Here is a 44158-nt window from a genome sequence, read left to right as displayed (position 1 = left end):
CCTGAAAAGCGGGGCTGCGCCCCAGCTTTTCGCCCTTCAGGGGCGCGGGGAACTGCGCGAACGGCCCCCACCGGCCCGCACTTCTAGGGGCGCGGGGAACTGCGCAATCCTTTAGGCCCGCCCCCACCGGCCCGCGGAGAACACTCAGCCCCGCCCACTACGGCTGAGCACGCGCATGCCGGACGCGTCCACCGCGCGTACCTGGAGCGAGCCGCAGGCACAGCGGGTCCAGACCGTGTGGCCGGCGGCTGTACCGTGCCGGGACACCACCTGGAACGGCTCGGCGCGGTCGGGCCAGCCGCAGTGCGGGCACGCGTCACGCTGTGCGCTGTTCATGTGGAGGGCTCCTCAGGTAGTGGGTCGACTGCGGGTGTGTGGGGGCTTGTCGCGCCCCGCGGCGGAGCCGCATATCGATACGGCCCCGCGCCCCCTGAGGGCACACCCAGGGTGTGACGCAGTGACCCTTCACGTCTACGTTGACTTTCTGGATGTGACCCTTAAGCCTGGGCTTCATGATTGATCTGCGGCGACTACACGTCCTGCGAGCCGTCGAGCACTACGGCACGGTCACCGCCGCCGCCAGAGCCCTGCACCTGACCACCTCCGCCGCCTCCCAGCAGGTCCGCCAGCTCGCCCGTGAGCTGGGCGTCGTCCTGCTGGAGCCACAGGGCCGCGGCGTCCGCCTGACCTCCGCAGCGCGCAGCCTGATCACGCACGCCGACGCGATCCAGGCCCGCTGGGACCAGGCGGAGCTGGACCTGCGCGCCGACCACGACGATCCGGCCGGACTGCTGAGGGTCACCGGCTTCCCGATGGCCGTCTCGGTGCTGATCGCCCCGATGGCGGCCCGCCTGCGCGAACGCCACCCCCGCCTCTCCATCCGTATCCAGGAGGCGGTCGTACCGGAGAGCTTCGACCTGCTCTTCGAGGGCGGGGCCGATCTCGCGGTCGTCGAGGCGACCTCGCGCAATCCCCCGATCAGCGACGCCCGGTTCGACCAGCAGCCGCTGCTGGACGACCCGTACGACCTGGTCGTGCCCGACACGCACCGGCTGGCGGGACGCGAGCGGACGGATCTCGCGGAGGCCGCCCGCGAGGAGTGGATCGCGCCGTCCGAGGACAACCCCTGCCGTCTGCAGGTGCTGTCCGCGTGCGGTGCCGCCGGATTCACCCCCGACATCGTCCACCAGGCCTGGGACTGGAACGTGACGGCCCACCTCGTCGCGCACGGCCTCGGTGTCGCGCTCATCCCGCGGCTCGCCCATCTGACCCCCCACCTGCCGATCACGCGCGTCCGCTGCACGGGCGACCCGCACCGCAAACTCCTCACCTGCACCCGCGCCGGAGGCCATGAGCGCCCGGCCGTCGCGGCGGCCCTCGCCGAACTGCGGGAACTGGCGCCCACGGCGGTGGCGTGACCGTCACAGGGGGGCGCACTAGGGTGCCCCCCTGTCGGACCGTGGCAGGCGGGGCAGGGAAGGTGCGTGGGAGCTGTGGGGGTGCCGGGACACGGGGAGGACGTCGACGAACTGCTGCGGCTCGTACGGCGGCAGGGCACCCCGGCGGAGGTACTGGACTGGCTCGGCCGCCGCACCGGGGCGCAGGTCGCCTGGATCGGCCGCGAGGGCACGGTCGAGACGGCCACCGCCGGCTTCCCCCGGCGGATCGCGGACGCGCTGACGGAACAGGTGGGACGGCTGTCCGGCGGACGGCTGGCCGCGGCCACCACCCGGGTCGGCGAGCGGGAGGTCCGTCTGGAGGCCTTCGGGGGACGCGGGCCGCGCCCGGTGCTGGTGACGGTCAGCGCGTCGCCGCTGCCGCGGGAGGCCGCCGCGCTGGCCTCGCAGGCGGGCGGCGTCGTCGACCTGCTGAGCAGGGCGTCGGACGCCGACGACGGCACCCGGGGGTACGAGGCGAAGGCGGCGCAGCTGCGGTTCGCGGTACTGACCGCGCTGCTGGCCGGAGACGTCACCATGGCACGCCGGATGACGACCGGTGACGTACCGCCGCTGCTGAACGCGGAGCGCGTACGCGTCCATCTCCTGCACTGCCCGCCCGCCGACCGCGACCGGCTGACCAGGACCTATCTGGACCCGTCGGGCTACCACGGGCCGGGCCTGATGGTGAACTGCCCGGTCTTCAAGGAGCAGTTGATCTGTCCCGTGGCCGATGACCCCGATTTGGGCGGCCGGTTCCGGCAGGGCGAGGTGCTGCGCCGGCTCGTCGCGGAGAACCAGGGGTACGCGCTCGGCGTCAGCAGGCCCCATCCGCTCGCCGCCACGGGTGAGGCCTACGGAGAGGCCGTGCACGCCCTGGCCGTCGCCCGCAACTCCCCCGGCCGGCTGGCCGCCTACCGGGGCCGGCCCTCGCTGGTGCACGTGCTGCCGCGCCGAGCGGCCCTCGCCTGGGCGCGCGCCCATCTGGAGCCGTTGCAGGCCGTGCCCAAGCCCACCCTCGACGTCGTCCGGCTGGCCGTGACGTTCTCGCGGTCCGGCGTGGCCCGGCTGCTGCACCTCAGCCGTACCACCGTCACGGCCCACTGCCGCCGGGCGGAGGAGGCACTGGGCGTCGACCTGGGCGAGGTCCGCACCCGTGCCACGCTCGATCTGGCCCTGTCCCTCACCGCACTCCAGTCCGCCGATCCCGCCGACACCGCCCAGGGCGACACCGTCCAGCTGGTCGCGCCACCGCTCGGGGAGCTGTTGCGCACCTCCCCCGCCACCGCGTGGGCGGAGCCCTTCCTGCACCCGCTCCGCGACACCCGGCACCGCGATCTGTTCCGCACCGTGGAGGCCTGGATCGACGCCAACACCGACGCGCAGCGCACGGCCGCGCGGGTGGGCCTGAGCCGCAACACGGTCCGCGCTCATCTGCGGGCCGCCGAGCGCCTCCTCAACCGCGATCTGCTGACCACCGGTTCGGGCGTCCACGACCTCGTGCACGCCCTGCGCGTGGCAGGTGGACAGCGTGCACACCCGTCGGCCGAATCTGGGCGGCGTGCACGGTGGTCGTCGGCGGGCGTCGCCTCGTAGCGTGCGCAGTGCGCGGCGAATGGCCCACGGGGGAGGTCATTCGCCGCGGGTGCGTTCCCACTTGGGGCACTGGCGTGTTGCGGGGTCGTGCGATGTGGGGTTCCGTGTGGGGTTTCGTGTGGGGTTTCGTCTCGGGTGCGGGTCCGGTGGGGGCTGGGCGCGCAGTTCCCCGCGCCCCTTCGGGGCCCTAGGGCCCCCTCTGGGCGCCCAGGGGCGCCAGGGGGCGCTCCCTCGCCCTCTCCTTGCGGTGGGCCTGGATCGAGTACGTCAGTGCCGTGGCCCACAGGGCGTACAGGAGTACGTACACGCAGACGCTCAGCGTGGTCGGCGCCGCGATCCAGTCGCTTCCGAGCAGTGTGCGGACGTTGGTGACGACGATGATTCCGCCGACCGCCGAGCCCAGGACGCGCGGCGGCAGCAGGCGCACCAGCCAGGCCGCGACCGGCGCCGCGATCAGGCCTCCGATCAGGAACGCGGCGACCCAGCGCCAGTTCAGGCCCTGGGAGCCGAGGGAGAAGAGAAAGCCGAGGCTGGCGGCGACGGCGACGAGGAACTCGCTGGTGTCGATGGAGCCGATGACCTTGCGGGGTTCCATCCGGCCGCCGGCCAGCAGCGCGGGCGTACCGACCGGGCCCCAGCCGCCTCCGCCGGTCGCGTCCAGGAACCCGGCGACCAGGCCGAGCGGCGACAGGAACCGCTTGCGCAGCGGCTTGCCGAGGTTGCCCTTGGGCAGGCCGCGGAAGGTGAACCGGGACATGACGTACAGCCCGAGCCCGAGCAGGATCAGGGACATCACGGGCTCGGCGACCCCGGTGGACAGCCCCGACAGGACGGTCGCGCCGAGGAACGACCCGACGGCCCCCGGTACGCCGATCCGGACGACGACCTTCCAGTCCACGTTGCCGAAGCGCCAGTGCGAGGCGCCGGACATCAGGGTCGTGCCGATCTCCGCGAGGTGGACCGTGGCGGAGGCGGCGGCCGGGTTGGTGCCCATGGAGAGGAGCAGGGTGGTCGAGGTCACGCCGTAGGCCATACCGAGGCTGCCGTCCACCAGCTGGGCGCCCAGGCCCGCCAGGGCGAGCAGTACCAGCGTGCGCATCGTGTCCGAGTCCGTCCCGTCGTGTCGCGGTGTCCCTCCGGGAAGCGCCTGCGGGAGACGGAAGGGACGCACGGGACGCTAGGTGCCCGAACTGAGGATTGCCTGAGCGTGGGATGAGGACGGCGCACAGGCGGGGCGGACGGCACGGGACAGGGGGCCGGGGAGGGCCGGGGGCGCCGGGACCTCGTGGACGGCGGGCCGGATCAGACCAGGCGGATCACGTTCCAGGAGAGGGGTTCCAGGGTGGTGGTGAGCGTGCCGTCGTGGAGGGTGGTTCCGGTGGCCGGGTACGGGGTGACGCGCTCCGGCTCGGTGAGGGTGTTGCGGGCGTCCGGGTCCGCGTCGGACAGGACGCTGTGCTCCACCACCGTCGTCAGGCCGAGCGAGCCGAGCGACACCTCCAGCGGCAGCGCGTCCGTCCGGCCGCGGTTGACGGCGAAGACGGTCACCGAGCCGTCCTCGGCCCGTACCGCGGTCGCGTGCAGCAGGTGCGTCTCGCCGTACTTCGCCGTCTCGTACGTCGGTGATTCCACGCGTACGTCGAGGACCTGGCCGCGCCCGTACCGCGAGGCCTGGGAGAACGGGAAGAACGTCGTCTGGCGCCAGGCCGGGCCGCCCGGCTCGGTCATGATCGGCGCGATGACGTTGACGAGCTGGGCCAGGCACGCGATCGTCACCCGGTCCGCGTGCCGCAGCAGCGCGATGAGCAGGGAGCCGAAGACGACGGCGTCGGTGACGTTGTAGTTGTCCTCCAGGAGCCGGGGTGCCTCCGGCCAGTCCAGCGGGTTGCGCTCGGCCTCCTCCTGGGTCCGCGACAGGTACCAGACGTTCCACTCGTCGAAGGAGAGGTTGATCTTCTTCTTCGACTTCAGCCGCGCGCCGATGTGGTCGCAGGTGGCGACCACGTTCTCGATGAAGGACTCCATGTCCACGGCGGAGGCGAGGAAGGAGTCGACGTCGCCGTCGTAGGGCTCGTAGTAGGCGTGCAGGGAGATGTGGTCGACCAGGTCGTACGTCTCCTTGAGGACCGTCGCCTCCCACTCGGCGAAGGTGTCCATGGACTGGCCGGAGGAGCCGCAGGCGACGAGTTCGACACCCGGGTCGATCTGGCGCATGGCGCGGGCCGTCTCGGCGGCGAGGCGGCCGTACTCCTCGGCCGTCTTGTGCCCCGTCTGCCAGGGGCCGTCCATCTCGTTGCCCAGGCACCACATGCGGATGGCGAAGGGGTCCTTGTCGCCGTGCGCGATGCGGAGGTCGGACAGGGCCGTGCCCGACGGGTGGTTGGCGTACTCCTGGAGTTCCAGGGCCTCGGCGACGCCCCTCGTGCCGAGGTTGACCGCCATCATGGGCTCCGCCTGCGGGCCCAGCTTCTTGAGGAACGCGATGTACTCGGACAGGCCGAAGCGGTTCGTCTCCGTCGAGCGCCAGGCCAGGTCCAGGCGGCGGGGGCGGTCCTCGGCGGGGCCTACCGAGTCCTCCCACTTGTAGCCGGAGACGAAGTTGCCGCCGGGGTAGCGGATCGTTGTGACGCCCAGTTCCTTCACCAGGTCGAGGACGTCCTGGCGTAGGCCGGCCGCGTCCGCGGTGTCGTGTTCGGGCTCGTAGATGCCGGTGTAGACGCAGCGGCCCAGGTGTTCCACGAAGGAGCCGAAGAGGCGGGGGTTCACCTCGCCGACCGTGAAGGCGGGGTCGAGTGTGAAGTGTGCCTTATCTTGCATGGTGCCGTTTCGCCTTTCGGGGTGGGTGGCTTGTGGTGCGTCGGCGGGTGCGGGTTCGTTGTGGCTGGTCGCGCCCGCGCGGCGGAGCCGCTCATGTCACAGCCCCGCGCCCCTTGCGGGGCTGGCGGGAGTTGTGGGGCTACTGGCCCGCCAGGCCCGTGTGGGCGACGCCCGCCACGATCTGGCGCTGGAAGAAGACGAAGACGATGATCAGCGGCAGGCCCGCCATCAGGCCGCCGGCCATGAGCTGGGCCCACTGGATGCCGTAGGAGTTCATGACGGTCGCGATGCCGTTCGGCATGGTCATCAGGTCGGGGTTGTTGGTCACCATGTACGGCCACAGGAAGTTGTTCCAGGACGCGATGAAGGTGAAGATGCCGACCGCGGCGAGGGAGGGGCGGGACAGCGGCAGCACGATGGTGAAGAAGACCCGCCAGCGCCCCGCGCCGTCGATGAAGGCCGCCTCCTCCAGTTCGTGCGGGATGCCCTGGAAGAACTTGTAGAGGATGTAGACCATCGCGGCGGGCGCGCACTGCGGCAGGATCATGCCCCAGTAGGTGTCGACCATCCCCATCTGCTGGACGGTGGTGAAGAGCGGGACGCCGAGGACGGCCGGGGAGACCATCAGGCCGGTCATGACCAGGCCCAGCAGGGCCTTCTTGCCGCGGAACTCGGTGCGGGCGAAACCGTATCCGGCGAGCGCGCTGACGCTCAGCACCACGAACGTCACGCACACCGAGACCACCAGCGAGTTCACGAACCAGTTGGTGATGTTGCCGGTCTCGAAGATCGCCGACCAGGCCTGGGCCGTCCACTCCTCCGGCAGCCAGTGCGTCGGCACCTCGACGGCCTCGGTCTCGGACTTCAGCGAGGTGAACAGCGCCCACAGGAGCGGCGCGAGGAACACCACCGAGACGGCGGTCGCGAGCAGGGTGAGCAGGATCTGGCTGGGCGTCCACGGCCTGCGGTCGCCGTGCCTGCCGCTCCCGGCGCCGGGGGCCTTGGCGCGTATCCGCGTCCCGTCGGGGGTCTGTGCTGCGGCGGTGGTCATCGGCCGCCCTCCTCACGGTTGCGCAGCAGCCACATCCGGGCGAGGGCGACGGCCGCGATGATCACGAAGAAGATGATGGAGATCGCGGAGGCGTAGCCGACGCGGTAGCTGGTGAAGCCCTCTTCGAGGGTGTACTGCACGAAGGTGCGCGTGGAGCCCTCGGGTCCCGGCAGGAAGTCCATCATCACCACGGCCTGGTCGAAGACCTGGAGCGAGGCGAGGATCTGCAGCGCGAGGACGAGTCCGGTGATGTTGCGCAGCATCGGCAGGGTGATGTGGACCATGCGGTGCCAGGCGTTCGCGCCGTCCAGCTTCGCGGCCTCGTAGAGGTGCGCGGGGATGCCCTGGAGGGCGGCGAGGTAGAGCAGGAAGCTGAAGCCGACCGTCCACCACAGGGTGCAGACGACGACGGCGAGCATGGCGTACGACTTGTCGGTCAGCCAGGCCGTCTCGATGCCGAGGACGTGGTTGACCATGCCGGTACCGGGGTTGAACAGCCACTGCCACAGGTTGGCGGCGACGGTGGACGGCAGCAGGAACGGGGCGAAGAAGCACAGCCGCCACAGCCACTTCCCGCGCTCGATGTGGTGGGCGAGCATCGCGAGGAGGAAGGCGAGGACGGTGATGCAGGGCACCACCAGGAGCGTGAAGTAGGCGCTGTGGCCCAGCGATTCCCACACCAGCGGGTCGTCGACGGCCTCGCGGTAGTTGTCGAGGCCGATGAAGCTGGTGGCGTCGCCGGAGATGTTGGCGTCCGTGAAACTGAGGTAGAGGCCGCGCAGCAGCGGCCAGATCACGAACAGCGCGAACAGCACGAGGAACGGGGCGACGAACCAGCCGCCGTGCTGGAAGCCCTGCTTGCGGCGGACGGTGGCGGTGTCGGCCGCCGTCCTCGTACGCGCCGCAGTGATGACGGTCCGAGCGCTGGTCGTCGTCATGCGACCGCACCTCCCTGCGCGGCGGTCCTGCCGTCCATGGGGTTCTTCGAGGCGAGCAGCCCGGTGAGCGTGCTCCTCATGCTGCGGGCGGCGGCGTCCGGCTTGGCGGAGCCCACCGTGGAGGAGACGACGATCGGGCCGACGCGCTGGGCGAGGATGCCGGTGGACCCGGCGAACCACACCTTCGGCTCGGTGGCCTGGTGGTCCATCGCCGAGACGTACTCGCTCTGCGGGTTCATCTTCTTGTACGCGGCCGAGGACAGGGTCGGCGTGTAGGCGGGGATGTGACCGCCGGCGGCCCACTGCTGGGCGTGCTGGACGATGTAGGCGGCCAGCTGGTGCGCGCCCTCGTTGGCGGCTCCGCCGCGGTCGGCCTGGTGCGGCAGGACGAAGGAGTGCGACTCGGCGTGGGTCGCCCGCCGGCCGAAGACCGGGGGCAGCGGGGTGGCGCCGTACTCGATCTTCGCGCCGTCGAAGACGGGCACCGACCAGTTGCCCTCCCAGACGAACGGGCCGCCGTTGACGAACTGTTCGGCGCCCGCGCCGCCCGCGAAGCCCGGGTTCACGTATCCGTCGGTGATGTGCCGGCGCAGGAACTCCAGTACCCGCGTGGCCTTGTCGGTGTCGAAGGTGACCTCGGTGTTGGCGTCGTCGAACCAGGTGCCGCCGAGCTGGGTGTAGAACGCGACGAAGAACCACCACTGGAAGTTCTGGTCGCTGGACCACATGCCGATGGTCTGCAGGCCCTTCTTGGTGGCCTTCTTGGCCTCCTTCAGGACGTCGAACCACTCGTCGACGGAGGTGACCGGCACGAGGTGGCCGTCGTCGCCGAGCAGGCCCGCCTTCTTCAGCACGTCCTTGCGGTAGAAGCAGAGCTGGACGTGGATGTCGAGCGGGAGCGCGTAGAGCTTGCCGCCGATGACGGCGCGCTTCCACAGCTCGGGGTTGAAGTCCGCCTCCCGCACGCCGTACTTGGCGAGCAGGTCGACGTCCCAGGGGTCGAGAAGCCGGCCCGGCGAGAAACCGGTGACCCGGCCCAGGTGCATGACGCCCAGGTCGGGGGCGCGGCTGCCCGCCGCCGCCATGGCCAGCTTGGTGTAGAAGGGGCTCCCCCACTGGAGGGTCGAGTCCTTCACGTCGATGTCCGGGTTCGCCTCACGGAAGGAGTCCAGCATCGCGATCATGTTGTAGCCGTCGCCGCCGCTGAAGAGGTTCCAGTAGCGCACGCGGGTGTCGGCGCCGGAGGCGAGTGCGTCCGCTCCGGTGCCGAGCGCGGCGAATCCGAAGCTGCCCGCGACCGTCGCGCCGCCGAGTCCCGCCAGGAGCTGCCTGCGATTCAGGCCAGGTCGTCCCATGCCCTGCCCCATCTGTTCGAGATGTCTCCGCCGGAGACTCCGTTCGAGATTTCGATTGATGCTCGTAACTTCGAACGGACCGTAGATAGGAAGCGCTTACTCGTCAATGCTTTGCGCAGGAATTTCCCTGTGGATACCTGTGGATACCTGTGACCGACCGGGGCTGGGGCTCACGTAGGACGAAGGCTCTGGAACGTCCCCGCCGCGGTGAAGGCGTCGGTGATCGGTGCGACGAGTGCGGCGAGGCGGCGGGCGCCCGCGTCGCCGATCGGCGCCCAGAGCGCGGCGCAGTGCTCGTCCGTCTCCGCCTCCATCCGCTCGCGGGCCGCGCGGCCGGCGTCGGTGAGGGCGGTGATGGTGACGGGTGTGGTGCCGGTGTTCGTGGCGTCGGCGGATGCGGTGTCGGCGCCCGTGGTCGCGGAGTCGAACCAGCCGCGTGCCACCAGGCGTGCCGTCGCCGCGGCCCACTCCTCGTCGTTCCACCGGCGGGTTCTGCGCGCGAGAGCCGCCGGGAGGCCGCCCGACGCGGTGTGCAGCACCAGACAGTCGCACGGCCCGACGCCGTTGTCCGCCAGTACGACGAGGTGTGCGTCGCCGCGCCACTCGCGTACCACCGTGATCTGCTGCCACAGCGCGACCAGCGGATCCGGCGGCAGCGCGACCGACGCGTTCGCGGCGGCCAGCGTCTTGCCCGCGTAGTCGGCCGCGGCCACGACCGGGTCGATCAGCGCTCGCGCCTCGGCGAGCCGGTCCTCCGTGATGCGCACGCCGACGCGCCGCATCGCCCGCCCTGCGGCCCGGAAGCGGGCGGCCTGCCACCGCTCGGGCGGCGCGGCGTCCCACACGCCGTCCATGGCCCGGACCGCCCGGGGGCTGAAGTTGTAGAAGGCCGCGAGCGTGACCTGCCACGGAACCGCGCCCATCGCGGCCGACCGGAACGCCAGGTACGCGGGTCCGCGGTCGGTGACACCGAACTCGGCCGCCTCCTGGGCTCCTTCGGGGGCGAGGTAGGTGAACAGATGGGCCGCGCTGACGGCTCGGCCGACTTCACGGACGGCTTCGAGGTCCATCGCGGTGCCCTCCGCCGCGAGTTGGGGCGGCGCCATCAGGCGGAGGTCTCGGCAGTGGCTTCAGCAGCAGTCTCGGCGGTGGCGGTCAGGACCGCGCGGCCGAGGACGTGACCGGCCATGGTGAAGCCGAGGACGGCCGGGGTGGCGTCGGCCGGGACACCTATGGCGGCGGTGTCGAGGGCGTGCACCACGACGAAGTAGCGGTGCGGACCGTGCCCGGCGGGCGGGGCGGCGCCGATGTAACGGGCCACTCGTGCGTCGTTGGGCAGCTGGTACGCACCCTCGGGCAGGCCCGAGCCCACGTCGTCACCGGCGCCCTCAGGCAGTTCGGTGACCGTACGGGGGATGCCGGCGACCGCCCAGTGCCAGAACCCGGAGCCGGTGGGGGCGTCGGGGTCGTACACGGTGACGGCGTAGCCCTTGGTGCCCTCCGGGGCGCCGCTCCAGGAGAGCTGCGGGGAGATGTCCTTGCCGCCGGGCAGGCCGGAGGCGTGCTGCTCGGGCGGCCAGGCGGCCCCGTCGGCGACGGTGGCGCTGGTGACGGTGAAGGAGGGGACCTCGGGGAGGCGGGCGAAGGGGTCGTTGGTGGTCATGTGCTGTTCCTTTCGGCGCTGTGGGTCGCTACACAATCGACAGTAACACCAATAATCGATTATCTAGCAAATCGTCTATGCTGAGGTCATGACTGACACGCCGCCTCGGCCCCCGACCCCCGCCGGGAAGCAGATGCTCTCCGAGCAGGTTCACGCACATCTGCGGGACGCGATCATGCGCGGGGACTTCGCCCCGGGGGACGCCCTCAAGCCGCAGGACCTCGCCAAGCGGGAGGGCGTGAGTCTGGCCGTCACGCGCGAGGCGCTGGTGCGGCTGGTCGGGGAGGGGTTCGCCGACCGGCTGCCCAATCGCGGGTTCACGGTCCCGTCGTTCTCGGACCGCCGCTGGCAGGAGATCGCGGAGGCACGCAGGACCATCGAACCGGTCGTGCTGCGCATGTCCGTGCAGCGGGGCGACCTCGACTGGGAGGCACGCGTGCGGGCGGCCCACCATCGGCTGGCCCGTACCCCGGCGTTCGCACCGGAGGAGGGTGAGTACTACACCGCCGCCTGGGCCGAGGCCCACCGGGCGTTCCACCGCACGCTGCTGGAGGGGTGCGGCAACCCCACGCTGATGGAGACCTTCGACCGCCTGTGGACCGCGAGCGAGCTGGCCCGCCGATGGTCGACGCACCGCAATCCCGGCCGGGACGGCGCGGGGGAACACCGCAGGCTGGAGGAGGCGGCGCTGGCCCGCGACGCCGACACCGCGGCGGCGGTCCTGGTCGAACACCTCACCATGACGGCCGCCGCGCTGACCGAGGGGACCGACGGGACCGACGATTCAGGTCGGGCCGCCTGAGCGCTGATCGGGCCTGTAGGGGCTGTCGTGCCGTCAGAGCATCAGGCCCGGCCCCTGCTTGTTCAGCTCGTCCACCTTCGGTCCGTATTCGTCCATGGCGTATCCGACCTGATTGTTCGTCGGCAGACACTTCTTCCCGAGGTTGATGCCGTCCGCGATCAGGCCCACGGCATCCACGTACTGCTGGGGTGTCAACGCCTCACCGCACCGCTCCAGCCAGCGGCTTCCCTCACGAGCGAGCACCACGAAGGCGTGCGGAGCCGCGGCCCGGAACTTGACGGTCACCTGGGACAGGTCACGCACGGCCGCCACTGCCGCCCGGAGCCGCTCCCCGTCAGTCGGGTCATGCATCGAGAAGCGCAGGCGCACCTTGGCGTCGGCCGTGACGACGAGACGGTCCTCGGCTCCGCCCGGGCAGCCCTTCGCCGCCGCGAGATGGTTCTTGGCGAGATCGAGTCTGGTCTGCTCGGCCTCGTACTCGGCGCGCTGCAGCCAGTAGTGATGATCACGGTTGAGGAACGGGTGCGCCCCGTCGTAGATCCGCCGCGCCGCCTCGGCTTTCAGACCCAGGTCGCGCATGGTGTTGTGGTTCAGCAGCTTGATCATGGCTCGGCGATCGCGGTGCTGGTTGTCCGTGATGCGCCAGGAGCGCCCCGCGTAGAAGAACAGAAGCTTGGCGATGACCAGTTCCAGGTCGTCCGTACGCCGCCGCAGCACGGTCTGGACGACCGTGTCGGCGATGGTCCGCTGCCGGCATCGGAGTCGCCCCTCGGAGGTGCGCACGAGGAACTTCATGTCCACGAGCGTGTTCACCGCGGCCCAGTGACCCGGCCCCGGGGGTTCCGGATGGGAGACGATCTCCACCAAGTCCGCGGCGTCGATGCCGCGTTGCTGGAAGACCAGCGAGGAATCGGAGAAGGACACCACCGCGTAGGGGGCACGTTCCAGCTGGGCCAGCGCCTCGAACTCGCTGGTCACCTTCTGTGTCAGGGAACTGCCCGTCACCGTCTCGATCATCGCGGCGAGCAGTCCCTGATCGCACTTCTCCCGGAGTTTGCGCACCTTTTGGGCCATGAACCGGGGTTGATTGAAGTCGCCGATGAGAGGATTTTTGTCGAGTACCTTGATGATCTTCTTCAGGTCGCCGTCCGTCAGCAACTTGTCGGAACTGATCACCTCGGCAGGGAAATCGGCGTCGATCTCCGACTGGGCGGTCACCCGGATAGCTGCCACCACCAGGGTGCGGCCGTCGTCGTTGAGGTTCTTCATGAGCGAGGTGGCACGGCGCGTGAACATGTCGACGTCATCGACGAAGATCGCGTCGAAGCGCTGCTCGCGCGCCTGTTCCTCGATGGCCCGGGGCGGCAGGGACGCGCCGCGGTCCACCCAGCCGACGTTCGTGCCCTTCTTCTGGAGCCGGTAGGCAACCTGCATCAGGGCAGTGGTCTTACCGGAGCCCGCGGTGCCTTTGACCAGGATCATGGGCTGCCGCTCCCCCTCGACCGGCCGGGTGCGCTCCTCGACGACGTCGGCCAGCGAGAGCTGGGCCACGATGTTCTTGTCCTTGATGTCGCCCCACGTCGGATCCCGGCCGAGCAGGAACTCCCAACTGCCGGCGGGTGCCTCGACCACCCGCTCGGCCACCCGGACGATTCCCACACCGTCGCGGGTTCCGGCGTGCTGCTCGGTGAGGACCCGCCGCCCGTCGACCAGCGCCTGGTTCCCGGCGCGGAGCCGGTCCCGTACGAAGCCGGCAGGCGTCATACGGATGTGCCGCAGCCCCGCGTCGCGCAGGCGGGCCCGGTCGGCGGCCGTGCCCTCCGGACTGACGAGGAAGCCCGGAAACTCGCTCTCGCCAAGGGTCCGGCCCGCGATCCGCAGGGTCTCCCACAGGGCGGGGCTGCTCGGGGAGAGGGACACGAAGAGCGCGGGCCTGGTCAGCAACTCCGCCCGGAAACGCCGGAACCACAGGCTGCGCGCGTCGCTGGGCGGCACCGACCACGCGTCACCGAACTCCTGCGGGGCGCCGTCGCTGTGCGACCAGCCGTGCATGGAGACGATCTCCAGGGCACCCTGCTTGCCGGTCGGTGGGTCCTGACAGGCGTTGACGAGAGAAACGCTTTCCGCCAGCCGGGTGCCTCGCGCGACCGGCAGCACGTCGCTGCCGGTGAAGTCGTAGAGGCGCGACCAAGGGGCACGCAGCAGTCCGGACACCGTGTGGCCGTCGTAGCCCGACGGGACCGAGAGAGCGCTGAGATGCTGTTCCAGCTGTTCGGGCGGGAACTGCCGGCGCGCGGCGGCCCAGGTCTCGTGCAGGGCGGGCGCGGGCTGGGGCACAGCGCCGTAGACGGCCTCGGCGAGCCCGCGGTTGAACTCGTCGATGTCGATGACGGCGTCTTCGTCCGGTCCCGAGACCAGAGCGAGGGTCATGTGACCGGTCGACAGATGCCGGTAGAAGTCGGTGATGAGCGACTGCTCGTCGTAGGCCTCCTCCGGTCGCCCGGCGACCGGTACAGGGCGCGGCGTGGTGGAGGGGCGGACCCGGATCGTCGTCGGCAACTGCCTGCGGGTGGCCAGGTCGGCAATGACCGGACGGTCGGCACTCAGGTCCACGCGGAGCAGGAGATACGCCGGAGCGGCATCGCCGAAGGGCAGGTACCAGCCACTCGCGTCGCGCTCTCCACTGCCGGCGAGGGCCAGCAAGGGCGCTGCTTCCGCGGGCAGTTCGGGCAGTGTGCCGGTGCGGCCGGCCAACAGCAAGGTCAGGTCGTTGTGCTTCGCCCAGTCCGCGAACTCCTCGCCCACCGCGTGGTCGAGCTGCTCCTTGAAGCAGCCTGCGAGATCGGGAGTCGCGTCGTCGGCCACCATGCGGAAGACGCTGTTCACCCAGAGCAGTCCGACCGTGCCCGCACCCACCGTGTGGCGCAGGGAGCCGTCCCCGGGCAGCAGCCCCGGACGCCGGTCGGGGTGGGACGAGTAACCGTCCTCCTCCCAGGCGACCATGTCCGGAAAGACATCGGTCCGCAGCCGCTGGACGATGTCCTCCGTCATCTCGCCGCGCCACAGATCGGACGCGACCTGATCGAAGTTGCCCGCCAGATCGCGGGCGAGGGACCGCTTGGCGGGCATGGTGCGGCGATCGGCCGGCCCGGGGACAGGAATGACGAAGGGCTCGTGGTCTCGTTCCAGGCAGGCGAGTTGCGCCTCCGTCACGAGGTCCTTCACGTCCGCGTGGTCGCCTGACGTGCCCAGGACGAAGATCCCATCGAGCCGGTGCCCCGTCTCATGCAGTGCTGCAAGGTCCGCGAGCACAGATGCGTCGGGGCTGCTGCCGTCCGGGGCACCTGCCGGCAGCGGCCCCAGGACGAGGAAGTGTGCGGTCGTCCCTGGGTCAGGCATCCTGCCACCTGACGGCCCTGACCTTGCCGCGGGGCAGCTGCAGCGTGATGTCCCGCACCTCGCAGACGCCCCGGGCGGGTTCGATCTCGACGAACGACGCTCGCAGTGAATCCTTGAGGATCGCCCCCTCGATCCGCCCGGTGACGGCGGACTCCTTCGAGCAGAGGGCCCTCAGAGCCGAGGCGTAGGACCGGTCCATGACGACCGTGCCCGTGGCGGTCTCACGGACCGGGTCGGTCAGAACCGCGGTCGCGAAGGTCAGGACGCTCAGCGCGACCGCCACGAACGCGGTCCGATTGGCTCGGGTCTGGCGCTTGTCGATCTCATTGGCCTCGTCCCGCACCTTCGTGATCACCCGGTCGATCAGGGCTTGGCGGGAAGCCACCTTGCGTTCCTGCGCCGGGTCCTCCGGCACGGGGGAGGCGACGGCGTAGAGGTACAGGGCTGCCGCCAGGAGCCAGAGCGCCACGGACACGATGCCCATCCACTGGGCCGCGACGGGGCGGTCGGCCAGGGCCGTGACGCTCAGTGCCGCCATCAGCCCACCGGCGAAAAGGGTGACGGTGGACTGAGCGGCCTGCGCCCGGCCCCTGGCCACACTGACAGCCTGGACCAGCTGGGAATAGTAGGACTCCGACACCGAGGTGACCACGGTGTCCAGCACCTCTTCGTACTCCTGGCGCTCCTGGTCCACGTCGGAACCCGCCCCCGGTTCCTGGACCGGAATCCCGACCGCTCCCCTTTGGTCCACCGTCAATGAATCCCCCCACGACGCAACAGACGGTGAAAGTAACAGATTTCGCAGGCTGTCACCGGCGGATCCTCAACCGGCGAACGCCGGTTGTGCGAGCCCCCTCCCCGCGCCGGGGACGACGAGCACCGAGCCCGCCAGCGGGTGCGGTGCTTCCAAGCCCGTGCGGGCCGTTGTGATGTACAGGTCCGTCAGGTCCGCGCCGCCGAATGTGCAGGCCGTGGGGCGGGGGACGGGGAGTTCGAGCACGTGGTCCAGTTCGCCGGACGGGGTGTAGCGGCGGATGGCGCCGCCGTCCCACAGGGCGACCCAGACACAGCCGTCGGCGTCGACGGTGAGCCCGTCGGGGAAGCCTTCCCCTTCTTCTACGACCGCCAACTGACGGCGATTGGCGACCCGTTGGCCGTCGTAGTCGAAGACGTCGATTCGCCGCGTCGGTGAGTCGATGTAGTACATGAGGCGGCCGTCGGGGCTCCAGCCCGTGCCGTTGCTCACCGCCACGTCGTCGAGGACGGTCTCGGCCGAGCCGTCCGGGGCGAACCGGGAGAGCGAGCCGCCGCCCGGTGCCTCGTCGTAGCGCATGGTGCCCGCCCACAGGGAACCGTCGGGCGCGACCGCCGCGTCGTTGGCCCGGCGGCCGGGGACGACCTCTCGGTGCAGCCAGCGGAATTCCTGAGCGGCAGAGGAGGGGTCGCCGGTGCGGCTCCCGCCGGAGACCCCGTCCGCACCCGTCACCGAGTCCGGGCCGTACAGGCCTATTCCGTCGCGGAGGTTGACGACCAGGCCGCCGCCCGCCCGCGGCTTGGCGGCGCCCACGTGCTGCTCGGTGGCGAGTACCGTGCGCCGGCCGGAGACCGGGTCGTACGTGAACACCCGGGACCCGAGGATGTCGATCCAGATGAGCCGCTGGGCGTCGGCGTCCCAGGTGGGGCCTTCCCCGAGGGCCGCCTCCGCCCGGACGGCCACCTCGTACGCGTGCGCCCCCGACGGCCGGCGGCTCATCCGACGCTCCGGTGTCCGAGTCGCTCCGACAGCTCGGCCGCGCCCTTGACGGCGAGCCCTTCCAGCTCGGCCTTGCGGTCCTCGCTCCAGCGGATCATCGGCACGGAGATCGACAGCGCTGCCACGACCTGGCCCGTGCGGTCGCGCACCGGCGCGGCGATGCAGCTGACGTCGGGGTTCGACTCCCGGCTCTCCACCGCGACACCGCGGGCGCGGATCTCGACGAGGGCCTCGCGCAGGGCGCCCGGGTCGGTGATGCTGTTCGGCGTCATCCGGATCAGGTCGGCGTCGTCGGGGATCCGCGAGGTCAGCTCGGGCTCGGACAGCGAGGCGAGCAGCATCTTGCCCACGGAGGTGCAGTGCGCGGGGAGGCGGCGGCCGGCGGCGGACACCATGCGCACGGCGTGCGTGGAGTCGACCTTGGCGATGTAGATGACGTCCGTGCCCTCCAGGATCGCCACGTGCACGGTCTCGTCGCAGGTCTCCGCGACGGACCGGGCGACCTGCTGCCCCTCGGCGGCCAGGTCCAGCTGCTCGGAGTAGCGGCTGCCGAGCTGGTACGGCCGGACACCGAGCCGGTAGCGTCCGGGCTGACCCGGTACGGGCGTGATGTACGAACGTGCGGCGAGCGTCGTCACCAGTTCGTGGACGGTGGTGCGCGGCAACTGCAGCCGGCGCACGATGTCGGGGGCGGAGAGTGTGCCGTCCCCGTCGAGGAAGAGCTCAAGTATGTCGAGAGCCCTGGTTACGGCAGGTACGAGGCGTCCCACAACTGGCCCCCTCCCTTATGTTCGAAATTTCAACAGCCGATCGGCATAGCGAACACAGGCTACTCACACGGGTTGGGTGGGGCAATAAGCGCGCGTGACCGGGGGGCCGCATCGTGGGGTGGGCCCCTGCTGTGGAGGCGCACCGGGCGACTGCCGCAAACGGTTGGGTGGGTGGGAAAGGGAGGTTGTTCTCAGCGGCGGGCTCGGGGGTCGCCCAGTTCGCCGCGGAGGCGCTGGGCCCGGAGCACCAGTTCCAGCTCGAAGCGCCGGTCGGGGTCGTCGACCTCGTCCCCCCACAGCTCCCTGATCTGCCGAAGGCGATACCGTACGGTCTGCGGATGGACCCCCAGGCGCGCGGCCACCTCGGGAGCCCCGCCCCGTGTCTCCAGCCAGGCCAGCATCGTCTCGGCGAGCCGCCGCCCGTGCGTGGGACCGCAGTGGGCGAGCGGCTCCAGACAGCGCAGCGCCAGGTCGTCGATCAGCTCCTCCGGTTGCAGCAGGACCAGCGCCTCGGTGTGCTCGGTGCAGTACAACACCTCTCCCGCGGGCAGCAGCCCGCGCTCCATCAGCCGTACCGCCGCCTCCGCCCAGCGCAGCGACTTCGCCGCGTCGCGCAGCGGCACGGGCGGCCCGATCGCGCCGGCCCAGCCGGTCAGCGCCCGGTGCAGCAGTTCGGGGCGCCCGGCGGCGTCGGGCTCGGGCACGACCATGCGGGGCTGCTCGTACTCCATGTCCAGCAGTACGCCCTGGCTCACGGCGGGCGCGACGGCCTCCCGGGCGGGCCGCAGCAGCACTCCGACCGCGACCCTGTCGGGCAGCGGCCAGCCGATCCGCGCGGCCCGTTCGGTGAGCGCCTCGGCCGGATCACCGCGGTGGTGCTCGGCCAGCAGCAGTTCCATCAGCCGGCGCTGCAGCCTCAGGCGTTCCCCGGCCTGCCGGGCGGCGGCCTCGGCGTAACCGCGTACGGACTGGTCGACCAGCCCGTCCAGGTACTCGTACCCGGCGTCGACCAGCTCGTACATCGCGGGCGGCGGGATCTCCACACGCGTGCCGATCTCGGCGAAGCGGCGCCAAGCGAGCCGTACCCCGAGCCGGTAGATCGCCTGGAGCGAGTCGAGGCTGCGGCCGTTGATGCCCTCGCCGCGGCCGAACTCCTGGAAGACCTCGGGGTGCACGCGCGGCCGGCCCTCGGCGGTCTCCAGATGCTGGACGAACACCTCGATGGCCCGGCGGATGCCGACCAGCGCCATCGGCTCGCCGGAGTCGTCGAGCACGACCGGCAGATGCGGGTACTCGTGCTGGATCTCCTGGAGGATCTCCTCGGCGAGCGCGGGCGCCTCGGCCATCGCGAGCGCGGCGAACTGCCGCACCTGCAGGCGCGGTACGTCGTGCCAGGCGGAGCGCACGGTGACGGGTGCCGGGCGGAGAGGCATGGTCAGCGCTCCCGGCCGGCCGTCTCATAGGTGATGAGCGGTGTGTTCGGCTGTTCCGGGGTCGCGTCGAGCAGCGCGACGATGCCGAGGGCGGCGCCCACGGCGAGCACGGCGGCGGCCGTCACGGTCAGCAGGGCGGCGAGCAGTCTGGACATCGCGGGTCAGCCTCTCTGTCGAAAGGTCACCCCCACCGCGGCGCTCCGCTGGGAGCGCCGTCCGAAATCCCGGAATCTGCGGGCCGACCGTGGCTGGTCGCGCAGTTCCCCGCGCCCCTGACGGGCGCGGCGCATCTCCCTCGCCACCGGGCCCACCTCGCCCCGGCCGGCGAGTCCCCGGTGCCGGCAAGTCCTCAGTGTCATCAACGCATTGACACTTCGTCAAGGGTGCGCCTACGGTTCCCGGCCCATACCGCACCTGCACCCTCCCCCACCGTGCCGCGTCACCAAGAGCCCTTGGAGTGCCCGGATGCGCCGTACCGCCACACCCTTCTCCCTGGTCATACTGGGTCTGGGCGTCTTCCTGCTCGTCCTGGCCCCGCTGCTCGCCTGGTACGTCGAACCACGCGCGCAGCGCACTCCCATCGACACCGATCAGACGACCGTCTTCACCGGCACGGGCAGTTATTTCGACACCGACGCGATCGAGACCGTCGACGACAAGAAGATCACCATCACCCGGCAGGTCCGCGGGGACGTCGCGGAGAGCGAGAAGAGCGGCCGGGCGGTCTGGGACGTGTCCACGTCCGTCGACACGGACAAGTCGCTGCCCGCGGCCGATCCGCACGACTCGCTCCAGTGGACCATGGAGCGCTGGGTGACCGACCGCAAGACGAACAAGCCGGTCCACTGCTGCGAGGAGAAGCCGTACTTCGAGGGCGAGGCCTACCTCAAGTTCCCCTTCGACGTGCAGAAACGCTCGTACATCTGGTGGGACAACACCCTCGGTTCGACCGTCACGCTGAAGTACCGGGGTGAGAAGCGGATCCAGGGGTACAAGGGTCTGCGGTTCACCGGGACCGTGCCCGCCACCAAGACCGGCACCAGGCTGGTGCCGGGCACCCTCGTGGGGGTGGAGGACGCGGGCCAGGTGCTCGCCGAGGAGTGGTACTCCAACCACGGCGTCGAACTGGTCGCCGACCAGCGCACCGGCCGGATCATCTACGCGGCGATCGGCCCCCGCAAGACGCTCCGGGCGCCCGGGACGAAGAAGGACGCCGTCGTCCTGCTCGACAGCAAGCGGATCGCGTTCACCCCCGAGACCCAGAGGCAGCAGGTGGATCTCGCCGACACGGACAGCGGTCTGCTGCGCGCGGTGGGGCGGACGGTGCCGCTGGGAGCGGGAATTGTCGGTTTCCTCCTGGCCGCGGTGGGTGCCGTTTTGGTGGTACGAGGGCGTCCGCATCCCGATACGCCCGAGAGCTCCCAGGAACCGCTCACAATGTGATGAGACGTCAGCTCCACAAAGGCCCGAAATTGTCACTTCGGTGAGTAGCCGCAGCGAACCAGCGGGCGAAAACTGTCCACCCCACCCGAACACGGTCCGTCCCGAACACGGTCCATCCGCACCCCGTCACAGCAGGCCCCGTTCACCCCCACGGAACACACCCCACAGAAGTCCCGCCAAGACCCCGGCACAGACCCCACCGAAGCACCGAAGCACCGGCAGATCGGTTCCACCCCTCCATACGGACCGCCACCGCGGGACATTCAGGGTTCCCGCACCGAACGGACCGACCGCACCGCCCCACACACCCCCATACGCACCGGAACGCACCAACCCCCCACGCCCCACTTTGGTTCCGCACCCCGAGACGAGTTGGAGCACCCATGCCCCAGCACGTGCCTTCGTCGTTGCGCGCCGCCTTCCCCCGCTCCGCGCAGCGACACCCGGCGCTCCCCCCACAGCCGCGCCGAATCGTTTTCCTCGCCCGCCGTGACTACGGCAACGAAGCAGCGGGCGGCTCCGAACTCCTCGTCGACAGACTCGCCGAGGGGCTGACCCACCTCGGCCACCAGGTCACCCTGCTGTGCGGCGGCCCCGCCGCGTACCGCGACTACCGCGTCGTGTCGGCGGGCGGCGACCTCGGCCACTATCTGCGCGCCAGATCGGCGTTCCAGCGTCAGGTCGGCGACTGCGACCTGCTCGTGGAGGTCTGCAACGGCATGCCGTACCTGGCGCCGCTGTGGCACCGCGGACCGACCCTGTGCCTGGTCAACCACGTGCACACCGACCTGTGGCGGATGCGGTTCGGCGGACCGCTGGCCCCCGCCGCCCGGCTCGGACGAAGACTCGAACACTGGGCACTTGCGGGCGGGCAGCGCGGCGGCCTGCTGGTCGCCGTCTCCCCCTCGACCGCCCACGCGCTGCGCGCCATCGGTGTCGAGCGCGAACGCATCCGCGTCGTGCACAACGGTGTGGAGGAGCCGGGCGCACCGGCCGAGCGTTCACCGGAGCCGCTGTTCCTGGCGGTGGGACGGCTCGTCGAGTACAAACGGATCGAACTGCTGCTGCGCCTGTGGGAACGGGTCCGTCCGGTCACCGGCGGCCGGCTGGTGATCGTCGGCGACGGCCCCGAACGGCAGCGTCTCCAGCAACTGGCCGGTCCCGGCGTCGAGTTCACCGGCCATGTCTCCGAAGCGGAGAAGCACCGCCTGCTCTGTGCCGCCTGGCTGCTGCTGCACCCCTCCGCCGTGGAGGGCTGGGGTCTGGTGGTCACGGAGGCGGCGGCCCGCGAGACACCCGCGATCGCCTTCGACGTACCCGGCTTGCGCGACTCGATCGTGGACGGCGAGACGGGTCTGCTGGCCCGCGGCGAGTCGTCGTTCGCGGCGGCCTGGTGCACCCTCGCCCTGTCCACGCACCGTCGCACCCTCATGGGCAAGGCGGCCGGCGACCGCGCCGCCCAGTACCGCTGGCACCGCACGGTCCGCCAGTTCAGAGCCGTGGCGACGGAGGCGGTGCGGGGCTGGACACCATGACCCCCTGGCGGCGTAACTCCGGGCGCAAGGCGCCCCGGCTCAAGGTTCCCCGGCTCAAGGCCCCTCGGCTGAGGACTTCTCGGCTCGGGACTTCTCGGCTGAAGGCCCCTGGGCTGAGGTCTTCTCGGCGCGAGGGCGCGAGACCGGGGCCCGGCACGGGCCTGCGGGATCCCTCCCTGCGCCGCTCCCTCGCCCTCTTCCGTGCCTTCCGCCACGAGCAGGAGGACCCCGAGGGCTGCTACACGCTGCTCGCCCGGGACGCCGCCGACCAGGTGGAGGCCTACGACGGTCCGGTGAAGGGCCGGACCGTCGTGGACGTCGGCGGCGGGGGCGGCTACTTCACCGAGGAGTTCCGCAGGCGGGGCGCGCACGGCTACCTCTTCGAGCCGGACCCGCGCGAACTCGGTCCGAAGCCCCCCGAGGGATCGGTCGTCGCCGACGGCTATCTGCTGCCCCTCGCGGACGGTGTCGCCGACGTCTGCTTCTCCTCCAACGTCCTGGAGCACGTCGCCGACCCGCAGACCTTCCTCAGCGAGATGGTCCGCGTCACCCGGCCCGGCGGGCTGATCTACGTGTCGTTCACCAACTGGCTGTCCCCCTGGGGCGGTCACGAGTGGGCGCCCTGGCACTACCTGGGCGCCGACCGGGCCCGCGCCCGCTACCGGCGCCGTACGGGCAGGCCCGCCAAGCACACCCTCGGCGAGAACCTCTTCGCCGTGCACATCGGACCCACCCTGCGGCAGGTGCGCGCCCGGGACGACGTCACGGTCGTCTCGGCGCGCTCCCGCTACTGGCCGTTCCTCGCCCAGGCCGTCGCCCGGGCGCCGGGACTGCGCGAATTCGCCACCTGGAACCTCCTCCTCATCCTCCGGCGGTGTCCATGACCAGCACGGTCCAGGCCCCTCCCCCGGCGGCGACCCGCCCCCTCGCCCCGGACCCAGGCCCCGAGCAGGGGCCCCGGTCGCGGCGGTGGCTGCTGGGGTTCTGGGCCGTGGTCCTCGTGCTGTTCCTGGCCGTGGACCCGGGCCGGCAGACCTTCGACACCAAGCTCGGGGTCGCGCTCGACCCCGGGCAGTTCCTGGCCGACCTGGGTCAGCTGTGGCACGACCGCGGCGGCTTCGGCGGTATCGCGGACCAGTACGTCGGCTACGCCTTCCCGATGCTGCCCTACTACTGGCTGACCGACCTGATCAGCATGCCGGTGTGGCTGGCCGAGCGGCTGTGGATGTCCCTCATCGTCTCCGTGGCCTTCTGGGGTGCGCTGCGCCTCGCCGAGCGCCTGGACATCGGCAGTTCGGCCTCCCGGCTGCTCGGCGCGGTGGTGTACGCGCTGTGGCCGGTGTTCACCATCGTCGTCGGCTCGACCTCGGCCGCCGCCCTGCCCGGCGCGTTCCTGCCGTGGGTGCTGCTGCCGCTGACGAACGACCGCTCCAGCGCCCGGGTGGCCGCCCTGCGCTCGGCGCTCTTCATCCCCTTCATGGGCGGGGTCAACGCGGCCTCCACCCTGGCCTCCCTGCTGCCGGTCGGCCTCTATCTCCTGTCCCGGCCGCGCGGCCCCCGGCAGCGCGAGCTGATCGCCTGGTGGGTGCCGGGCGTGCTCCTGGCGACGGCCTGGTGGGTCGTCCCCCTGCTGGTCCTTGGCATCTACGGCGAGAACTTCCTTCCGTACGTGGAGAGTTCGCAGACCACGACGGACACCATGGCGGCGACGGAGTCGCTGCGCGGCGCCGGCAACTGGGTCGCCTATCTGCACTTCAACGAGGCCTGGCTGCCCGCGGGCTGGACCGTGACCGCCTCGGCGGTCGCCGTCGTCTCCTCGGCGCTCGCGGCCGGCCTCGGCCTCGCCGGACTGGCCCGCCGGGACATCCCCGAGCGGCGCTGGCTGGTGCTGACCGTGCTGACGGCCGCGCTCATCACCCTGGCCGGGTACGGCGGTTCGTTCGGCGCGCCCTTCCACGGCGTGGTCCAGGACTGGCTGGACGGCGGCCTCGCCCCCTTCCGCAACATCTACAAGTTCCAGACGGGGCTCGCCCTCGCGCTGGCCCTCGGGCTGGCCCACCTGGTGGGCGTCGCCGCGCGGGCCCAGGGCGCCCGTCCGATACGGGGACGCCGGTACGCGCCCCTGATCGCGGCCGTCCTCGTCCTCCCCGGACTGGCCTGGCCCTACCTCAACGGGTCGATCCTGCAGCCCGGTTCGTTCCAGGAGCTGCCCAAGTACTGGAAGTCCACGGCGAGCTGGCTGGAGAAGTACTCACCGGACTCCCGCGCCCTCGTCGTGCCCGCCACCGCGCACGGCATCTTCACCTGGGGCGCCACCATCGACCAGCCCCTCGACGTGCTCGCCGACTCCCGCTGGGCCCAGCGGGACTACGTGCCGTTCGGCACCGCGGGCAACCGGCGCGCGATGGACGCCGTCGAGCAGTCCCTGCAGACCGGCGGCCAAGTCCCGGGCCTGGCGGACTACCTGGGCCGGGCGGGCGTCCACTACGTCGTCGTACGCAACGATCTCGACCCCGACCAGCTGGGCTACGTACCGACCACGACCGTGAAGCGGACGCTTGAGCAGTCCGGCTACCGGCGGCTGACCGGCTTCGGGCCGCTGATGACGGGCGGCCGCATCGCGGAGAACACGCCCATCCAGATCGAGGGGCTGTATCCGCGCCAGCGGGCCGTCGAGATCTACGAGCCGGCCGCCGACGTGCCCCGTCCTGGCCAAGCCGGGCTGAAGGCCGTCGCCGACACCGCCGTCGTGTCCGGCGGGCCCGAGGCGCTGCTGCCGCTGGCCGCGGACCCGGCGATGCGGGACCGGGCGACCGTGCTGACCGGCGACAACCACCCCGGTCTCGGCTCCCCCGACCTCCAGGTGGTGGGCGACGGGCTGCGGCGCGCCGACACCCGCTTCGGCCTGGTCGGCGCCAACACCTCGTACACGTACACCCGCGACGAACGCAATCACTCCGGCAGCTACCAGGACGCCGGGGACGAGCCGCACCAGATCCTGCCGTCGGACGGGATCGGGCACCAGACGGTGGCCGAGCTGCGCGGGGCGCGCTCGGTGACCGCGTCGTCGAGCGGCAACTGGCTGTACTACCTGCCGCAGTACGACCCGGTGAACGCCTTCGACGGCAACCCCGACACGGCGTGGGCCGAGGGCGCGGTGGGCTCGGCGGACGGGCAGTGGCTGCGGATCGGCTTCACCGAGGAGACGGAGGTCCCGGCGTCGATCCGGGTCACCCCGCTGCCGCAGGAGAGTGTCCGCTCGGCGCCGACCCGGGTGCGCGTGGAGACGGAACGCGGCTCCGAGACGAGCACCCTGCGGGCCGACGGCTCGCGTCAGCGCATCAAGTCCCCCGAAGGGCCGTCGAATTGGCTGAAGATCACCGTCGTCGAGTCGACCGCCCGGCACTCCGGGCTGTCCGGGGCGGGCTTCTCCGAGATCAGCGTCCCGGACGTCCAGGTGACCCGCATGCTGCGGCTCCCGAGGGACGCCGAGGACGCCGAGGCCGCTGCCGAGACGGTCTCCCTGCACCGGGCCTCCGACCCGGGCAGCTTCTCCCCGACGGGCACGGAGGTCGGGCTGCACCGCCGCTGGACCTCGGACGCGGCCGGTACGTACGCGGTGAAGGCGAGCGCGATCCCCGTACCCGGTGACGCGCTCGACGCGCTGCTCTACGACGTGGCGCCCGAGCAGAACGACCGGATCACCGCGACGGCCGGTTCGACCGCCCGCCTCGGCACCGGTCTGTCGCCGCGCAACCTCACCGACGGCGATCTGACCACCGCCTGGATCGCCGGGGACGACCCGACCATCCGGCTGAGCTGGCCGGGCAAGCAGCCGGTGGGCGAGGTCGTCCTCGCCCCGGCCGGCGGACTGTCCACCCGGCCCACCGAGGTGAACATCAGCTCCCCGGACGGTGCGGTCGTCGCCGGGGTCGACGAGAACGGCAACGTCCGCTTCGACCCGATCACCACCGACCGGCTCGACATCACCGTCACCGAGACGGCCCCGCTGACCGTCCACAACCCCCTCGCCGACGAGGACATGCAGCTTCCCGTCGGCCTGACCGAGGCGTACGTCCCCGCCCTCGACGACCGCTACCGCACCCCGAAGACCCTCTCCTCCCGCCCCTTCGAGCTGCCCTGCGGGAAGGGTCCGACACTCGCCGTCGACGACGAGCTGTACGAGACGAGCGCCAAGGGAACGGTCGGCGACCTCGTGGCACGGCGGCCGATCGAGCTGACGCTCTGCCAGGAGGGGCGTGCGGACGGCGACTTGTCGCTCGACTCGGGCGCGCACCGGGTCGAGGCGGGCGACGCCGGCCCCCTGGCCGTCACCGATGTCACCCTGACCCGCGGCACGGTCACCACCCCGACCGCGCAGAGCCGTGAACTGGGCATACGGGACTGGCTCGGCGACCGCCGCGAGGTCACCGTCGGCTCGGGCGCGGCCTCCTACCTGACGACGTACGAGAACTTCAACGACGGCTGGAAGGCCACGCTGAACGGCCGCGAACTCGACCCGGTACGCCTCGACGGCTGGCAGCAGGGCTGGCGCGTCCCGGCGGGCGAGGGCGGCACGGTGAAACTCTCCTACACGCCGTCCACGGTGTACGAGGCCGGGCTGATCGGCGGCGGTGTCGGCGTCCTCGTCCTGGCGGGGCTCGTGCTGTTCCGGCGGCGCTCGCCCAACCCGGACGCGCCCTCGCCGCTGCCGCCGCCGCCCGGCCCGATCCTGGGCACGGTCGCGCTCACCCTGGTGGGGATCGTGATCGCCGGGTTCCTCGCGCTGCTGGTGCCACTGCTGGCGCTGCTCGCCCGGCGACGGCACGAACTGCTCGTCCCCCTCGCGTTCCTCGCGCTCGCGGGGGCCGGGATCGTCGCCGCGACGGGGGCCGGGGAGCCGGTCGCCGAGGGCGCCGGGGCGTTCGGGCACACCGCTCAACTGCTCGCGCTGATCGGCCTGTTCGCCGGTCTGGTGACGGTCGGCGAGGCGTCGTACGGCACGCGGGGCGGTCCCGGTGGCGGTCGGGGCGGCGGCCGGCCGGGTACGAGCGCGCTGCCGCCTGAGCCTCCGGGGTCCGAGGCCCCGACGGCGCCTCTGCCGCAGCGGACGCGCGGGGAGCACGCGGGCCCCGGGACCGGCCCTGGGGCGGGCCCGGGGGCGGACCCTGGAGCGGGCCCCGGACCCGGCACACCGGGGTCACCTGGTTCACCTGGTTCACCGGGGTCACCGCCGCCGCCCTTCGTGCCGACGGAGCCGCCGCGGCTCGCCTCCGGTCCGCCACGGCTCGCCTCCGGTCCGACCGTCTCGGCGCGGGGGCCGGGGTCACCACCGCGCACACCGGGACCCGGTGGCCGCGGGCGTTCCGGCGAAGGGGAGGGCACATGACGGCCGTGGAGCATCCCGCGCGCGACGGCACGGACGGGCCCACGGGACCGCCCGCCCGCATCCCGTTCCCCGTGGTGGACGAGGTCGCCCGGCACTGCCTCCAGGAGGAGGAACCGGAGACCGTCCACATCGAGGTCCATCTGCCGGGGCACCTCGACCCGGACCGTCTGCGGCGGGCGTTCGCCGGGGCGCTGCACCGCCACCCCCGCATCCTGATGCGTGAGGCGGCCCGCCCCTGGTACGGCAGGCGGTACGAGTGGGAGCTGACCCCCGAGGCCGATGTGGAGGCCGTCCTGTTCCCGGCGCCGGACCGGGACGCGCTCAAGCACGCGCGGGGCCGGGCACTGCGCGACGCTCCGCCGCTCTCGGCGTCCCCGCCGATCCGGCTGGAGGTCGTCCGGGATCCCGAGGCCGACGGCACGGTCCTGTTCCTCACCATCAACCACACCGCGCTCGACGGTCCGGCCTGTCTGCGGGTCCTGGCGACCGCGGCGGAGCTGTACGGCGGCCGGGACAACTCCCCGGCGGCGCCTCCGACCCGCACGGCCACCGAGGTTCCGCGGGACCCCGGCACCCCCTCCACCTGGGCGCCGCCCGCCCGGGTCGCCCACGGGACGCCGGAGCCTCCCCAGCACTACGGCAACGGCATGCTGGTCACCGAGCTGGGCGTCCCGCGGCGGCCCAAGGGCTCCCCGTACACGGTGAACGACCAGCTGATGGCCGCCACCGCGTTGATGATCGCGCACTGGAACCGGGAGCACGGGGCCCGGCCGCGTCCGCTGCGCATCACGATGCCCGTGGACGACCGGCCGCGCGGCACGGACATGCCGATCGGCAACGGCACCCGGCTCGTCGAGGTCCCCTTCGCGCCCGAGGAACTGGACGCCTCGGACATGCCCGCGCTGCTGCGCCGCACGGCGGACCGCACCCGCGCCCTGAAGGCCCAGCCGCGCCCCCAACTGGGCCACGGCGCCTCCCTGCTGACGGCCCCGGTGGTGCCCGTCGCCTGGCGTGCCGCCTTCACCCGAGGGCTGCGCAGGGCCGCCGGGCCCTGGACGTCGACCACCCTGCTGAGCAACATCGGCCGCGTCCCGTACGCCCTGGACTTCGGCGAGGAGGCCGGGCGGGCGCACGCCGTCTGGTTCTCGGCACCCGCCCGGATGCCGCGCGGGCTGACGGTGACGACGGCCGCCACGGCGGGCCGGCTGCACGTGGCGCTGCGCTGGTCGCGCTCCCTGCTGAGCCACGGCGACGGCAGCCACCTCCGCGACCTCTTCGAGCACTACCTGCACGCGACGGAACCCGCCGCACCACCACGCACGGGGAGCACCCCATGACCATGGCCCCGCCCCGCAGGCCGCCGCACGGCCTGCGGGACTTCTACGAGGACCCGGCCGTCCCGGTCGCCTCCGGCACGCCCCGCAGTCTGCGCCAGGCCCGGATGCTCGCGGACGCGCTCGGCCCGGCCACCTCCGGCCCGCGCACGGTCCTGGACATCGGCTGCGGCGACGGCACCGCCGCCGCGACCGCCGCACCGCTCCTCGCCGGTCACCGCCTCGTCGGCGTCGACTGGTCCCAGGACGCCCTCAGACGCGCCCACGCCCGTCTCCCGTACGCGGTACGCGGTGAACTCACCGACGGCGGGCTGCCGTTCAGGTCCGCCTCCGCCGACGCCGTCCTGTTCAGCGAGGTCGTGGAACACCTCGTCGACCCGGACGCGGCGCTCGACGAGATCCACCGGATCCTCCGCCCAGGAGGTCATCTCATGCTCTCCACACCCAACCTGGCCGCCTGGTACAACCGGGCCCTGCTCCTCGCCGGCGTGCAGCCCGTCTTCTCGGAGGTGAGCCTGCGCGCGATCCACGGCCGCCCCGGCAAGGAGGTGGTGGGCCATCTGCGGCTCTACACGGCCCGCGCCCTGCGGGAGTTCGTGACCGCGTCGGGCTTCGAGGTCGTACGGCTGCGGGGCGCGCCCTTCCACGGCGTACCGCGGCCGTTGCGCCCGCTGGACCGGCTGGCGTGCCGGGCCCCCTCGGTGGCTTCGATCCTTCTCCTGCACGCGCGAAGGACGTAGACCATGTGGTGGGGAGTGGCCGCGGCCCTGCTGGCGAACGTGCTCTACAGCGCGGGATTCGTCCTGGAGAAACGGGCGCTCGCGGCCCTGCCCGAGGTGAGCGTGCGCCGGCCCGCCCGGCTGCTGCGGCTGGTCCTCGGCAGCTGGCTGTGGATCGGCGGCTCCCTCGCCCTCGCGTCGGGCTTCGGCGCGCAGCTCGTCGTCTACCGCACCCTGCCGATCGCCGCCGCGCAGGGCATCTTCGTCTCCGGTCTCGTCATCCTCGTCCTGCTCTCCTCGGTGCTGCTCGGCGAGGAGACCTCGGGCCGCGAACGGTACGCGCTCGGGGCGATCCTCCTCGCGCTCCTGATGGTGGTGCTCTCCCTGAAGGAGGGCTCCGACACGGTCAGCCGCAGCGCCCCGGCCCCGCTGATCCTGCTGGTCTGCGTCCCCACCCTCGCGCTGGGCGTCTGGCTGTACGGGTCCGCCGAGCGCCGCGCCCGCCACCGGCACCGCATGCCGACGACGGGCGTCGAGTACGGCGTGGCGGTGGGCCTGCTGTACGGGGTCAGTTCGCTGGCCATCAAGGGCGTGTCGAGCCACCTCACCGGGAGCGGGTTCGGCGGCGCGGTGCTCGGGGTGCTGCGCTCCCCGTACCCCTATCTCCTGCTGTTCACCGGGGTGTTCGGCCTCGTCATGTCGCAGGCGGCGCTGCAGCGCTGCCGGGCCTCGCTGATCGTGCCGGTCTGCACGACGGTGACCTGTCTGTTCACGGCGGTGCTCGGCACGGTCTCGTTCGGCGAGGCGCTGCCGGAGGATCCGCTGCGGCTGGCGCTGCGGATCGGCGGTACGGCGCTGGCGGTCTCCGTACTCCTTGCGATGCCCAAGCACGACCCACCGCCGCAACCCCAGTCCTTATCCCCCACACGGGAGTTGACCAGCCATGAACCCGGACGACCCGCTGCTGAAGATACTGGCGTGCCCGCTGGACAAGGGGCCGCTGCATCTCCTCGGAAGCAGGACGGGGGGTGAGCCAGCCGGCGAGGCCCTAGAGGGCACCGAGGCCGCGCTGTACAACCCCCGGCTGCGGCGCCGCTATCCGATCGTGGACGGCATCCCGCAGCTCCTGCCGTCCTCCGGGGAGCAGGTGACGGACGACGAGCACGAGGACCTGCTGCTGCGGATCAGCGGGGGCGGCGACCCCGGCGGTTTCGGCGGTTCCCGCGACGGCACCCGGAAGCCGGGGTCGATGACGCCATGACCCTGGCAGCCCGCCTGGCCCCCTTCGTGCCGGTGCGGCTGGTCGCCTCGGCCGCCCGGTTCGTCTATCCGCGCTTCGAGCCCGAGCTGGCCCGGCTCGGCGACCTCTGCCCGCCCGGCTGCGGGACCGCCGTCGACGTGGGCGGCTGGTACGGCCCCTGGACCCGCCGCCTGTCGCGCCGGGCCCGCCGGGTGGTGACGGTCGAACCGGTCCCGCATCTGGCCCGGCTGATCACCGCCGCGACCCCCGGGAACGTCCAGGTCGTCCGCGCCGCCGCGAGCGACCGCTCCGGCACGGCCCGCCTGTGGCTGCCGCCCGGCGACCAGGGCGACCGGGGCGTCTCGTCGCTGGTCCGGCGGGACATCCACGCCCGCGCCCTCGACGTTCCCTGCCTCACCCTGGACAGCCTGAACCTCCACGACGTCGGCTTCATCAAGATCGACGTGGACGGCAGCGAGCTGGCCGTGCTGCGCGGGGCGGGCACCCTCCTCACCCGTGACCGCCCGGCCCTGTTCATCGAGCTGGAGGCCCGCATCCAGCCCGTCGACACGGTCGTCTCCCACCTCTCCGAGAGGGGGTACGAGGGCTGGGTGCTGCCCGGCGACACCTGGCTGCCGCTGTCCTCCTTCGACCTGGAGGCCCACCAGGCGCGCGCCTCGCACGTGGTCTCCCAGGGCCTGCTGCGCCGGGTGCTGCCCTTCCGGGGCCCGGGGTACGTCCGGTACGTGAACTCGGTGCTCTTCCTCCCCGACGGCCGTACGCCGGGCGGGCGCCACGAGGGGCACGCAGGGCATGCGGGGCACGTACGCGACGATGGGTCGCATGCCTTCCGCCAAGCCGGCTAGCACCGGACCGTTCACCCCGCTCGACTTCCAGCTCGTGCTGCTGCGCCGCATGGCCGACCACAACGCGGACCTCGTGGAGGACGCCCGACACACGCTGGGCGTCTCGGTCGCGGAGATGCGTGAGGCCAACCGGCGCTGGCAGGCGATGCGGCACGCACCGCGCAGCCGGGGCGCTGTCGCCCGCTACCGCTCGATCCTCGGGGACCCGGAGTCGGTGACGCCCCGGCGGATCGGCGACCTGTCCTGCGACGCGTTGCTGTGGCCGGTCCCCCTCTGGCCCGACCTGCGCTTCGAGGTACTGGTGGCCCCGGGCGGGGTCGCCTGCAACGAGTGGCTGGTCCGCGCGCCGGGCGCCCCGGCCCCGGAGCTCCGCTCCCTGGCGGACCTGACGCCCTGGTCCTGCACGGTCGACGAGGCCGCCCGCGCCTTCGCGCCCGCCCGGCCGCTGGAGGGGTCGGCGCCGACACGCTGGGGCCTCGCGTTCACGGCACCGGACGGCAGGGACGGTACGGACGGCCCGGAGGGTGTGCGGCGGGACTGCGTCGCGGAGTTCACGTACGGCCTGCTTCAGCGCGTCGCGGTCACCGAACGGCGACCTTGACGACGGCCTGGGCCACGACCGGTACGGAGTCCTCGTGCAGGAAGAGGAAGAGATTGGGCTCGACGAGTTCCAGCTCCATCACGCGGGGCGCCCCGTCGTCGCCGTCCACCAGGTCCACGCGGGCGTAGAGCAGCTCCGGCGCACCGGGTACGGCGGCCAACGCCCGTTCGGCGACGGCCAGTTCGGCCGGGCTCGGCTCCCAGGCCCGCAGATTCGGGTGCGGGACCTTCTTGTCGTCGAAGGCGGTACCGGGTTCGAGGACGGCCCCCTTGCGGATGGCGTGGAGGAAACGCCCGCCGAAGAACTGCAGGGCCCTCTCCCCCGCCGTGTCGATGCTCCGCACGTACGGCTGCACGATCGCGGTCAGCCCCTCGGCGTGCATGCGCTCCAGGTGCCGTACGGCGGTGTCGTGGTCCTCGGACGTGTAGCGGGCCGCGTACCGGGCTCCGGCCCCCGAGGTCGGCTTGACGACGTACTCTCCGTCGTCCGGCAGGTCCGCCGGGTCGCCCGGAGCGAGGTAGCGGGTGTCGACGACGGGCACACCGGCGGCGGCCAGGTCGCCCAGATACCGCTTGTCTGCGTTCCACCGCACGACCTCCGGCGGGTTGGCCAGGGTCGTCACGGCCCCGCAGCGGTCGGCCCACGCCAGGAACTCGGCGGCACGCCAGCTGTAGTCCCAGGTGGAACGGATGAGTACGAGGTCGAAGCCGCCCCACTCGACCTCGGGATCGTCCCAGCGGACGACGGCGGCCTCGGCCCCCGCCTGCCGCACCGCGTCCGCGAGGACGGGCAGGTCACGGTCGTACCCGGACTCCAGCACCTCCTGGCAGGTGACCAGGGCGATACGGGCGATGGTGCGTGCCACGGCGGGCTCCTCGGAGGGTGTGTCGGCTCACTGCGGTCATACCGGTCGCAGGTTAACAACCGCTCCCGGGACCGGCCCGTGAATTACAGGGGGCCTTGACCTTCACCTTCGGGGAGACCACACCATCGACGACGGAAGGGAGGAACGCCATGAGCAGCAGCAGGAGCAACGGCATGAGCGACGCCTCGATGACGATAGGGGCCTTCTCGAAGGTCTGCCGGCTGTCACCGAAGGCACTGCGGCTGTACGACGAGCTGGAGTTGCTGCGCCCCGCGCGGGTGGACCCGGAGACGGGCTACCGCTACTACGCGCCCGAGCAGTTGGAGCAGGCACGCCTGGTGGCGTGGCTGCGCCGGCTCGGCATGCCGCTTGCGGAGATCCGCAAGGTCAGCACCCTCGAACCGGCGGACGCCGCGCGGGAGATCCGCGCGTTCTGGTCCCGTATCGAGGCGGAGACGGCGACGCGCCGGGACCTGGCGTCCTTCCTCGTGGCCCATCTGACACCGACGCACCCGAACGAGGAGCCCACCATGCCCACCACGCTGGAACTGCGGTACGCAGCTCTCTCCGACACCGGCCGGATCCGCCCCGCCAACCAGGACACGGCGTACGCGGGCACACGCGTCCTGGCCGTCGCGGACGGCTTCGGAGCCGGGGGCGCGCCCGCGAGCGGCGCCGCCGTGGAGGCCCTGAAGTTCCTCGAAGCCCAGCCGCTCACCGCCGGAAACGTCCTCAACCTCCTGGAGGACGCGGTCCGGGGCGCCACGGAGGCGGTCCGGGAGGTGGCGGGCCCGACGGACCCGCAGACCGGCACGACCCTCACCGCGATGGTGTGGACGGGCTCGCAACTGGCCCTGGTCCACATCGGCGACTCCCGCGCCTATCTCCTCCGCGACGGCGAACTCTTCCGGATCACCCACGACCACACGGTGGTCCAGTCGCTCCTCGACGAGGGCCGCCTGACCCCGGAGGAGGCCAAGACCCACCCCCAGCGCACGCTGCTCGCGAAGGCCCTGACAGGCACCGGCTCACCGTCCCCCGACCTACGCCTCCACGACGCCCACCCCGGCGACCGCTACCTCCTGTGCTCGGACGGCCTGCCGACGGCGGTCCCGGAGGACACCATCAAGAAGATCCTCAAGTCGTCCCCCACCCCGACCGAAGCCACCCATTCCCTGATCACCACAGCAAACACCTCCGGATCCCCGGACAACGTGAGCTGCGTAGTAGCAGACATAACAACGAATTAGGGGCACGGGAAACGGCGCAGTCGTTCGCCCTTAAGGGGCGCGGGGAACGGCGCAATCTTGTCGCTTTTAAGGGGCGCGGGGAACTGCGCGACCAGCCCCCACCGGCCCGCACCCGCCGTACATCCCGCACCCCCACCCCGGTGGGCCCCGCAGGCCCCGTGGGCCCCGCGAACCTACCCAACCCCCGGCAACCGCCGCGGCTCCAACCGCTCCTCGACCGCCCCGTCACCGCCCCGCGTCACCACATACGCCCCCTTCCCCGAAACCTCCGCCACCGCCTCCACCAGCTCCGTCCCCCGGTACACCAGCCCCACCCCGTCATCCGTGCAGTGCGTCGTGGGCAGCGTGCCGTTCGCGACGAGGTCGTGAACCAGCGGGCGGCGGCCCGGGTCGGAGTCGTAGTGGACGCCGTTGCCGTAGGGCAGGAACCCCAACGCGTCGGTCACGGGCCGCAGTTCAGGGCCGAACGAATCCGTCGTGCCGCCCTCGAACCAGCAGATCGACCCCGCACTGACCCCGCTGAGAACGACCCCGGACTGCCAGGCCCGGCGCATGATGTCGCCGAGGCCGTGCACCCGCCAGACGGCGAGGAGGTTGGCCACCGAGCCGCCCATCACCCAGATGACGTCCTGCTCCAATACGGCGCCCTCGACGTCGTCGAAGTTCGGCCTCGGGAAGAGGTTGAGCGGAACGAGGTCGAACCCCGCCACCCGCGCGGCCTCGGCCATCCGCGCCGCGAAGTGCTCGGCGTCACCGATCGCCGTGCCGACGTACATCACCCGGGGCCGGCGGCCGTGCGCACCCGACAGGTCGACCGCGTGATGCACCAGCGCGTCGAACTCCACCATGGTCCGGGCTCCCCAGCCGCGGTGCCCGCCGGACGTGGCGAGGATGGTGGGCTCCCGGCCACCCACGGGTGACGCAGACGGCTGGGGCGACGGAGGTACGGAGGACACGGTCATAACGCCGGATCCTAACCACGCCCGTCACGGCCCCGGCCGCTCACCCTCCTCCGGGTCCCAGTCCAGCAGCCGTACCCGCGCCACCGTCTGGACGTGCCGTCGCATCGCCGCGGCGGCCCGCCCCGGCTGCTGGGCCACGATCGCGTCGAAGATCGCGCGGTGCTGGGTCAGGGACCGGGTCGGCCGGCCCGGCTGGCGCAGTGACTCGTGGCGGCTCTCGGTGATCTGGTCGGCGATCGAGCGCATGAACTCGGCGAGGATCGTGCTGTGTCCGGCGGCCGTGACCGCCGCGTGGAAGAGCCGGTCGCCCTCCACTCCGTGGCCGCCCGCCGTGATCTCGGCCCGCATGTGGGCGAGGGCCGCGTCCATGGCGGCCACGTCCTCGTCGGTGCGCCGCTCGGCGGCCAGCTCCGCGAGCTTGGTCTCCAGGGCCTCGCGGGCGTCGAGCACGTCGGGCAACCGGCGCCGACGGTCGACGAGTTGTTCCACCGGCTCGGCGTCGAGGGTGTCCCGGACGAGGTAGGTCCCGCCGCCGTGGCGGACCTCGACCAGCCCCTGGACCTCCAGGACCACTATGGCCTGCTTCACGGAGGCGCGGCTGACTCCGAGCCGCGCCGCCAGGTCGCGTTCGGGCGGCAGCCGGTCACCGGCACCGAGGCCGCCCTCGGCGGCGTAACTGCGCAGCCGGTCGAGGACCTGCTCGTACAGGCGCGGCTTGGACCCCATGGGCCGCAGTGCGTCGGTCATGTCCGGTCTTCCCCCTTACCTCTCGATCTGGTGGATGAGTGGCTGAGCCAATTTACGTCATGTCTCTTGACGCTCTCCACCACGGCCGCCCAATGTGGTTCAGCCACTTGGCCACTCAGCCACTTCTCCAGCCGGACCGCCCCCACCTGACAAGGGACCCAAAGACGGGAGCCCGTATGTCCGCCGAACTGATATCGATCCTCGTGCTCGTCGTGGTGTTCGTGATCGCCACGACCCGCTCCATCAACATGGGCGCCCTCGCCTTCGCCGCCGCCTTCGGAGTGGGCGGACTCGTCGCCGACCTCGACGCCGACAAGATCTTCGCCGGTTTCCCCGGCGACCTCTTCGTGGTGCTCGTCGGCGTGACGTACCTCTTCGCCATCGCCCGCGCCAACGGCACGACCGACTGGCTGGTGCACGCCTCGATCCGGCTCGTGCGCGGGCGGGTCGTACTGATCCCCTGGGTGATGTTCGTGCTGACCGGCGCGCTGACCGCGATCGGCGCGGTCAGTCCGGCCGCCGTCGCCATCGTGGCGCCGATCGCCCTGAGCTTCGCCGCGCGCTACTCCATCAGCCCGCTGCTGATGGGCGCGATGGTCGTGCACGGCGCCCAGGGCGGCGGTTTCTCCCCCATCAGCATCTACGGCTCGATCGTCAACGGCATCGTCGAGCGCGAGGGCCTGCCCGGCAGCGAGATCGCCCTCTTCCTCGCCTCCCTCGTCGTCAACCTCGTGATCGCCGCGATCGTGTTCGTGCTCTTCGGAGGCCTGAAGCTGAGCCGCGCCGAAACGACGGACCGCGACCGGCAGAAGACCGCGGCGGTCACCGGAGGGTCGGCCACAGAGGCGACCGGGGGCGGGACCGGAGTCGGGGAAGGGGGCGGGAGCGGGAGCGGGGATGTGGTGGTGCTGGACGCCGACGACGACACCTCCCGGCTCAACCCCGCCCGGATCGCCACCCTCGCCGCGCTCGTCGCCCTCGTCGTCGCCGTGCTCGTCTTCGACCTGGACGCCGGCCTCACCTCCATCACCCTGGCCGTCCTGCTCAGTACCGTCTGGGCGGAGGACAGCCGCAACGCCGTCAGCCAGATCGCCTGGCCGACGGTCCTGCTGATCTGCGGTGTGCTGACGTACGTCGGTGTCCTCGACGAGATGGGCACGATCGACTGGGCGGGCGAGGGCGTCAGCGACATCGGCGTCCCGCTGCTCTCGGCCGTCCTGCTCTGCTACATCGGCGCGCTGGTCTCCGCGTTCGCGTCCTCGGTCGGCATCATGGGGGCGCTGATCCCGCTGGCGGTGCCGTTCCTGGCGCAGGGCGAGATCGGGGCGATCGGCATGGTCGCGGCGCTCGCGGTGTCGGCGACCGTGGTGGACGTGAGCCCGTTCTCGACGAACGGCGCCCTGGTCCTCGCCGCGGCACCGGGCGTCGACCGGGAGCGTTTCTTCCGGCAGCTGATGATGTACGGAGGGATCGTGGTGGCCGTGGTCCCCGCCGTGGTGTGGCTCGCGCTGGTGGTACCCGACTGGGGGTGACCACCGGCACACCCCGCCGCGTCCGGCACCCTCGTACCAAGGACCGAGCACAGACGCCCGACGATCAAGGAGTACGCACGCGTGTCCCCTCTCTTCCCGGCCCTGACCGAGGCACTGGCGGACCCGGACGGCACCGCCGCGCACCGGTCGGCCCTGCGCTTCGGCGACCGCTCCCTGACCTACGGCGAACTCGCGGCGAGTGCCGCCCCGCTGGCCGCCCGCGTCGGGGATGCGGACCGGATCGCCGTATGGGCCACGCCCACGCTGGAGACGGCCGTCGCCGTGGTCGCCGCGCTGCTGGCCGGTGTGCCCGCCGTGCCGCTCAACCCGAAGTCGGGCGGCGGAGAGCTGGGGCACATCGTGGCGGACAGCGCGCCGGCCCTCGTACTGGCCGCTCCGGGCGACCGACTCCCGGACGCCCTGGCCTCCCTGACGCGCGTCGACATCGACGTACGGACCGAGGGACCGGCCCCGGCCCTCACCCCTGCCCCCTCCCCCGCCCCGGACACGCGCCACCTCGCCGACGAGTCGCCCGCCCTCGTCGTCTACACGTCCGGCACGACCGGGCCCCCGAAGGGCGCCGTCATCCCCCGCCGGGCCGTCGCCACCACCCTGGACGCCCTCGCGGACGCCTGGCAGTGGACGGGCGACGACGTCCTCGTACACGGCCTGCCCCTCTTCCATGTGCACGGTCTGATCCTGGGCATCCTCGGCCCGCTGCGCCGCGGCGGATCCGTACGGCACCTCGGCCGCTTCGACACGGCGGGCGTGACACGGGAGTTGAGCGGCGGCGCCACCATGCTGTTCGGGGTGCCGACGATGTACCACCGGATCGCGGAGTCCCTGCCCGACGACCCGGCGCTCGCGAAGGCGCTGGGGCGGGCCCGCCTGCTCGTGTCCGGTTCGGCGGCCCTGCCGGTGCACGACCACGAACGGATCGCCGGGGCGACGGGCCGGCGGGTCATCGAGCGGTACGGGATGACCGAGACCCTGATGAACACCAGCGTCCGTGCCGACGGCGAGCCCCGCGCGGGCACGGTCGGCGTACCGCTGCCGGGCGTCGAACTGCGGCTGACGGAGGAGGACGGCACGACGGCCCTGGAGGCGTACGACGGGGAGAGCGTGGGAGAGATCCAGGTCAGGGGCCCGAACCTCTTCACCGAGTACCTGAACCGGCCCGACGCGACGGCGGCGGCCTTCACCGAGGACGGCTGGTTCCGCACCGGCGACATGGCGGTGCGCGACCCCGACGGGTATGTACGCATCGTCGGCCGCAAGGCCACCGACCTCATCAAGAGCGGCGGCTACAAGATCGGGGCGGGCGAGATCGAGAACGCCCTCATCGAGCACCCGGGCGTACGGGAGGCCGCGGTCACCGGCGAACCGGACGCCGACCTCGGCGAGCGGATCGTCGCCTGGATCGTGCCCGCCGACGACCAAGCACCGCCCTCCGCGGCGGAGTTGGCGGACCATGTGGCCGAGCGTCTCGCGCCGCACAAGCGGCCTCGCGTCGTCCACTACCTCGACGTCCTGCCCCGCAACGACATGGGCAAGATCATGAAGCGTGCGCTGGCCCATGACTGAGGGCGCCGCGGTCCACGGCTCCCGCCGGTGCACGGCCCGCGAGGCGCTCGCCCTGATCAGCACGGACTTCTCCGACCTGCCCGCCCCCGCGACACCGGTCTCGTACGGTCCTGACGGCCCCTTGTCCTGGCAGGGTTACGGCGCCTCGCGCGCCCGGGCCGCCGAGCGCACCGGCGAGGAGGAGTCCGTCGTCTGTGGCACCGCCGCCGTCAAGGGCGAGGACGGCGGTACGACCCGGGCCGTGCTGATCTCCTTCGAGTTCGGGTTCCTCGGCGGTTCGCTCGGCGAGCGCACGGGCGATCGTCTTGAGGCGGCGCACACCTACGCGCGCGAACACCGCCTCCCGGTCGTCTCCCTCGTCGCGACGGGCGGCAGCCGGATGCAGGAGGGCATGCGCGCACTGGTCCAACTCCAGCGCGTGGCACGGCAGTCGGCGCTGACCCGGGCGGCCCGGCTGCCCCAGATCGCCGTCCTTCGCGACCCCACGACGGGCGGCGGCTGGGCCACGCTGGGCGCGGGCGCCGATGTGATCCTCGCGCTGCCCGGCGCGCAGGTGGGCTTCGCGGGCTCGCGGGTCCGGCCGCCCGACGCGGACCCGGCCGCCTACACGGCCGAGGCGCAGCTGGCGGCGGGGGCGGTCGACGCGGTGGTGCCCGAGCGGGAGCTGCCGGAGGCGCTGGCGCTCTGGCTGCGGCTGCTGACCGACCCGTCGACGGACCCCGTTCCGCCGCCCCCGGCGCTGGGCGACGCCGGTCTCCCGGGCACCGGCTGGGAGGCCGTAAGCGCCGCCCGCGTACCTCAACGGCCGCGCGCGGAGGCCTATCTGACCGCGTACTTCAGTGGTCGCGCGGCGATCAGCGGTGACCGTTGCGGCGGCACCGACGCGGGCATGCTCTGCGGTTTCGGCGTCCGGGCGGAGGACGGCCGTACGGTCGCCTACGCGGCCCAGACCGGCACCGCCACGCGCCCCGCCGGCTATCGCACCGCCGCCCGGCTGATCCGGCTCGCGGACCGGCTCCGTATCCCCGTGCTGACCTTGGTGGACACCCCGGGCGCCGCCAACGACGCGGAGGCGGAGCGGCAGGGCGCGGGGGCGGCCATCGCGGAACTGTTCGCGGCGGTGGCCGGGGCGCGGACCCCGGTGACCACGCTGCTGATCGGGGAGGGCGGCTCGGGCGGGGCCCTGGCCCTCGCCGCCCCCGACCACACGTGGGCCACGCCGGACAGCTACTTCTCCGTCATCGCCCCCGAACTCGCTGCCGCCATCCTCAAGCGCCCCCCGGAGGAGGTCCGGGCCACGGCCGACCAACTCCGCATCCGACCGCAGGACTTGGTGGAGCTGGGGGTGGTGCGAGGCGTTGTGGAGCGGGGGCGGTGAGTCGCGGCCTGCCGCACGCTCAGGCCCCGCGCCCGCCCGGCTACCGCACGCCCACCGCCCGGATGATCTCCTGGGTCACGGAGCCGCCGCGGTCGTCGGCGGCCGAGGCGCGCAGGGACACGTACGGGGTGCCGCGTGGCACGGTGAGCGTTCCCTGCCAGGTGGTGGCGCCCGCCTTGGACACGCCTACCTTTCGCCATGACTGGCCGTCGTCGTACGAGACATCCAGGCTCGGGCGGTCGAAGGCACCCGGGGACGGGCTGTCCGTTGTCGGGTGCGGGTTGTCGTGGGCTGGCCGCGCAGTTCCCCGCGCCCCTATGGCGGCGGGTGTCGCGCCCGCCACGTATGACGCGCTGATGGAGATGGGCAGGCGGCTCCCGGCCCTTACGTTCCCGGTCAGGTCCGTGTCGATGTCGAAGCCCAGGTTGATCAGGGGGAGGGTCGTCCAGCGGTCCTCCGGGGTGGCCGCCGATCTGAAGGTCCACTCGGAGTGGCCCTTCGTCGCGAGCTTCCAGCGGTCCGCGTCCAGGGTCGTGTCCGTGACGACCTTGTACGTGTGCTCGTCGGCGGGCGCGTCCCAGACGTACGCGCCGGAGCCGGTCCGCCGGTCGACCGATTCCCCGTCGAGGTACACCTCGGTGAACTGCGTCATGCCGCTGCTCTCGTCCCACACGTTGCCGAAGCCGGTGTGGTCGGGCCCGGAGTCTCCCCAGCCGGGGACGTTGAACTGGAGGGTCGAGCCGGAGCGCTGCTGCCCCCAGCCGAGCCCGGTGCCCAGCCAGGGGTGCCAGACCGGCCGGAACCAGTCGAGGTCCTGCCGCGTGCCCCCGCGGTGGCGGACGAGTCCGCTGCGCTCCTCCAGGTCCCCGGCGCCCACGTTGACGGACTCGTGCCACAGCTGGCCCGGGCCCGTGGACACGTAGTCGGTCCGCTCGGCCGGGAAGTCGGCCCGCTCCTGGAAGCCGATCCCGACGGGGAACGCGTCATCGGTGAGCGAGTACCGGAACTCACTGCCCGAGACGGGCTTCACCGCATGGAACTTCGTGTTCAACACGGCGAGTTGGCGGCTCGACGGCTCGTAGGTGAGGTCACGTGCCGGGATGTTTCCCTTGTGTCCTTCCGAAAGGTCGTACGTGTAGGGCGTGTTGCGGGTCCCGTTCATGTCGGCCCGCCCCGCGGACCGGAGTCGTGCCGCGTCCGCCGCGTTCAGAGTGGCGATCTGGACCGGCCGGTCCGCGTTGTCGTCGGTGCCGAACCAGGCGTTGAGCCGTCCCGGTACGTCGTCCGTCACGAACAGTGCCGCGGCGCCCGCGTCCTGGGCCGCCTGCGCCATCTCCGACGGCACGGCGCCTTCCTTCATCCGGACGAGCACGGCCTTGCCCCGCACGTCCTTTCCGCCGTACCCGCCGGAGCCCGCGGCGCCGCTGCCGACGTCGACGACCGGGAGCCTGCGTCGGCCCTCGACGAGCGTGCCCCCGGGCTGGACCACGGCCTCCCCGATGCCCTTGACCTCAAGGGCCGGCTTGCCGAGCCGCCATACGGTCCGGTACTCGAAGCTGCCCTTCGTCACCTTCGCCGTGGGCGCCGCGAAGACACTGTCGTACGCGACCGGCACCTGGACGGCCCCGAAGAGGTCCGCGCCGTTCGCCGCCCGGTCGTACTCCATGAGCAGCTGCCGGGTCTCGGTCCGCCGGTCGACGCGGGCCGCGATCTCCCTCAACCGGCGCCCGTCGAGGGTGACTTCGCGGTCCCGGTCGAGTTCGATCTCGGGCGCGGTGAGGAAGCCGAGCCCGAGCGAGTCGGCGCCCCGGCTGCCGCGTACGTCGAGGAAGGTGTCCAGGCTGTACGTGCCCGGCCCAAGCCGCAGTTCGGCGGTGCCGGTGTCCCCGACGTGCTCCGGGAACGGGTCGACGCCCTCGGCCAGTCGCTGCACCACGAGGTCGGCCGCGGTGGCGGCGCCGTCCCGGTCCTTGACGTGCACGGTGAGGGTGTACCGCTCCTCCTCCTTGACCAGCCCGAAGGCGGTGTGCGCGACGGGCGTGCCGTCCGCCGCCGAGGCCACGATCCGCCCGCTGGTGTTGCCGACCGGGGCCTTGCCGCCGTCCCCGGTCACGGTCGTGGTGGCGGTCCCGTGCGCGGGGACGGTCAGCGTGGAGTCGGCGAGTGTCGCGACCCCCTCGGGTGCGCCGGACACGGCCAGCTTCAACTCGGTAGACCGGTCAGTGGAGTTGGAGTACGTGAGTGTCCTCGTCACCGGCTCGTTCGACGCGTAGGGCCAGCGGTAGTGGCCCAGATCGGCGCTCCCGGTGGCCGTGATCCCGGCCTTCACCGCCGCGGGCACACTCACGCGTCCGGCGCCCAGCACATAGGCGGAGGAGTCGAGTTGCTTCGACGTCGACATCAGTGCGTCCTTGAGCCGGGCGCCGGTCCAGTCGGGGTGCCGCTCGGCGAGGAGGGCGGCCACGCCCGCCACATGGGGTGTCGCCATCGACGTACCGCTCATGGTGGTGTAGTCGCCGCTGCCCGGAGCGAGTCGGGAGCGGGCGGCGAGGATGTCGACGCCGGGGGCGGACAGGTCGGGCTTGAGGGCGTTGTCGCCGTGGCGGGGGCCCGCGCTCGTGAAGTAGGCGGGCCGGTCCGCGGAGTCGACCGCGCCGACGGTCAGCGCGGAGTCGGCGGCGCCGGGCGAGCCGATGGAGGAGGGGGCGCCGGTGTTGCCCGCGGCGACGACGAAGAGCGCGCCGGTCTCCGCGGTGAGGGTCTCGACGGCCTGGGCCATGGGGTCGGTGCCGTCGCTGGGTTCCGTCGACCCGAGACTCATCGAGACGATCGTGGCGCCGACGTCCCGCGCGGCCCATTCCATGCCCGCGATGATCTGCGACTCGCTGCCCGAGCCCTGGTCGCCGAGCACCTTCCCGACGGCGAGCGTGGCGCCGGGTGCGACGCCCTTCTCCGTGCCGCCGGACGCGGCGCCGCTGCCGCCGACGGTCGACGTGACGTGTGTGCCGTGGCCGTTGCGGTCGGCCACCTCTTCACCCTCGATGAAACTCTTCGTCACGGAGATCCGCCCGGCGAGATCGGGATGGCCGACGTCCACCCCCGTGTCCAGGACCGCCACGGTGACACCCTTGCCGGTCAGCCCTGCCTCCCAGGCCTCGGGCGTACCGATCTGGGCATTGCTTTCGGCCATCTCCGCACGGACCCGTCCGTCGAGCCAGACCTTGTCGATCCGGTCCTCGTCGATCCCGTCCCGCCGGGTGAGGGCCCGCCAGAACGTCCGCCCCTTGTCGGCCGCGACGGCGGCCCCGCGGATGCTCGGCAGCCCGCGCGTCCGCACGGCCCCGCGCGGAGTCACCGCCCGCGCGCCCTTCTCGTACGTGACGATCAGGGGCAGCTCGTCCGTCTTCTTGTCGGTGAGCCCCTGGCGTATCAGCTCGCTCACGTCGAACAGCCGCCGGTCGAGAGTGCCCGCCCGCAGATACGGCAGGGCCTCGTCCGGTACGACGGTCAGGGCGCCGTTCGCCGTCTGCGTACGGACCGCGCCGGTCGCGCCCCGCGCCCGCTCGACGGTCACCGTCCGCCTGCCGCCGCCGAGTTCGGTGACGGTGACCCGGTCGCCTGTGACGAGGGTGACGGTGTCGGCGGCGGACGCGGCGCGGGTGCGGGGCCGGTCGCCGGTGTCCCGCGCGTCGGCCCCGGC

35 protein-coding genes are annotated in these 44158 nt (G+C 72.1%); 17 read left to right on the top strand and 18 right to left on the bottom strand.

The features are described 5' to 3' along the window. Positions 1–144: 144 nt before the first annotated feature. Positions 145–336 carry a hypothetical protein gene (locus ACFWGJ_RS10660; RefSeq protein ID WP_387322448.1) on the bottom strand — a complete coding sequence of 64 codons (192 nt, stop codon included), beginning with the start codon at positions 334–336 and terminating at the stop codon, positions 145–147. Between the two features lie 176 nt (positions 337–512). On the opposite strand from ACFWGJ_RS10660, the gene ACFWGJ_RS10655 reads away from it, so the two are divergent. Beyond that, entirely contained in the window at positions 513–1418 is a 906-nt protein-coding gene (locus ACFWGJ_RS10655; protein WP_387322446.1) for a LysR family transcriptional regulator, read from the top strand. Positions 1419–1484: 66 nt separating this feature from the next. Continuing rightward, positions 1485–3032: a helix-turn-helix domain-containing protein gene (locus tag ACFWGJ_RS10650; protein ID WP_387322444.1), complete on the top strand. Its 1548-nt coding sequence runs from the start codon at positions 1485–1487 to the stop codon at positions 3030–3032. Between the two features lie 187 nt (positions 3033–3219). Here ACFWGJ_RS10650 and ACFWGJ_RS10645 read toward each other — a convergent pair whose 3' ends face one another. From ACFWGJ_RS10645 to ACFWGJ_RS10615, 7 genes are all read right to left on the bottom strand, one after another. Beyond that, positions 3220–4131, bottom strand: a complete 912-nt coding sequence (locus tag ACFWGJ_RS10645) for a sulfite exporter TauE/SafE family protein (RefSeq protein WP_387322442.1) — start codon at positions 4129–4131, stop codon at positions 3220–3222. Between the two features lie 203 nt (positions 4132–4334). Further along, positions 4335–5849: an alpha-N-arabinofuranosidase gene (locus ACFWGJ_RS10640; RefSeq protein WP_387322440.1), complete on the bottom strand. Its 1515-nt coding sequence runs from the start codon at positions 5847–5849 to the stop codon at positions 4335–4337. Positions 5850–5988: 139 nt separating this feature from the next. Further along, positions 5989–6900: a carbohydrate ABC transporter permease gene (locus ACFWGJ_RS10635; protein WP_387322438.1), complete on the bottom strand. Its 912-nt coding sequence runs from the start codon at positions 6898–6900 to the stop codon at positions 5989–5991. Next, positions 6897–7838, bottom strand: coding sequence for a carbohydrate ABC transporter permease (locus ACFWGJ_RS10630; RefSeq protein WP_387322436.1), 942 nt, complete (start codon positions 7836–7838; stop codon positions 6897–6899). The genes ACFWGJ_RS10635 and ACFWGJ_RS10630 overlap by 4 nt, the downstream gene beginning before the upstream one ends. Next, positions 7835–9193: an extracellular solute-binding protein gene (locus ACFWGJ_RS10625; RefSeq protein WP_387322434.1), complete on the bottom strand. Its 1359-nt coding sequence runs from the start codon at positions 9191–9193 to the stop codon at positions 7835–7837. The genes ACFWGJ_RS10630 and ACFWGJ_RS10625 overlap by 4 nt, the downstream gene beginning before the upstream one ends. Positions 9194–9363: 170 nt before the next feature. After that, on the bottom strand, positions 9364–10299 hold the full coding sequence (locus ACFWGJ_RS10620; RefSeq protein WP_387322432.1) for a hypothetical protein: 936 nt from the start codon (positions 10297–10299) through the stop codon (positions 9364–9366). Further along, positions 10299–10856, bottom strand: coding sequence for a YbhB/YbcL family Raf kinase inhibitor-like protein (locus ACFWGJ_RS10615; RefSeq protein WP_387322430.1), 558 nt, complete (start codon positions 10854–10856; stop codon positions 10299–10301). Before ACFWGJ_RS10615 ends, ACFWGJ_RS10620 begins: the two co-directional genes overlap by 1 nt. An 88-nt stretch (positions 10857–10944) precedes the next feature. Here ACFWGJ_RS10615 and ACFWGJ_RS10610 point away from each other — a divergent pair, with 88 nt between their 5' ends. Next, entirely contained in the window at positions 10945–11658 is a 714-nt protein-coding gene (locus ACFWGJ_RS10610; RefSeq protein ID WP_387322428.1) for a GntR family transcriptional regulator, read from the top strand. Between the two features lie 33 nt (positions 11659–11691). Here ACFWGJ_RS10610 and ACFWGJ_RS10605 read toward each other — a convergent pair whose 3' ends face one another. The 6 genes from ACFWGJ_RS10605 to ACFWGJ_RS10580 all read right to left on the bottom strand — a co-directional run bounded on the left by ACFWGJ_RS10605 (position 11692) and on the right by ACFWGJ_RS10580 (position 19168). Next, a complete protein-coding gene (locus ACFWGJ_RS10605) occupies positions 11692–15057 on the bottom strand; it encodes a hypothetical protein (protein WP_387322426.1) in 3366 nt (1121 codons plus the stop codon). Beyond that, positions 15050–15814 carry a hypothetical protein gene (locus ACFWGJ_RS10600; protein ID WP_387322424.1) on the bottom strand — a complete coding sequence of 255 codons (765 nt, stop codon included), beginning with the start codon at positions 15812–15814 and terminating at the stop codon, positions 15050–15052. Before ACFWGJ_RS10600 ends, ACFWGJ_RS10605 begins: the two co-directional genes overlap by 8 nt. A gap of 66 nt (positions 15815–15880) precedes the next feature. Then, entirely contained in the window at positions 15881–16810 is a 930-nt protein-coding gene (locus ACFWGJ_RS10595; protein WP_387322422.1) for an SMP-30/gluconolactonase/LRE family protein, read from the bottom strand. Then, positions 16807–17580 carry an IclR family transcriptional regulator gene (locus ACFWGJ_RS10590; protein ID WP_387322420.1) on the bottom strand — a complete coding sequence of 258 codons (774 nt, stop codon included), beginning with the start codon at positions 17578–17580 and terminating at the stop codon, positions 16807–16809. The genes ACFWGJ_RS10595 and ACFWGJ_RS10590 overlap by 4 nt, the downstream gene beginning before the upstream one ends. Positions 17581–17771: 191 nt before the next feature. Further along, positions 17772–19013 (bottom strand): helix-turn-helix domain-containing protein, encoded by a 1242-nt coding sequence (locus tag ACFWGJ_RS10585; protein WP_387322418.1) that lies wholly within the window; start codon positions 19011–19013, stop codon positions 17772–17774. Positions 19014–19015: 2 nt separating this feature from the next. After that, on the bottom strand, positions 19016–19168 hold the full coding sequence (locus ACFWGJ_RS10580) for a hypothetical protein (protein WP_210882880.1): 153 nt from the start codon (positions 19166–19168) through the stop codon (positions 19016–19018). Positions 19169–19478: 310 nt separating this feature from the next. On the opposite strand from ACFWGJ_RS10580, the gene ACFWGJ_RS10575 reads away from it, so the two are divergent. The 10 genes from ACFWGJ_RS10575 to ACFWGJ_RS10530 all read left to right on the top strand — a co-directional run bounded on the left by ACFWGJ_RS10575 (position 19479) and on the right by ACFWGJ_RS10530 (position 32140). Next, the gene (locus tag ACFWGJ_RS10575; protein WP_387322416.1) at positions 19479–20456 is read left to right on the top strand and encodes a DUF3068 domain-containing protein; all 978 of its coding nucleotides are present in this window, start codon (positions 19479–19481) and stop codon (positions 20454–20456) included. A gap of 383 nt (positions 20457–20839) precedes the next feature. Continuing rightward, on the top strand, positions 20840–21991 hold the full coding sequence (locus ACFWGJ_RS10570) for a glycosyltransferase family 4 protein (RefSeq protein ID WP_210882878.1): 1152 nt from the start codon (positions 20840–20842) through the stop codon (positions 21989–21991). Positions 21992–22152: 161 nt separating this feature from the next. Then, a complete protein-coding gene (locus ACFWGJ_RS10565) occupies positions 22153–22875 on the top strand; it encodes a class I SAM-dependent methyltransferase (RefSeq protein WP_387322454.1) in 723 nt (240 codons plus the stop codon). Next, the gene (locus ACFWGJ_RS10560) at positions 22872–27380 is read left to right on the top strand and encodes an alpha-(1->3)-arabinofuranosyltransferase (RefSeq protein ID WP_387322452.1); all 4509 of its coding nucleotides are present in this window, start codon (positions 22872–22874) and stop codon (positions 27378–27380) included. Before ACFWGJ_RS10565 ends, ACFWGJ_RS10560 begins: the two co-directional genes overlap by 4 nt. Then, a complete protein-coding gene (locus ACFWGJ_RS10555; RefSeq protein ID WP_387322414.1) occupies positions 27377–28717 on the top strand; it encodes a condensation protein in 1341 nt (446 codons plus the stop codon). Before ACFWGJ_RS10560 ends, ACFWGJ_RS10555 begins: the two co-directional genes overlap by 4 nt. Next, complete coding sequence (locus ACFWGJ_RS10550) at positions 28714–29454, top strand: class I SAM-dependent methyltransferase (protein ID WP_387322412.1); 741 nt, start codon at positions 28714–28716, stop codon at positions 29452–29454. Before ACFWGJ_RS10555 ends, ACFWGJ_RS10550 begins: the two co-directional genes overlap by 4 nt. Positions 29455–29457: 3 nt before the next feature. Continuing rightward, positions 29458–30465, top strand: coding sequence for a hypothetical protein (locus ACFWGJ_RS10545; protein WP_387322410.1), 1008 nt, complete (start codon positions 29458–29460; stop codon positions 30463–30465). Continuing rightward, positions 30377–30694 (top strand): Trm112 family protein, encoded by a 318-nt coding sequence (locus tag ACFWGJ_RS10540; RefSeq protein ID WP_387322408.1) that lies wholly within the window; start codon positions 30377–30379, stop codon positions 30692–30694. Before ACFWGJ_RS10545 ends, ACFWGJ_RS10540 begins: the two co-directional genes overlap by 89 nt. Beyond that, on the top strand, positions 30691–31539 hold the full coding sequence (locus tag ACFWGJ_RS10535) for an FkbM family methyltransferase (RefSeq protein WP_387322406.1): 849 nt from the start codon (positions 30691–30693) through the stop codon (positions 31537–31539). The genes ACFWGJ_RS10540 and ACFWGJ_RS10535 overlap by 4 nt, the downstream gene beginning before the upstream one ends. Further along, positions 31508–32140 (top strand): hypothetical protein, encoded by a 633-nt coding sequence (locus ACFWGJ_RS10530; RefSeq protein WP_387322404.1) that lies wholly within the window; start codon positions 31508–31510, stop codon positions 32138–32140. The genes ACFWGJ_RS10535 and ACFWGJ_RS10530 overlap by 32 nt, the downstream gene beginning before the upstream one ends. Here the strand turns inward: ACFWGJ_RS10530 and ACFWGJ_RS10525 are convergent. Next, the gene (locus ACFWGJ_RS10525; protein ID WP_387322450.1) at positions 32121–32993 is read right to left on the bottom strand and encodes a RimK family alpha-L-glutamate ligase; all 873 of its coding nucleotides are present in this window, start codon (positions 32991–32993) and stop codon (positions 32121–32123) included. The two genes, ACFWGJ_RS10530 and ACFWGJ_RS10525, sit on opposite strands and share 20 nt — an antisense overlap. A 161-nt stretch (positions 32994–33154) precedes the next feature. On the opposite strand from ACFWGJ_RS10525, the gene ACFWGJ_RS10520 reads away from it, so the two are divergent. Continuing rightward, positions 33155–34255, top strand: coding sequence for a MerR family transcriptional regulator (locus ACFWGJ_RS10520; RefSeq protein WP_387322402.1), 1101 nt, complete (start codon positions 33155–33157; stop codon positions 34253–34255). Between the two features lie 173 nt (positions 34256–34428). Here ACFWGJ_RS10520 and ACFWGJ_RS10515 read toward each other — a convergent pair whose 3' ends face one another. Then, positions 34429–35217: a Type 1 glutamine amidotransferase-like domain-containing protein gene (locus tag ACFWGJ_RS10515; RefSeq protein WP_387322400.1), complete on the bottom strand. Its 789-nt coding sequence runs from the start codon at positions 35215–35217 to the stop codon at positions 34429–34431. A 24-nt stretch (positions 35218–35241) separates the two neighbouring features. After that, entirely contained in the window at positions 35242–35964 is a 723-nt protein-coding gene (locus ACFWGJ_RS10510) for a FadR/GntR family transcriptional regulator (protein WP_381834046.1), read from the bottom strand. A gap of 176 nt (positions 35965–36140) precedes the next feature. On the opposite strand from ACFWGJ_RS10510, the gene ACFWGJ_RS10505 reads away from it, so the two are divergent. From ACFWGJ_RS10505 to ACFWGJ_RS10495, 3 genes are all read left to right on the top strand, one after another. Next, entirely contained in the window at positions 36141–37496 is a 1356-nt protein-coding gene (locus tag ACFWGJ_RS10505) for an SLC13 family permease (RefSeq protein WP_387322398.1), read from the top strand. A gap of 81 nt (positions 37497–37577) precedes the next feature. Then, complete coding sequence (locus ACFWGJ_RS10500; protein ID WP_387322396.1) at positions 37578–39080, top strand: acyl-CoA synthetase; 1503 nt, start codon at positions 37578–37580, stop codon at positions 39078–39080. Then, on the top strand, positions 39073–40458 hold the full coding sequence (locus ACFWGJ_RS10495) for a carboxyl transferase domain-containing protein (protein WP_387322394.1): 1386 nt from the start codon (positions 39073–39075) through the stop codon (positions 40456–40458). The genes ACFWGJ_RS10500 and ACFWGJ_RS10495 overlap by 8 nt, the downstream gene beginning before the upstream one ends. Positions 40459–40498: 40 nt before the next feature. Here ACFWGJ_RS10495 and ACFWGJ_RS10490 read toward each other — a convergent pair. Further along, positions 40499–44158 (bottom strand): S8 family serine peptidase (locus ACFWGJ_RS10490; protein ID WP_387322392.1); only part of this gene is annotated, 3660 nt, incomplete at its 5' end.

This window comes from Streptomyces sp. NPDC060205, assembly GCF_042728395.1.
Lineage (GTDB): Bacteria > Actinomycetota > Actinomycetes > Streptomycetales > Streptomycetaceae > Streptomyces.
This window is presented reverse-complemented; position numbering and strand designations above follow the sequence as displayed.

Excerpts from the sequence above, each read along its gene's own strand:
- ACFWGJ_RS10660 (WP_387322448.1), bottom strand. The coding sequence starts at position 336 with ATGAACAGCGCACAGCGTGACGCGTGCCCGCACTGCGGCTGGCCCGAC.
- ACFWGJ_RS10655 (WP_387322446.1), top strand. The coding sequence starts at position 513 with ATGATTGATCTGCGGCGACTACACGTCCTGCGAGCCGTCGAGCACTAC.
- ACFWGJ_RS10645 (WP_387322442.1), bottom strand. The coding sequence starts at position 4,131 with ATGCGCACGCTGGTACTGCTCGCCCTGGCGGGCCTGGGCGCCCAGCTG.
- ACFWGJ_RS10640 (WP_387322440.1), bottom strand. The coding sequence starts at position 5,849 with ATGCAAGATAAGGCACACTTCACACTCGACCCCGCCTTCACGGTCGGC.
- ACFWGJ_RS10635 (WP_387322438.1), bottom strand. The coding sequence starts at position 6,900 with ATGACCACCGCCGCAGCACAGACCCCCGACGGGACGCGGATACGCGCC.
- ACFWGJ_RS10630 (WP_387322436.1), bottom strand. The coding sequence starts at position 7,838 with ATGACGACGACCAGCGCTCGGACCGTCATCACTGCGGCGCGTACGAGG.
- ACFWGJ_RS10625 (WP_387322434.1), bottom strand. The coding sequence starts at position 9,193 with ATGGGACGACCTGGCCTGAATCGCAGGCAGCTCCTGGCGGGACTCGGC.
- ACFWGJ_RS10620 (WP_387322432.1), bottom strand. The coding sequence starts at position 10,299 with ATGGCGCCGCCCCAACTCGCGGCGGAGGGCACCGCGATGGACCTCGAA.
- ACFWGJ_RS10615 (WP_387322430.1), bottom strand. The coding sequence starts at position 10,856 with ATGACCACCAACGACCCCTTCGCCCGCCTCCCCGAGGTCCCCTCCTTC.
- ACFWGJ_RS10610 (WP_387322428.1), top strand. The coding sequence starts at position 10,945 with ATGACTGACACGCCGCCTCGGCCCCCGACCCCCGCCGGGAAGCAGATG.
- ACFWGJ_RS10605 (WP_387322426.1), bottom strand. The coding sequence starts at position 15,057 with ATGCCTGACCCAGGGACGACCGCACACTTCCTCGTCCTGGGGCCGCTG.
- ACFWGJ_RS10595 (WP_387322422.1), bottom strand. The coding sequence starts at position 16,810 with ATGAGCCGCCGGCCGTCGGGGGCGCACGCGTACGAGGTGGCCGTCCGG.
- ACFWGJ_RS10585 (WP_387322418.1), bottom strand. The coding sequence starts at position 19,013 with ATGCCTCTCCGCCCGGCACCCGTCACCGTGCGCTCCGCCTGGCACGAC.
- ACFWGJ_RS10580 (WP_210882880.1), bottom strand. The coding sequence starts at position 19,168 with ATGTCCAGACTGCTCGCCGCCCTGCTGACCGTGACGGCCGCCGCCGTG.
- ACFWGJ_RS10575 (WP_387322416.1), top strand. The coding sequence starts at position 19,479 with ATGCGCCGTACCGCCACACCCTTCTCCCTGGTCATACTGGGTCTGGGC.
- ACFWGJ_RS10570 (WP_210882878.1), top strand. The coding sequence starts at position 20,840 with ATGCCCCAGCACGTGCCTTCGTCGTTGCGCGCCGCCTTCCCCCGCTCC.
- ACFWGJ_RS10560 (WP_387322452.1), top strand. The coding sequence starts at position 22,872 with ATGACCAGCACGGTCCAGGCCCCTCCCCCGGCGGCGACCCGCCCCCTC.
- ACFWGJ_RS10555 (WP_387322414.1), top strand. The coding sequence starts at position 27,377 with ATGACGGCCGTGGAGCATCCCGCGCGCGACGGCACGGACGGGCCCACG.
- ACFWGJ_RS10550 (WP_387322412.1), top strand. The coding sequence starts at position 28,714 with ATGACCATGGCCCCGCCCCGCAGGCCGCCGCACGGCCTGCGGGACTTC.
- ACFWGJ_RS10545 (WP_387322410.1), top strand. The coding sequence starts at position 29,458 with ATGTGGTGGGGAGTGGCCGCGGCCCTGCTGGCGAACGTGCTCTACAGC.
- ACFWGJ_RS10540 (WP_387322408.1), top strand. The coding sequence starts at position 30,377 with ATGAACCCGGACGACCCGCTGCTGAAGATACTGGCGTGCCCGCTGGAC.
- ACFWGJ_RS10535 (WP_387322406.1), top strand. The coding sequence starts at position 30,691 with ATGACCCTGGCAGCCCGCCTGGCCCCCTTCGTGCCGGTGCGGCTGGTC.
- ACFWGJ_RS10530 (WP_387322404.1), top strand. The coding sequence starts at position 31,508 with ATGGGTCGCATGCCTTCCGCCAAGCCGGCTAGCACCGGACCGTTCACC.
- ACFWGJ_RS10520 (WP_387322402.1), top strand. The coding sequence starts at position 33,155 with ATGAGCAGCAGCAGGAGCAACGGCATGAGCGACGCCTCGATGACGATA.
- ACFWGJ_RS10515 (WP_387322400.1), bottom strand. The coding sequence starts at position 35,217 with ATGACCGTGTCCTCCGTACCTCCGTCGCCCCAGCCGTCTGCGTCACCC.
- ACFWGJ_RS10510 (WP_381834046.1), bottom strand. The coding sequence starts at position 35,964 with ATGACCGACGCACTGCGGCCCATGGGGTCCAAGCCGCGCCTGTACGAG.
- ACFWGJ_RS10505 (WP_387322398.1), top strand. The coding sequence starts at position 36,141 with ATGTCCGCCGAACTGATATCGATCCTCGTGCTCGTCGTGGTGTTCGTG.
- ACFWGJ_RS10495 (WP_387322394.1), top strand. The coding sequence starts at position 39,073 with ATGACTGAGGGCGCCGCGGTCCACGGCTCCCGCCGGTGCACGGCCCGC.